This is a genomic window from Dactylosporangium sp. NPDC050588 (assembly GCF_040654975.1).
Lineage (GTDB): Bacteria > Actinomycetota > Actinomycetes > Mycobacteriales > Micromonosporaceae > Dactylosporangium > Dactylosporangium maewongense.
This window is the reverse complement of sequence record NZ_JBFAJA010000090.1, coordinates 1-56,211: the sequence shown is the minus strand read 5'-3', so window position 1 is coordinate 56,211 and position 56,211 is coordinate 1. Positions and strand designations below refer to the sequence as shown.

50 protein-coding genes, 12 tRNA genes and 1 pseudogene (1 of these 63 only partly in view) are annotated in these 56,211 nt (G+C 72.9%); 32 read left to right on the top strand and 31 right to left on the bottom strand.

Annotation, left to right across the window (positions count from 1 at the left end; translation table 11 throughout):
• The 15 genes from AB0I21_RS45880 to AB0I21_RS45810 all read left to right on the top strand — a co-directional run.
• A protein-coding gene (locus AB0I21_RS45880; protein ID WP_360570497.1) for an SAM-dependent methyltransferase crosses the window boundary here: on the top strand, positions 1-145 show its 3' end. It extends 629 nt beyond the left edge of the window; 145 of the gene's 774 nt are visible here — the last part of the coding sequence; its start codon lies beyond the left edge, outside the window; the stop codon is at positions 143-145.
• 223 nt (positions 146-368) lie between these two features.
• Positions 369-1,982: a DUF4331 domain-containing protein gene (locus AB0I21_RS45875; RefSeq protein ID WP_360570496.1), complete on the top strand. Its 1,614-nt coding sequence runs from the start codon at positions 369-371 to the stop codon at positions 1,980-1,982.
• 65 nt (positions 1,983-2,047) lie between these two features.
• Complete coding sequence (locus AB0I21_RS45870; RefSeq protein ID WP_360570494.1) at positions 2,048-3,331, top strand: hypothetical protein; 1,284 nt, start codon at positions 2,048-2,050, stop codon at positions 3,329-3,331.
• Positions 3,331-4,725: a hypothetical protein gene (locus AB0I21_RS45865; protein WP_360570492.1), complete on the top strand. Its 1,395-nt coding sequence runs from the start codon at positions 3,331-3,333 to the stop codon at positions 4,723-4,725. The genes AB0I21_RS45870 and AB0I21_RS45865 overlap by 1 nt, the downstream gene beginning before the upstream one ends.
• Positions 4,726-4,966: 241 nt before the next feature.
• Positions 4,967-6,280 (top strand): hypothetical protein, encoded by a 1,314-nt coding sequence (locus tag AB0I21_RS45860; RefSeq protein WP_360570490.1) that lies wholly within the window; start codon positions 4,967-4,969, stop codon positions 6,278-6,280.
• Between the two features lie 429 nt (positions 6,281-6,709).
• A complete protein-coding gene (locus tag AB0I21_RS45855) occupies positions 6,710-9,022 on the top strand; it encodes an ATP-dependent Clp protease ATP-binding subunit (RefSeq protein ID WP_360570488.1) in 2,313 nt (770 codons plus the stop codon).
• Between the two features lie 42 nt (positions 9,023-9,064).
• The gene (locus AB0I21_RS45850) at positions 9,065-9,691 is read left to right on the top strand and encodes a TetR family transcriptional regulator (RefSeq protein ID WP_360570486.1); all 627 of its coding nucleotides are present in this window, start codon (positions 9,065-9,067) and stop codon (positions 9,689-9,691) included.
• Positions 9,688-10,050 carry a DoxX-like family protein gene (locus AB0I21_RS45845; protein WP_360570484.1) on the top strand — a complete coding sequence of 121 codons (363 nt, stop codon included), beginning with the start codon at positions 9,688-9,690 and terminating at the stop codon, positions 10,048-10,050. Before AB0I21_RS45850 ends, AB0I21_RS45845 begins: the two co-directional genes overlap by 4 nt.
• Complete coding sequence (locus AB0I21_RS45840) at positions 10,043-10,939, top strand: methyltransferase domain-containing protein (protein WP_360570482.1); 897 nt, start codon at positions 10,043-10,045, stop codon at positions 10,937-10,939. The genes AB0I21_RS45845 and AB0I21_RS45840 overlap by 8 nt, the downstream gene beginning before the upstream one ends.
• Positions 10,936-11,724 (top strand): DUF2071 domain-containing protein, encoded by a 789-nt coding sequence (locus AB0I21_RS45835; RefSeq protein WP_360570480.1) that lies wholly within the window; start codon positions 10,936-10,938, stop codon positions 11,722-11,724. The genes AB0I21_RS45840 and AB0I21_RS45835 overlap by 4 nt, the downstream gene beginning before the upstream one ends.
• A 5-nt stretch (positions 11,725-11,729) precedes the next feature.
• Positions 11,730-12,413 carry a class I SAM-dependent methyltransferase gene (locus tag AB0I21_RS45830; protein ID WP_360570505.1) on the top strand — a complete coding sequence of 228 codons (684 nt, stop codon included), beginning with the start codon at positions 11,730-11,732 and terminating at the stop codon, positions 12,411-12,413.
• Positions 12,410-12,868, top strand: a complete 459-nt coding sequence (locus AB0I21_RS45825; protein WP_360570478.1) for a hypothetical protein — start codon at positions 12,410-12,412, stop codon at positions 12,866-12,868. The genes AB0I21_RS45830 and AB0I21_RS45825 overlap by 4 nt, the downstream gene beginning before the upstream one ends.
• Before the next feature lie 47 nt (positions 12,869-12,915).
• Positions 12,916-13,680: a 3-oxoadipate enol-lactonase gene (pcaD, locus tag AB0I21_RS45820; RefSeq protein WP_360570476.1), complete on the top strand. Its 765-nt coding sequence runs from the start codon at positions 12,916-12,918 to the stop codon at positions 13,678-13,680.
• On the top strand, positions 13,673-14,227 hold the full coding sequence (locus AB0I21_RS45815) for a hypothetical protein (RefSeq protein WP_360570474.1): 555 nt from the start codon (positions 13,673-13,675) through the stop codon (positions 14,225-14,227). Before pcaD ends, AB0I21_RS45815 begins: the two co-directional genes overlap by 8 nt.
• On the top strand, positions 14,215-15,159 hold the full coding sequence (locus tag AB0I21_RS45810) for a nucleotidyl transferase AbiEii/AbiGii toxin family protein (RefSeq protein WP_360570472.1): 945 nt from the start codon (positions 14,215-14,217) through the stop codon (positions 15,157-15,159). Before AB0I21_RS45815 ends, AB0I21_RS45810 begins: the two co-directional genes overlap by 13 nt.
• Here the strand turns inward: AB0I21_RS45810 and glgA are convergent.
• The gene (glgA, locus tag AB0I21_RS45805) at positions 15,141-16,325 is read right to left on the bottom strand and encodes a glycogen synthase (RefSeq protein ID WP_360570470.1); all 1,185 of its coding nucleotides are present in this window, start codon (positions 16,323-16,325) and stop codon (positions 15,141-15,143) included. The genes AB0I21_RS45810 and glgA overlap by 19 nt on opposite strands.
• A gap of 61 nt (positions 16,326-16,386) precedes the next feature.
• Between glgA and glgC the strand changes: the two genes are divergently transcribed.
• From glgC to AB0I21_RS45775, 6 genes are read left to right on the top strand one after another with little or no spacing between them, the layout of a single operon-like run.
• Entirely contained in the window at positions 16,387-17,622 is a 1,236-nt protein-coding gene (gene glgC / locus AB0I21_RS45800; RefSeq protein ID WP_360570468.1) for a glucose-1-phosphate adenylyltransferase, read from the top strand.
• Between the two features lie 52 nt (positions 17,623-17,674).
• The gene (locus tag AB0I21_RS45795; protein ID WP_360570466.1) at positions 17,675-19,777 is read left to right on the top strand and encodes an alpha-1,4-glucan--maltose-1-phosphate maltosyltransferase; all 2,103 of its coding nucleotides are present in this window, start codon (positions 17,675-17,677) and stop codon (positions 19,775-19,777) included.
• A gap of 21 nt (positions 19,778-19,798) precedes the next feature.
• Complete coding sequence (gene treS, locus AB0I21_RS45790) at positions 19,799-21,532, top strand: maltose alpha-D-glucosyltransferase (RefSeq protein WP_360570464.1); 1,734 nt, start codon at positions 19,799-19,801, stop codon at positions 21,530-21,532.
• Between the two features lie 15 nt (positions 21,533-21,547).
• Positions 21,548-22,888: a maltokinase gene (locus AB0I21_RS45785; protein WP_360570462.1), complete on the top strand. Its 1,341-nt coding sequence runs from the start codon at positions 21,548-21,550 to the stop codon at positions 22,886-22,888.
• Between the two features lie 8 nt (positions 22,889-22,896).
• A complete protein-coding gene (glgB, locus tag AB0I21_RS45780) occupies positions 22,897-25,029 on the top strand; it encodes a 1,4-alpha-glucan branching protein GlgB (protein WP_360570503.1) in 2,133 nt (710 codons plus the stop codon).
• Positions 25,030-25,072: 43 nt separating this feature from the next.
• Positions 25,073-25,969, top strand: a complete 897-nt coding sequence (locus tag AB0I21_RS45775) for a hypothetical protein (protein WP_360570460.1) — start codon at positions 25,073-25,075, stop codon at positions 25,967-25,969.
• Here the strand turns inward: AB0I21_RS45775 and AB0I21_RS45770 are convergent.
• From AB0I21_RS45770 to AB0I21_RS45750, 5 genes are all read right to left on the bottom strand, one after another.
• On the bottom strand, positions 25,947-26,729 hold the full coding sequence (locus tag AB0I21_RS45770) for a hypothetical protein (RefSeq protein ID WP_360570458.1): 783 nt from the start codon (positions 26,727-26,729) through the stop codon (positions 25,947-25,949). The genes AB0I21_RS45775 and AB0I21_RS45770 overlap by 23 nt on opposite strands.
• Before the next feature lie 10 nt (positions 26,730-26,739).
• Positions 26,740-27,324, bottom strand: coding sequence for a DinB family protein (locus AB0I21_RS45765; protein WP_360570456.1), 585 nt, complete (start codon positions 27,322-27,324; stop codon positions 26,740-26,742).
• An 80-nt stretch (positions 27,325-27,404) separates the two neighbouring features.
• The gene (locus AB0I21_RS45760; protein ID WP_344502228.1) at positions 27,405-27,992 is read right to left on the bottom strand and encodes a pyridoxamine 5'-phosphate oxidase family protein; all 588 of its coding nucleotides are present in this window, start codon (positions 27,990-27,992) and stop codon (positions 27,405-27,407) included.
• 193 nt (positions 27,993-28,185) lie between these two features.
• The gene (locus AB0I21_RS45755; protein WP_360570454.1) at positions 28,186-29,211 is read right to left on the bottom strand and encodes a LacI family DNA-binding transcriptional regulator; all 1,026 of its coding nucleotides are present in this window, start codon (positions 29,209-29,211) and stop codon (positions 28,186-28,188) included.
• Positions 29,212-29,848: 637 nt separating this feature from the next.
• Positions 29,849-31,639 carry a hypothetical protein gene (locus AB0I21_RS45750; RefSeq protein ID WP_360570452.1) on the bottom strand — a complete coding sequence of 597 codons (1,791 nt, stop codon included), beginning with the start codon at positions 31,637-31,639 and terminating at the stop codon, positions 29,849-29,851.
• Positions 31,640-31,824: 185 nt separating this feature from the next.
• On the opposite strand from AB0I21_RS45750, the gene AB0I21_RS45745 reads away from it, so the two are divergent.
• The 6 genes and pseudogenes from AB0I21_RS45745 (at position 31,825) to AB0I21_RS45720 (ending at position 35,016) form a co-directional block, all read left to right on the top strand.
• Entirely contained in the window at positions 31,825-32,328 is a 504-nt protein-coding gene (locus tag AB0I21_RS45745; protein ID WP_360570450.1) for a hypothetical protein, read from the top strand.
• Positions 32,329-32,413: 85 nt separating this feature from the next.
• A pseudogene (locus AB0I21_RS45740) lies at positions 32,414-32,467 on the top strand (WD40 repeat domain-containing protein); the annotation flags it as partial.
• The gene (locus AB0I21_RS45735; RefSeq protein ID WP_360570448.1) at positions 32,456-32,872 is read left to right on the top strand and encodes a WD40 repeat domain-containing protein; all 417 of its coding nucleotides are present in this window, start codon (positions 32,456-32,458) and stop codon (positions 32,870-32,872) included. The pseudogene AB0I21_RS45740 and the gene AB0I21_RS45735, both read left to right, overlap by 12 nt.
• Positions 32,873-33,097: 225 nt before the next feature.
• Positions 33,098-33,670 carry an SET domain-containing protein-lysine N-methyltransferase gene (locus AB0I21_RS45730; RefSeq protein WP_360570446.1) on the top strand — a complete coding sequence of 191 codons (573 nt, stop codon included), beginning with the start codon at positions 33,098-33,100 and terminating at the stop codon, positions 33,668-33,670.
• A gap of 3 nt (positions 33,671-33,673) precedes the next feature.
• The gene (locus AB0I21_RS45725; RefSeq protein WP_360570444.1) at positions 33,674-34,423 is read left to right on the top strand and encodes a class I SAM-dependent methyltransferase; all 750 of its coding nucleotides are present in this window, start codon (positions 33,674-33,676) and stop codon (positions 34,421-34,423) included.
• A gap of 77 nt (positions 34,424-34,500) precedes the next feature.
• Positions 34,501-35,016, top strand: a complete 516-nt coding sequence (locus AB0I21_RS45720) for an LURP-one-related family protein (protein ID WP_360570442.1) — start codon at positions 34,501-34,503, stop codon at positions 35,014-35,016.
• A 70-nt stretch (positions 35,017-35,086) separates the two neighbouring features.
• Here the strand turns inward: AB0I21_RS45720 and AB0I21_RS45715 are convergent, their stop codons facing one another.
• The 3 genes from AB0I21_RS45715 to AB0I21_RS45705 all read right to left on the bottom strand — a co-directional run bounded on the left by AB0I21_RS45715 (position 35,087) and on the right by AB0I21_RS45705 (position 38,663).
• On the bottom strand, positions 35,087-35,962 hold the full coding sequence (locus AB0I21_RS45715; RefSeq protein WP_360570440.1) for a superoxide dismutase: 876 nt from the start codon (positions 35,960-35,962) through the stop codon (positions 35,087-35,089).
• Between the two features lie 58 nt (positions 35,963-36,020).
• Entirely contained in the window at positions 36,021-38,048 is a 2,028-nt protein-coding gene (locus tag AB0I21_RS45710) for a methyl-accepting chemotaxis protein (RefSeq protein ID WP_360570439.1), read from the bottom strand.
• An 81-nt stretch (positions 38,049-38,129) separates the two neighbouring features.
• Entirely contained in the window at positions 38,130-38,663 is a 534-nt protein-coding gene (locus AB0I21_RS45705; RefSeq protein WP_360570437.1) for a C40 family peptidase, read from the bottom strand.
• Positions 38,664-39,136: 473 nt separating this feature from the next.
• Between AB0I21_RS45705 and AB0I21_RS45700 the strand changes: the two genes are divergently transcribed.
• Both AB0I21_RS45700 and AB0I21_RS45695 read left to right on the top strand, forming a co-directional pair.
• Positions 39,137-40,477 (top strand): extracellular solute-binding protein, encoded by a 1,341-nt coding sequence (locus AB0I21_RS45700; protein ID WP_360570435.1) that lies wholly within the window; start codon positions 39,137-39,139, stop codon positions 40,475-40,477.
• Between the two features lie 30 nt (positions 40,478-40,507).
• Positions 40,508-41,863 carry a diguanylate cyclase gene (locus tag AB0I21_RS45695; RefSeq protein WP_360570433.1) on the top strand — a complete coding sequence of 452 codons (1,356 nt, stop codon included), beginning with the start codon at positions 40,508-40,510 and terminating at the stop codon, positions 41,861-41,863.
• Here the strand turns inward: AB0I21_RS45695 and AB0I21_RS45690 are convergent.
• Positions 41,833-43,029 (bottom strand): nuclear transport factor 2 family protein, encoded by a 1,197-nt coding sequence (locus AB0I21_RS45690; RefSeq protein ID WP_360570431.1) that lies wholly within the window; start codon positions 43,027-43,029, stop codon positions 41,833-41,835. The two genes, AB0I21_RS45695 and AB0I21_RS45690, sit on opposite strands and share 31 nt — an antisense overlap.
• Before the next feature lie 107 nt (positions 43,030-43,136).
• Between AB0I21_RS45690 and AB0I21_RS45685 the strand changes: the two genes are divergently transcribed.
• Positions 43,137-44,144, top strand: coding sequence for a serine hydrolase (locus AB0I21_RS45685; protein ID WP_344502214.1), 1,008 nt, complete (start codon positions 43,137-43,139; stop codon positions 44,142-44,144).
• Here the strand turns inward: AB0I21_RS45685 and AB0I21_RS45680 are convergent.
• Positions 44,122-44,925, bottom strand: a complete 804-nt coding sequence (locus AB0I21_RS45680; RefSeq protein ID WP_360570429.1) for an alpha/beta fold hydrolase — start codon at positions 44,923-44,925, stop codon at positions 44,122-44,124. The two genes, AB0I21_RS45685 and AB0I21_RS45680, sit on opposite strands and share 23 nt — an antisense overlap.
• 23 nt (positions 44,926-44,948) lie before the next feature.
• On the opposite strand from AB0I21_RS45680, the gene AB0I21_RS45675 reads away from it, so the two are divergent.
• Positions 44,949-45,776 carry a transglutaminase domain-containing protein gene (locus tag AB0I21_RS45675; protein WP_360570427.1) on the top strand — a complete coding sequence of 276 codons (828 nt, stop codon included), beginning with the start codon at positions 44,949-44,951 and terminating at the stop codon, positions 45,774-45,776.
• 62 nt (positions 45,777-45,838) lie between these two features.
• Here AB0I21_RS45675 and AB0I21_RS45670 read toward each other — a convergent pair whose 3' ends face one another.
• From AB0I21_RS45670 to AB0I21_RS45585, 18 genes are all read right to left on the bottom strand, one after another.
• Positions 45,839-47,329, bottom strand: a complete 1,491-nt coding sequence (locus AB0I21_RS45670; RefSeq protein ID WP_360570425.1) for an LLM class flavin-dependent oxidoreductase — start codon at positions 47,327-47,329, stop codon at positions 45,839-45,841.
• 398 nt (positions 47,330-47,727) lie between these two features.
• Positions 47,728-49,344, bottom strand: coding sequence for a M4 family metallopeptidase (locus tag AB0I21_RS45665; protein ID WP_360570423.1), 1,617 nt, complete (start codon positions 49,342-49,344; stop codon positions 47,728-47,730).
• Between the two features lie 85 nt (positions 49,345-49,429).
• The gene (locus tag AB0I21_RS45660) at positions 49,430-49,837 is read right to left on the bottom strand and encodes a DUF1801 domain-containing protein (protein WP_360570421.1); all 408 of its coding nucleotides are present in this window, start codon (positions 49,835-49,837) and stop codon (positions 49,430-49,432) included.
• A gap of 9 nt (positions 49,838-49,846) precedes the next feature.
• A complete protein-coding gene (locus AB0I21_RS45655; protein ID WP_360570419.1) occupies positions 49,847-51,058 on the bottom strand; it encodes a DUF6596 domain-containing protein in 1,212 nt (403 codons plus the stop codon).
• Between the two features lie 4 nt (positions 51,059-51,062).
• On the bottom strand, positions 51,063-51,479 hold the full coding sequence (locus AB0I21_RS45650; RefSeq protein ID WP_344502206.1) for a YciI family protein: 417 nt from the start codon (positions 51,477-51,479) through the stop codon (positions 51,063-51,065).
• 124 nt (positions 51,480-51,603) lie between these two features.
• Positions 51,604-51,676 (bottom strand) — tRNA-Cys (locus AB0I21_RS45645).
• Between the two features lie 11 nt (positions 51,677-51,687).
• Positions 51,688-51,761: transfer RNA gene (locus AB0I21_RS45640), tRNA-Arg, on the bottom strand.
• Between the two features lie 12 nt (positions 51,762-51,773).
• Positions 51,774-51,857 (bottom strand) — tRNA-Tyr (locus AB0I21_RS45635).
• A 14-nt stretch (positions 51,858-51,871) separates the two neighbouring features.
• A tRNA-Asn gene (locus AB0I21_RS45630) sits at positions 51,872-51,944 on the bottom strand.
• Positions 51,945-51,955: 11 nt separating this feature from the next.
• Positions 51,956-52,031: transfer RNA gene (locus AB0I21_RS45625), tRNA-Glu, on the bottom strand.
• A gap of 28 nt (positions 52,032-52,059) precedes the next feature.
• Positions 52,060-52,136 (bottom strand) — tRNA-Met (locus AB0I21_RS45620).
• A gap of 1 nt (position 52,137) precedes the next feature.
• Positions 52,138-52,210, bottom strand: a tRNA-Lys gene (locus tag AB0I21_RS45615).
• 11 nt (positions 52,211-52,221) lie between these two features.
• A tRNA-Arg gene (locus tag AB0I21_RS45610) sits at positions 52,222-52,295 on the bottom strand.
• A gap of 10 nt (positions 52,296-52,305) precedes the next feature.
• Positions 52,306-52,378: transfer RNA gene (locus tag AB0I21_RS45605), tRNA-Leu, on the bottom strand.
• A gap of 30 nt (positions 52,379-52,408) precedes the next feature.
• A tRNA-Gln gene (locus AB0I21_RS45600) sits at positions 52,409-52,481 on the bottom strand.
• A 42-nt stretch (positions 52,482-52,523) separates the two neighbouring features.
• A tRNA-Gly gene (locus tag AB0I21_RS45595) sits at positions 52,524-52,596 on the bottom strand.
• Positions 52,597-52,729: 133 nt separating this feature from the next.
• Positions 52,730-52,803, bottom strand: a tRNA-Glu gene (locus AB0I21_RS45590).
• 366 nt (positions 52,804-53,169) lie between these two features.
• Complete coding sequence (locus tag AB0I21_RS45585) at positions 53,170-53,739, bottom strand: histidine phosphatase family protein (protein WP_360570417.1); 570 nt, start codon at positions 53,737-53,739, stop codon at positions 53,170-53,172.
• Positions 53,740-53,776: 37 nt separating this feature from the next.
• Here AB0I21_RS45585 and AB0I21_RS45580 point away from each other — a divergent pair, with 37 nt between their 5' ends.
• Positions 53,777-54,472, top strand: a complete 696-nt coding sequence (locus AB0I21_RS45580; RefSeq protein ID WP_360570415.1) for a haloacid dehalogenase-like hydrolase — start codon at positions 53,777-53,779, stop codon at positions 54,470-54,472.
• On the opposite strand, the gene AB0I21_RS45575 is transcribed toward AB0I21_RS45580, so the two are convergent.
• Positions 54,469-54,909, bottom strand: a complete 441-nt coding sequence (locus AB0I21_RS45575) for an Lrp/AsnC family transcriptional regulator (RefSeq protein ID WP_360570413.1) — start codon at positions 54,907-54,909, stop codon at positions 54,469-54,471. The two genes, AB0I21_RS45580 and AB0I21_RS45575, sit on opposite strands and share 4 nt — an antisense overlap.
• Positions 54,910-54,955: 46 nt before the next feature.
• Positions 54,956-56,086, bottom strand: a complete 1,131-nt coding sequence (locus AB0I21_RS45570; protein ID WP_360570411.1) for an acyl-CoA dehydrogenase family protein — start codon at positions 56,084-56,086, stop codon at positions 54,956-54,958.
• Positions 56,087-56,211 lie beyond the last annotated feature (125 nt).

Below are 56,211 nucleotides of genomic sequence, written 5' to 3'. Positions count from 1 at the left end.
TACCAGGGCGCAGATCGCCGCCCTGTTCGACGGCTACGACCTGCTCGACCCGGGGCTGGTGTGGCTCGGCGACTGGCGCCCCGACGACGGCGAGGAGCAGGTCTCCCACGGTTACGGCGCCGTGGGCGTGCGGCCGGCCCGCTGACAGCAAGGCGTGGGCGTGCGGCCGGCCCGCTGACAGCAAGGCGTGGGCGTGCGGCCGGCCCGCTGACGGCAGGGCGTGGGCGGGCGGCCGATTCGGAGCTGACGAACGGGCGGATGGGTCGCTGACAGCTAGCCGACACCGACCCATCCATCGACCCGGGTGAAGGCGAAGTCCTCTCGTGCGGCGGTCACAGGACCGCTCCAGACGCGAGGGGACCACGCAGATGACCACTCCAACCCGGGCAGGCCGCCGGTGGCGCGCCACCGCGGCCGCGCTCGTGGCGGCCGGTGTGGCGTTCGCCGGCCTCGGGCCCGGCACGTCGTCGGCCTCGAGCCACCGGGAGGCGCCGCTCGTCGCCGCCGACCCTGCCGTCGACAACACCGACCTGTACGCGTTCGTCAGCCCCGAACGGGCCGGGTACGTCACCTTCATCGCCAACTGGCAGCCGTTCTCGGCACCGGACGGCGGCCCGAACTTCTTCCCCTTCGCCACCGACGCCGTCTACAACATCAACGTCGACAGCGACGGCGACGCGAAGGCCGACGCGGTGTTCCGCTGGACGTTCCAGAACATCGACCGCCGCGGCGGCGACACGTTCCTCTACGCCAACGGTCCCGTCACGTCGATCGACGACGAGAACCTGCTCTTCCGCCAGACGTACACGCTGGAGTCCTCGTTCCACGGCGAGCCCTTCAAGACGCGGGTCACCGGCGCGCCGGTCGCGCCGTCCCGGGTCGGCAAGGCCACGATGCCCGACTACGCGAAGCTGCGCGGCGAGGCCGACAAGCGGCTCCCCGGCGGCTGGAACGTCTACGCAGGCCAGGCCGACGACCCGTTCTTCCTCGACCTGCGGGTGTTCGACCTGCTGTACGGCGGCGACCTGAGCGAGGTCGGGCAGGACACCCTCGCCGGCTACAACGTCAACACGATCGCGCTGCAGGTGCCGTTCTCCGACGTGGCGCTCAAGGGCGACGTGAAGCGCAACCCGGTCATCGGGATCTGGACGACCACCGAGCGGGCCAAGACCCGCGTCACCGGGCAGTCCGGCCCTGTCACCGGCGAGAAGGTGCAGGTGTCCCGGCTGGGCAACCCGCTGGTCAACGAGGTCGTCGTGCCGGCGTCGCTGAAGGACGCGTTCAACTCGATCAGCCCCGACCAGGACGCCGGCATCCCCGCCGTCGTCGCCCGGGTCACCGACCCCGAGCTGCCGAAGCTCATCGAGGGCATCTACAAGGTGCCGGCGCCCGCGGCACCCCGCAACGACCTCGTCGAGATCTTCCTGACCGGCATCACAACCAAGGCCGGCGGGCCGATCAAGGCCGACCTCAACTCGCAGCTCAACAACGCCGACGTCGTCGCGGCCGACTTCCGGCCGGCGGAGATGCTGCGGCTCAACCTCGGCGTGCCGGTCGCCGCGCAGCCCAACCGGCTCGGCGTGCTCGCCGGCGATCTCCAGGGCTTCCCGAACGGCCGGCGGCTCACCGACGACGTCGTCGACATCGCCGTGCAGGCGGTCGAGGGCGCGGCGCTGACCGGCAAGCTCGTCGACGCCCTGGCCACCGGCGACAAGGTGGACGCGAACGACAACGCGTTCGGTGCGCAGTTCCCGTACGTGGCGCTGCCGAACACCTCGGCGCCGTCCTCGGTGCGGCCCTCCGCCGCCGCCGCGTCCGCGTCCGCGACCGTCGCGGCACAGCCGGCCACCACACCGTCGGCGTTCGAGTCGGGCACCGGCATGACGGCCGTCGCGGTCAGCACGTCGGCGATCGCGGCCGGCCTCGGCACCCTGCTCTTCGTCGGCTGGTGGCGGCGGCGCCGCGGGTCCGTCCAGCCCTGACCCGTTCCACGGGGGCGCGCTTCGTGCGCGCGGCGCGCCCCCTTCATCTCCCGGGAGGAGGAGTCATGCGGGTTCGCATGGTGTTGGGTGTCGTACTGGCCGCGACGCTGCTGCTGGGCCTCGGCGCGCTGATCGGGCGGCGCCCGTCGCCGGCCTTCGTCGAGCCCGACCGTCCACAGTCGACAGGCCGGCTCGCCGCGGCGATCGCGGCGCACCAGGAGCGGCTGCGCGAGGTGCCGGGCGACTGGACCGCGTGGGCCGCGCTCGGCGAGGCGTACCTGGAGCAGGCCCGGGTCAGCGCCGACCCCGCCTACTACCCGAAGGCCGAGGGCGCGCTGCGCAGGTCCCTCGAGGTCCGCCCCGACGGCAACGCGGACGCGCTCACCGGGCTCGGCGCGCTCGCCAACGCCCGCCACGACTTCGCCGGCGCGCGCGAGCTCGCCGACCGGGCCCTCGCCGTCAACGCGTGGTCCGACACCGCCTACGGCGTCCTCGCCGACGCCGAGACCCAGCTCGGGCACCCCGACGCCGCGACCGCCGCCGTCCAGCGGATGCTCGACCTGCGGCCGGGGCTCGGCTCGTACACCCGCGGGTCGTACGACCTCGAACAGCACGGCAAGCGGACCGAGGCCGTCGCGCTCATGCGGCTCGCCCTCGCCGCCGCCACGGAGCCGGCCGACGTGGCGTTCTGCCACCAGCACCTCGCCGGCCTGGCATGGGCGGCGGGCGACCTGGCCACCGCCGCCCGGCACGTGTCCCTGGGCCTCGCCGCCGACACCGGTGCCGTCGGACTCTGGCAGCTCAAGGCCAAGCTCGACGCGGCCGCCGGCGACCTGACCGCGGCGCTGGACGACCTCGCCAAGGTGGTCGCGCGCACGCCGACCGTCGACGCGCTGCTCGACCAGGCGCGCATGCTGCGGGCCGCCGGGCGCGACCCCGGGCCGTCGCTCGCCCTCGCCCGGGCCGCGCACTCGCTCTTCACCGCCAACGGCGGCACCGACGACCTCGGCGCGGCGTCGCTCGCCCTCGCCACCGGCGACGCCGTGACCGCCGCGAGGCTCGCGGTCGCCGAGTGGGACCGCCGCCAGTTCGGCGAGGTCGCCGACATGGTCGCGTGGACCCTGATGGCCGCCGGCGACCCCGTCGCCGCGCTGCCGTTCGCCCGCCGGGCCAACGCGCTCGGGCAGGTCGACGCGACCCTCGCCTACCACTACGGCATGGTCGCCTCCGCCGCCGGCGACCGGGAGACCGCCCGGGTGCAGCTGCGGCTGGCGCTCGCGCTCAACCCGCACTTCTCCCCCGTCGACGCGCCGATCGCGGTGCGGACCCTCGCCACCCTGGAGTCCTGATGGTGCTTCGTCGCGCACTGGTCCTGCTGTGCCTGGCCGTGGGCGGGCCGCTGCTGTGGCCCGGCACCGCGCAGGCGCACCCGCTGGGCAACTTCTCCGTCAACCAGCTGGGCGCGCTGACCTTCCACCCCGACCGGGTCACGGTCGACTACGTGGCCGACCTCGCCGAGCTCCCCACGTTGCAGTCGGTCCCCTCGTGTACGACGGTGGCGCCGCTCTTCCGGGTCACCGTCGACGGACGCCCGGTCGGCTGGACGGTCGACCGGTCCTCCTTCACCTACTCCGACGGTGCTGCCGGGCTGCGCACCAGCCGCCTGGAATGCACGTTCTCGGGGGCCTTCGCGGTCTCCGGCCCGTCCACTGTGGACGTCGTCAACGACTTCGCCGCCGACCGCGTCGGGTGGCGCGAGCTGACCGCCGTCGCGGCCGGGGTGCACATCGTCGACTCGCCGCTGCCGACGGTGTCGGCTTCCGCGGGGCTGCGGTCGTACCCCGCCGACCTGCTCAGCTCTCCGCCGGCGGTACACCGGGCGACACTGCGACTCGAACCCGGCGGCAGCACGGGCCCGGCCGCGCAGGCTCCCCCTGGACCGTTGTCGTCGCCGGTCCTGCCCGGCTGGGCCGGGACCGCGGAGCTGAAGCTGCGCGGATGGGTGGCCTCGCGGTCGCTGACGCCGTGGGTCGGGGTGCTGGCGGTGCTGCTCGCGCTGGCCCTCGGCGCCGCGCACGCCGCGCTGCCGGGGCACGGGAAGACGGTGATGGCCGCGTACCTCGCGGGCCGCGCGGGCCGCCCGCGGGACGCGCTCACCGTCGGCGCCACGGTCACCCTGACCCACACCGGCGGCGTGCTGCTGCTGGGGCTGCTCCTGACCACCGCGGCGGGGCTGGCCGGGGAGACGGTGCTGGGCTGGCTCGGCGTGACGAGCGGCGTGCTGGTCGCCACGATCGGCCTGACCATGCTCCTGTCCCGCCGCGCCTCCTCCCATGACCACTCCCACTCCCACGGCGCTGATTCCCACTCCCACGGCTCGGGCTCGCACACCCACGGCCATGACCACAACCATGCGCACGACCACGGTCATCCGCACCGGTTGGCGCTGGTCGGCATGGGCGTCGCCGGCGGCCTGGTGCCGAGCCCTTCCGCCCTCGTCGTCCTCCTCGGCGCCGTCGCCCTCGGCAGGACGTGGTTCGGTGTGCTGCTCGTGCTCGCGTACGGCTTCGGCATGGCCGCCACCCTCACCGCCGCCGGCCTGCTGCTCATCAAGATCCGCGACCGCTGGCCCGCCCGCCTGCGGATCAGCGACCGCCTGACCCGGCTCGCCCCCACTGGCACCGCGGCCCTGGTGCTGCTCGTCGGCTCCGCCCTGGCGGTCCGCTCCCTCGTCACCCTCTGACCACACCGGCCGGATTCGACGCCCGGCAGTCCGCTGTCGGCGAACAGGTTTGGGGTGCGCTCGGGGGGCGGTGCGGCGGTATGGTCATGGTGGGTAGAGCGCCTGCCTGAGCCCGACACGGCCGCCCACGCCTGCCGTGACCCGAGGCCAAGAGTCTCAGACTCAGCGCGGTGGTGCAGGCTGCCCGGCGGAGGTCCCGCCGTCCGATCGGTGTGAGCGTGGGTCGACGCCGGAGGTCGCCATGCCAGACGAAGAGGACCAGCACCAGCCAGCCCCTGACTCCGCCCAGGACGCCACCACTCCCGCCCCTGACCGCCACGACGCCCCCCACCACCTACAGGACGGCGGGCATCCCAGCAGCGGGCATCCCAGCAGCGGGCAGCAGGACGGCGGGCAACAGCGGAGCGGCGGAGAGCCGGACCGGCAGCAGCAGGACCGGCAGCAGCAGGACGGGACCGGGCGGGCGCGGCGGGATCGGAAGCGGCGGCGGGCGATCAGGGCGCATGCGGCCCAGACGGGTGTCGCATATTCGGTGGCCGCGCGGCAGCTCGCGGGGTTCGGCGTCGGCCCGGGTGAGACCCTGGCCAGCCTCGGCAGGACGGTGTATCCGGCCGGCCTGCCCGGCAGGTGGACCGTCATCGCCCGGGAGCGACGCCCCGCCGCCGTGAAGCTCCACGACGCGCGGCGGGCGGCACGCCTCGCGGGTGGGCGGGCGGCGCACCTGGTGGAGCGGTTCCCACCCGGGGAGAGCCACGCGGGCCCCTGCTACGCCGGCGACGGCCTCGAGGACCTGCTCGCCATGCTCTACCTGGTGGTGGTCCGGGAGGCCCCGGGCCTCGTGCCCGCCGCCCTGGACCTGGCATGGACCGCCGAGCTCGGCGAGGAGACCGCCGTCGACATGGAGTGCGCCGAGGTGGACCGCGCCGCCCGCCTCGTCCTCGACGACGGGATCGCGGGCCTGTGGGCCAGGGTCGAGGACGCCCTCCGGTCAGGCCAGGCCAACCCCAGCCCCGCCATCCGCCACGACGCCGACCGGCTGTCACTGGTGTGCCGCATGTTCACGATGCCGGTCGAGGGCCCGGACGGCGAGCCGTATGTCCTCCGCGCCCCCTGGACCGGCGCCGCCCAGATCCTCGACGCCCTCCTCGTCATCGCCGACGACGGCCACGCCCCCGGCACCAGGGTCCGCCTCACCCACCCGGCGACCACGGGTCCCGCCGCGGGCACGACCACCCCCGCCCCACCGGCCCCGGGCACGACCACCCAGGCCCGGCCACGAACACCTGAGGTCACCCAGGTTCGACAGCCAGCAGGCACGGCCGATCAAGGCCGGCCGGAAGCACGTGGGACCGCCCAGGGCCCACCGGCAGCAGGCCCGCCGCAGCCGGGCCCGCCCGCATCGGGCACGATCATCGGAGCACGCTGGACCGCCGCAGGACCACCACGCGGCTACGAGATCCGTCTCGACGGCGACCCCGCCACCCACACGATGCGCCCCGAGGACCTGATCGTCCTGCCACGCCAGGAATCCACCGCCACCGCCCTCCAGGTCTGACCGCCCCAGCACAGGAGGCCCACCCGACAGCCTCCCAGGCATCCCAGGCAGCACGGCGGCCCGGCACCAGCACGACGGCCCACACCGCCGGGGCGGTTGGCACGACCAGCAACCGCTCAGGATGACGACGCGGGCCGGTGGTCCGCTGCGTGCGTCCGGAGCCGGTCCGGACCCGATCCCCGACAGGTCGTTCATCCCGAAGTCCCTGGCGACCCGGATCCGCACCCGTCCTGATCGGCGGCCCGAGTTGGTGGGGCGACGGGGTGCCGGCGGTCGGTTATGGTGGAGGGGGCAGCGCGCCTGCCCGTGCCGCGCATCGACGGAGCCCACGCCTCCGGCGGCGGTCAAGAGGCCCTGACTCAGCGCATCCGAAGGGATGCGGCTGCGTGGGCCCGCCGAATGCCGTGAAGGCGAAGGGCGTGATCGTCGATGTTCGAGCGGTTCACCGACCGGGCCAAACGTGCCGTGGTGCTGGCGCAGGAGGAAGCCCGGGTTCTCAATCACCATGCCATCGGGACCGAGCATCTGCTGCTCGGGCTCATCCAGGAGGGCGACGGCGTCGCGGCGCGGAGCGTCGAGGCGCTCGGGGTGTCGCTCGAGGACGTGCGGCGGCAGGTCGAGGAGCTGATCGGCCTGGGTGGGCAGGCGCCGGGCGGGCACGTGCCGTTCACGCCGCGGGCGAAGAAGGTCCTGGAGCTGGCGTTGCGGGAGGCGCTGCAGCTCGGGCACAACTTCATCGGGCCCGAGCACCTGCTGCTGGGTCTGGTCCGGGAGGGTGAGGGCGTCGCGGCCCAGGTGCTCGTCCGGCTGGGCGCCGACCTCAACCGGCTGCGGGCGCAGGTCATCCAGCTGCTGGCCGGGCACCCGTCCAGCACGAAGGCGCCGGAGAGCGCGCCGCCGGTGACGGTGCTCGACCAGTTCGGCGTCAACCTGACCGCCGCGGCCCGCGACGGGCAGCTCGACCCGGTCATCGGGCGGGACGCCGAGGTGGAGCGGGTCATCCGGGTCCTGTCGCGGCGCCGGAAGAACAGTCCGGTGCTGACCGGGCCGCCCGGCGTCGGCAAGACCGCCGTCGTCGAGGGGCTGGCCCAGCGGATCGTCGCCGGTGACGTGCCGGCCTCGCTCAAGGGCCGGCAGCTGTACACGCTCGACCTGGGGGCGCTGGTCGCCGGCTCCCGGTACCGCGGCGACTTCGAGGAGCGGCTGAAGAAGGTCACCAGGGAGGTCCGCACCAGGGGCGACATCATCCTGTTCATCGACGAGATCCACAACCTGGTCGGCGCGGGCGCGGCCGAGGGTGCCATCGACGCCGCGTCGCTGCTCAAGCCGTTGCTGGCGCGCGGGGAGCTGCGGACGATCGGGGCGACCACCGACGAGGAGTACCGGAGGTTCATCGCCAAGGACGGCGCGCTGGACCGGCGGTTCCACCCGGTGGCGGTGCCGGAGCCGACCGCCGAGGACACCGTGCTGATCCTGCGCGGCCTGCGCGACCGTTACGCGGAGCACCACGGCGTCACGTACACCGACGCGGCGCTGCGGGCGGCGGCGATGCTCGCCGACCGGTACATCACCGACCGCCGCCTGCCGGACAAGGCGATCGACCTGATCGACGAGGCCGGGGCCGCGCACAAGACCGAGGCCAGCGGCGCGAACACGACCGAGGCCAGGGGCGCGAACAAGACCGAGGCCGGGGCCGCGAACAAGGCCGGAGCGCCGGAAGTGCCGCAGGTCGACGCGGACGAGATCGCGGCCGTGGTGGCGGCGTGGACCGGCATCCCGGTGCAGCGGCTCACCGAGCAGGAGAGCGCCAGGCTGCTGCGGATGGAGCAGACGCTGCACGAGGAGCTCGTCGGCCAGGAGGCGGCGGTCGCCGCCGTGTCGCGGGCGATCCGCCGGACCAGGGCGGGCCTGCAGGACCCGCGCCGGCCCGCCGGGTCGTTCATCTTCGCCGGCCCGTCCGGTGTCGGGAAGTCGTCGCTGGCCAAGGCCCTCGCGGGGTTCCTGTTCGGCGCCTGCGACGCGCTGATCCAGCTGGACATGTCGGAGTTCCACGACCGGGCGACGGTGGCGCGGCTGGTCGGCGCGCCGCCCGGCTACGTCGGCTACGACGACGGCGGGCAGCTCACCGAGCAGGTCCGGCGGCGGCCGTTCTCGGTCGTGCTGTTCGACGAGGTGGAGAAGGCGCACCCGGACGTGTTCCACACGCTGCTGCAGATCCTGGAGGACGGCCGGCTCACCGACGGCCAGGGTCGCGTCGTCGACTTCAAGCACACGGTGCTCATCCTCACGACCAACCTGGGCACCCGCGACCTGACCCGGCCGGCCGGCTTCCACGACGGGCCGCTGCCCATGTACGACAGGGTCGGCGACGAGCTGCGCAAGCACTTCCGGCCGGAGTTCCTGAACCGCATCGACGAGACCGTCGTCTTCCATCCGCTGGGTCCCGCGGAGGTCGAAGGCATCGTCGACCGGCTCGTGCTGGACGTGGCGGCGCGGCTCGCCCTCCAGGACATCGGGCTGGCGGTGACGCCGCGGGCCCGCGCGCACCTGGCGGCCCGCGGCCACGACCCGGTGCTCGGCGCCCGGCCGCTGCGGCGCACCGTGCAGCGGGCGGTCGAGGACCCGCTGTCGGAGCGGATCCTGCTCGGCGCGCTGCGCCCCGGCGACACGGTCACGATCGACCACGGTGAGGACGGTCTCACGTTCGTCACTTCCCGGGAGCTTGAGCGAATGCTTAAATAGCCCCGACGGCTTGAGCGAGTGCTCAACTGAATGGGGTGCGTGGTGGCGGACACGAAGGAGCGCCTGGTCGACGGGGCGATCAAGGTCCTCGGCAGCGACGGCCTCGCGGGCGCGTCGGCGCGGACGATCGCCGCGGCGGCCGGCGTCAACCAGGCGCTCGTCTTCTACCACTTCGGGACCGTCGACCAGCTGCTCTCGGTCGCCTGCCGGCAGGCGACCGAGAGCCGGGTCGCGCTCTACCGGGAGCGGTTCGCGGCCGTGTCGAGCATCGGCGAGCTCCTCGACGTCGGCCGGCAGCTGCAGCAGGTCGAGCGGGCCGAGGGCAACGTCGCGATCCTCGCGCAGATGCTCGCCGGCGCCCAGACCGACGAGCGCCTCGCACCGGCCGTCGCCGCCTGCCTGAAGCTGTGGATCGCTGAGATCGAGCCGGTGCTGCGCCGGGTCACCGACGCCTCCCCCGTCGCCGACCTCGTCGACGTGCCGGGGCTGGCCAGGGTGGTCGCGTCGACGTTCATCGGCCTGGAGCTCCTCACCGGCGTCGACCCGGACGGGGCGGCCACCGCCGTCGCCGCGCTGGAGCGCCTGGGCGTCCTCGTCGAGGTCGTCGACGGCCTCGGCCCCGTCGCCCGCCGCGCCCTGCAGGCGAAGCTCCGCAAGGCCGCCCGGTGAAGGCGAAGCACGCCGCGCGGGCCGCGGTGGCGGCGGTGTGGCTGTATGAGGGCCTGTGGTGCAAGCTCCTGCACGGCGATCCCGACCAGGAGAAGATCGTCGCGGCGGCGCCGCTGCTCGGGCCCGCCGCCCTGACGGGGATCGGCCTCGCGGAGGTCGCCCTCGCGGCCTGGGTCCTCACCGGACGGTGGCCGCGGGCCGCGGCGGCGACGCAGACGGTGCTGCTGGTCGCGTTCAACGCCGGCGGCCTGCTCTTCGCCCGGGACCACATCACCGACGCCGGCCGGATGCTCACCGCGAACGCCGCGCTCCTCGCCCTCGCCTGGCTCCTCGCGGCACCGGAGACCGCAGATGCGTAACCCGTGGCAGCGGGGCCGGCTCACCGTCGGCAGGCGCCCCCAGGTGATGTTCGGTCGCATGTACGAGGACCCCGCCGCCGAGCTGAGCGTGTTCCCACCGGCGGGGCGGGTCCTCGCCATCGCCTCCGCCGGCGACACCGCGGCTGCCCTCGCCCGGGCCGGGCACCGGGTCACGGCCGTCGACATCAGCGCCACCCAGCTGGCCTACGCGCGGGCCAGGCTCGCCGGCGGCCCCACGGTCACCGGCACCGCCGAGCGCCTCCAGGCCGTCGCCCGCCGCGCCGCGGGCCTGGTCGTCCCCGGCTGGCGGCCCGCCGCGATGGCGGAGTTCCTGCGCCTGGCCGACCTCGAGGCGCAGCGCGCGCACTGGCGGGAGCGACTGGACCGGCCCGCGCTCAGGGCGCTGATGCGCCTCGCGTTCGCCTCCGCCGGCCTCGTCCGGCGGGACCTGTGGCGCGCCCTGCCACCCCGGATGGACCGGGTCCTGCGCCGCCGCCTCGAGCAGGGCCTGACCGGCCACCCGAACGCCACCAACCCGTGGGCCTGGCGCCTCCTGCTAGGCCGCGAGTGCCCCGCCGCACCACCAGAACCGGCGGCCGGCGACATCGAGGGCGGCATCGAGTGGGTGCACGCCGACGTCGTCGAGCACCTCCGGTCGGTGCCGCCCGGCTGGTACGACGCCGCCACCCTCTCCAACGTCCTCGACGGCCCGCCGCCGGCGTTCGCCGCCGAGCTCGCCGCGGCGCTGCGGCACGGGGTCCGGCCCGGTGGCCCGGCCGTGCTGCGGACGTTCCGCGACACGCCCCCGCTGCCCGGCGACCCGCTGCCCGACCGGTCCCTGCTCTGGGGCGCCGTCGTCCGCCTCCACCCCCGCACCGCCGGAGCATGACCATGCTGCGGGCCCTGCGACGGCACCCCCTGCCGATGCGCACCCGCTTCGGGCACTCGCTCGTCCTCACGTACGCGCTGCCGGCCCCGGTCCTGGCGCCGCTGCTGCCGCCCGGCCTGACCCTCGACACGTACGAGGGCCCGCACGGCAGCCACGGCTTCGTCGCGATCGGCATCGTGTCCACACAGGGACTGCGGCCGGCGCCGTTGCCCGCGGCGCTCGGCATCGACGCCGTGCTCACCGGCTACCGGATCTTCACCAGGTTCCCGACGCCGGCCGGGAGGACCATGCGCGGCCTGTACATCCTGCGCAGCGACACGAGCCGGCCCGCCCTCGCCCGCGCCGGGAACCTGCTCACCCGGTACCGCTACCACGTCGGCACGGTCGGGCTCACCGTCGACGGCGACCTGCTCACCGCCACGGTCGACAGCCGGGACGGCGGCGCCGACCTCACCGTCACCGCCGACCTCGCCCCCGCACGGGACGGGACGCCCGCGCCGCTGCCGGCGGGCTCCCCGTTCGCCGACGCGGCCGCCGCCCGCAGGTTCGCCGGGCCGCTGCCGTACACCTTCGACGCCGAGGACGGCGGGATCGTCGTGGTGAAGGCGCGCCGCACCGCCTGGACGCCGGTGCCGGTCGCGGTCCGCGTCACCCGGTGCACGTTCCTGGAGCGCGGCCCGTTCGCAGGGACGGCGCCGGTCCTGGCGCAGGCGTTCCACGTCGCCGGGCTCGACTACGGCTGGCACCGCGGGGTCCGCCGCGCCCTCGACGGGAGCGTCCGGTGATCCACATGGTCCGCTACAACTGGCCGAAGTACCTGGTCGCGGCGGTGCTGCTGGTCGCCGCCGCCACGCTGCCGTGGCCGTGGCGGCTCCTGGCGGTGCCGGGCGCGGCCGGGGTCGCGGTGAGCCTCGCCGCCACCTGGTGGGTGTATGACCGCAGCCGCCTGTACGAGTGGCGCTGGGCGCTGGACCTGGTGCCGCCGCCGCGACGGTACGCGGTGATCAGCACCGGCCTGGACGAGATCAGCCCCGCGCTGCGCGGCCTGCTGCCGGACGCCGAGCCGACGGTGCTCGACTGCTTCGACCCGGTGATCATGACCGAGGGCTCGGTCCGGCGGGCCAGGCGGCTGCACCCGCCGCCGGCCGGCGCGGTCCCGGCCGGGGTGACCGCGCTGCCGGTGGCCGACGGCGGACAGGACGCCGTGTTCCTCGCGTTCGCGGCGCACGAGCTGCGGGTCCCGGCGCAGCGGGCGGCGCTGTTCGCCGAGGTCGCCCGCGCCCTGCGCCCCGGCGGGCACCTGGTGCTCGTCGAGCACTGCCGCGGCGCGGCGACCGTCGCCGCGTACGGGCCGGGCGCCTGGCACTTCTACCCGCGCCGGGAGTGGCTCGGGCTGGCCCGCGGCGCCCGGCTCACCCTCGCGGGCGAGACGACGATGACGCCCCTGGTGCGGGCGCTGGTGTTCCGGCGGTGACCGCCATCGACATGACGGCCTTGGCCGCCATCGACGCGACGGCGGTGACGGCCGTCGAGGTGCAGCTGCGGCTGGTCGGGGCGGTCCTCGTCGCCCTCGGCGTCGCGCACGTGGCGCTGCCCCGCGTCCTGGCGTGGCGGCCGCAGTTCGCGGCGCTGCACCCGCTGACCCGGCACGTGCTGTACACCCACACCTTCTTCATCGGGGTGATGTGCGTGCTGCTCGGTCTCGCCCCGCTGCTGCTCGCCGCCGACCTCCTGCGGCCCGGGCGGGTCCCGGCGGCCGTGCTCGGCGCCGAGTGCGTGTTCTGGGGGCTGCGGTGGGCGGCGCAGTTCGTCGCCTTCCCGCCCGGGACCTGGCGCGGGTCGCGGCTGCACCGGGCCGGGTACGCCGGGTTCACCGTACTGTGGACATGGATCGTGGCCGTGTTCGCAGCGGCATTGTTCACACGCTAGGACCTCGGCGCGGGGCCGCCGGGTGGGTGGCGTGGTACAACGACGCGGTGACGGCAACGACGCTGTTCCAGCGCACCAGTGGACCCCCCGGCGCGCCGGTCCTGCTGCTCGGCGGCTCGCTCGGCAGCAACCTCGACATGTGGCGCCCCCAGCTGCCCGCCCTCGCGGACCTGCGGGTGGTGCGCTTCGACCATCGCGGGCACGGCGCCTCGCCCGCCCCGCCGGGGCCGTACCGGATCGAGGACCTGGGCCGTGACGTCCTGGCCCTGCTCGACCGGCTCGGCATCGCCAGGGCGTCCTACTGCGGGCTCTCGCTCGGCGGGATGGTCGGCATGTGGCTCGCCGCCAACGCGCCCGAGCGGATCGAGCGGCTCGTGCTGATCTGCACGGCCGCGCACCTGCCGCCCGCGGACGGCTGGGCGGTGCGCGCGGAGCAGGTCCGCACCGTGGGCATGGGCAGCATCGCCGACGCGGTCCTCGGCCGCTGGTTCACGCCCAGGTTCCGGGCGGCGCTGCCGGCGAAGGTCGCGCCCTACCGGGCGATGATCGCGGCGTGCCCGGCGGAGGGGTACGCCGGCTGCTGCGAGGCGATCGGCGCCATGGACCTGCGCGACGACCTGCCGCGGATCACCGCGCCGACGCTGGTCATCGCCGGCGCCGACGACCCGGCGACGCCGCCGGAGCACGGCGAGCGCATCCACGCCGGAATCGCCGGCAGCCGCCTGGTGGTGCTGCCCGGCGCGGCCCACCTGGCCAACGTGGAGCAGGCCGACGCGATCGCCCAGCTCATCAGGGACCACGTCGGTGGGTGACTACGAGACTCACGTGACCGTCGACTTCGACCCACGCCTCGCGGCGTGGGCGGCGGCCGCCGGCCTCAAGTACACGAGGATCCGGCTCGACCGGGGCGGCCACGCCGACCAGCCGATGCTGACCGGCCGTGGCCGCGGCGACCTGGCGGGGCAGCGCGCGGCGGCCGGCGCCCTGGTGGAGCGGCTGCGCGGGGACGGGTTCACGGTGCGCCGGGTCAAGATCGAGGCTCCGCCCTGGCACCCGGTGGTGCCGGCGGGCTACTTCGAGCACCACGTGAAGCTGGTCCTGACCGCCGCGGACATCGACGCGGCACGGTCGGTGGCCGTGCGGCACGGCGCCCACCTGTCCCGCAACGCGCGCCGGAGCCGCGACGACGGCCGGCACGAGCGGTTCGTGACCCAGCGCTGCCACGACGTGGACCGCGACGGGGCCCGGCGGCGCCTCGACGCGCTGCTGGCCGAGCTGCCGTTCGAGCCGGTCGAGGTCGAGGAGGAGTACGTGCTGGTCGACGACAACCCGGAGCTGGACGCCGGATGGATCCAGTGACCGCGCACCGGGACGTGCTCGACCACGTCCTCGCCGTCGTCGCCGCCGACCCCGCCGGCGAGTCGCTGGTCCTGCGGGGCAGCATGACGATGCCGGCCTGGGTCGGCGCCCGGGCCCGCCCGCCCGGCGACCTCGACTGGGTCGTCCGCCCCGTGCAGGTCACTGGCCTGGACAGCCGCCACCCGCACCCGTGGGTGGACCGGATCGACCCGGTGCAGTACTGGCCCGAGGCGACGCAGGGCGCCGGCCGGGCGCAGCCGTCGGCGTTCCTGGACGAAGACACCGGCGGGGTGCGGGCGCTGCTGCCGCCGGACGGGCTGCGCTGGATGCACGCGGAGGAGATCGACCCCGACGACCAGCCGCACCTGAAGGTGATGGAGGCGCTCGAGCGGCACCCGCGGACGCCGGGCGGCGCGGTCCTGGACATCGCGAACGCCGCACCCGACCAGGACTGGGACTACGCCGGCTACCGCCTCGACTACGGCGGCTCGGCCGGCGCCCGCGTCCACGTCCCGTGGCGGTCCGGCGACGAGGAAGGCACCGTCCAGCTGGACTTCGCCTACGACGAGACGCTGCCGGAGCCGCCCGTGCTGACCGTCGTGCCCTGCGGCGCGGGCCGGCCGCCGACGGCGGTGTGGACGGCGAGCCGGGCGCTGTCGCTGCTGTGGAAGCTGCAGTGGCTCGCCGAGGACCTGACCCGGGAGGGCGCCGCCCTCGGCAAGGACGTCTACGACGCCGTCCTGCTCGGCGAGCTCGACGGCGTCACGCTCTCACCCCGGCTGCGCCGCCTGCTGCCCGCCCTCGACCCGGCCGCGGTCCGCGCGATGGCCGTCGACTGGACCAGCTGGCCCGTCCACGACCCGGAGAGCTGGCTGGACCGCCTCGCGTGGGCGGTCCAGCACCACGTGGCGGGCTACGACACGGACCGGTAGACGTCCAGGGTCTGCTGGGCGATCGCCGCCCAGGAGAAGTGGTCCAGGGCGCGCTGCCGTCCGGCACGGCCGAGCTCGGCGGCCCGGGCCGGCTCCTCCAGCAGCTCGTTCATCGCGTCGGCGAGGTCCGCGACGAAGCGGTCCTCGTCCAGCGGCGTGCCGGACCCGTCGGTGACCTGCTCGATCGGCACGAGCAGGCCGGTCTCGCGGTCCGCGACGACCTCGGGGATGCCGCCGGTGGCGGTCGCGACGACCGCGGTCTGGCAGGCCATCGCCTCGAGGTTGACGATACCCATCGGCTCGTAGATCGACGGGCAGACGAACAGCGTGGCGTGGGTGAGCACCTGGATGACCTCCCGCTTCGGCAGCATCTCCTGCACCCAGACGACGCCGGAGCGGGTGGCGCGCAGCTCGTCGGCGAGCGCGGTCACCTCCGCCGCGATCTCCGGCGTGTCGGGGGCGCCGGCGAGCAGCACCAGCTGCACGTCGGCGGGGAGCCGCCGGGCCGCCCGCAGCAGGTAGGGCAGGCCCTTCTGCCGGGTGATCCGGCCGACGTACACGACGCTGGGCCGCTGCGGGTCGATGCCGAGCCGGGTGACGACGTCCAGGCCGGGGTCCGGCGCGTACTGCTCGGTGTCGATGCCGTTGTAGATGACGTGGACCCGGTCGGGGTCGACCCTCGGGTAGGCCCGGAGCACGTCGGCCTTCATCCCGGCGGACACGGCGATCACGGCGTCGGCGGCCTCGACCGCGGTGCGCTCACACCAGGAGGAGAGCGCGTAGCCGCCGCCGAGCTGGTCGGCCTTCCACGGGCGCAGCGGCTCGAGGCTGTGGCTGGTGATGACGTGCGGGACGCCGTGCAGCAGCTTGGCGGTGTGCCCGGCGAAGTTGGCGTACCAGGTGTGGCTGTGCACCAGGTCGGTGCCCGCCGCGCCGGCGGCCATCTCCAGGTCCACCCCCATGGTCCGCAGGGCGGCGTTCGCCCCCTGCAGCCCGGGCGGGTCCGGGTAGCCGACGACGCCCGCTTCCGAGCGGGGCGCGCCGAAGCAGTGCACGCGCACGTCCAGCGGCAGCCGGCGCAGTTCCCGCGCCAGGTACTCCAGATGAACGCCGGCACCACCGTAAACGTCCGGGGGGTACTCTCGAGTCAGTAGGTCTACGCGCACGTTGGAAAGACTAATTGGGTTCGTCTGGCGCAACACGCCGGACACGTTTAGCGTCTCGACCATGGCCGCCAAAAAAGTCCTCGCGATCGTCCTCGCCGGCGGCGAGGGCAAGCGATTGATGCCCTTGACCGCTGACCGGGCGAAGCCGGCGGTGCCGTTCGGCGGCATCTACCGGCTGATCGACTTCGTCCTGTCGAACCTGGCCAACGGCGGCTATCTGAAGATGGTCGTGCTGACCCAGTACAAGTCGCACTCGCTGGACCGCCACGTGACGAAGACCTGGCGCATGTCGACCCTGCTCGGCAACTACGTGACGCCGGTGCCGGCGCAGCAGCGGCTCGGGCCGCGCTGGTTCGCCGGGTCCGCGGACGCGATCTACCAGAGCCTGAACCTCATCAACGACGAGCGTCCCGACTACGTGATCGTGTTCGGCGCGGACCACATCTACCGGATGGACCCGGAGCAGATGATGCGCCAGCACATCGAGTCGGGCGCGTCGGTGACGGTCGCCGGGATCCGGCAGCCGCTGTCCACCGCCGACCAGTTCGGCGTGATCGAGGTCGCCGACGACGGGCGGCAGATCTCCGCCTTCCGGGAGAAGCCCCGCGACGCCCGCGGCCTGCCGGACGCGCCGGACGAGATCTTCGCGTCGATGGGCAACTACATCTTCACCACCGCGGCGCTGATCGAGGCGGTCACCCGCGACGCGCAGGACCCGTCCAGCAAGCACGACATGGGCGGCAACATCATCCCGTACTTCGTCGACAAGCATGAGGCGGCCGTCTACGACTTCAGCAACAACGTCGTGCCGGGCAGCTCGGACCGCGACCGCGGCTACTGGCGCGACGTCGGGACCCTGGACTCGTTCTACGAGGCCAACATGGACCTCATCGCCGTGCAGCCGGTGTTCAACCTGTACAACTTCGAGTGGCCGATCTACACCGGCAACAGCCCGTGGCCGCCGGCGAAGTTCGTGCACGGCTGGGGTGAGCGGGTCGGCCGGGCGGTCGGGTCGATGATCTCCCCCGGCGCGGTGATCTCCGGCGCCCTGGTGGAGAACTCGGTGGTGTCGCCCAACGTGAAGGTCCACTCGTGGGCGCACGTGGAGGGCTCGGTGCTGATGGAGGGCGTCGACATCGGCCGGCACTCCGTGATCCGCAACGCCATCATCGACAAGAACGTCATCGTGCCGGAGGGCACCGAGATCGGTGTCGACCTGGAGAAGGACCGGACCCGCTACACGGTCTCCGAGGGCGGGATCGTGGTCATCGGCAAGGGTCAACGCATCATGCCGTAGGAAGACGACGCTAACGCTGCCAACCCCGCGCGGATTCGATACGGTGAGGATCATGGGTACCCCGACACCCGAAGCACCTGCCATCGCCCGGACCGACACCGAGACCGCGCTCGCCTCCGAGGATCCCGTGGTGGTGCCAGACGCGCCCGCGGGAACATGGCAGGCCGCCACCGGTCCGAGTGTCGTGACCGCGGACCGGTTCCCCATCGAGCAGATCACGCCACAGGTCGAGGGCGGCCGGTTCCCGGCGAAGGCCGTCGTCGGCGAGCTCGTCCCGGTGACGGCCGTCTCCTACCGTGAGGGCCACTCGATGATGGGCTGCAACGTGGTCCTCATCGGCCCCGACGGCAAGGAGGGCCCGTTCACCCGCATGGGCCCGGGCCCGGCCGGCACCGACACGTGGCTCGGCACGGTGCGCCCCGACGCGGTCGGCGCGTGGACGTTCGCGGTCGAGGCGTTCTCCGACCCGTACCTGACCTGGCACGACGCCGTCACGAAGAAGATCGGTGCCGGGCAGGGCCTGCAGGACCTGGGCAACGACCTGGCCGAGGGCGCGGCGCTGCTCAACCAGGCCGCGACGGGCGTCCCGGTGGCGGAGCGCTCCCGGGTCACCGGCGCCGCGCAGGCCCTCGCCGACACGACGATCCCGCTGTTCGCCAGGGTGTCCCCGGCGCTGGGCCTCACCGACGTGCTGTGGCGCCATCCGCTGCGCCAGCAGGTGACCCGCTCCAAGGAGCTGCCCCTGTGGTGCGACCGGAAGCGGGCGCTGTTCTCCGCCTGGTACGAGTTCTTCCCCCGCTCCCAGGGCGCGCTCGTCGACGAGCACGGCAAGCCGATCAAGCACGGCACGTTCGCGACCGCGACCCCGCGCCTGGCCGAGGTCGCCGAGCTCGGGTTCGACGTGGTGTACCTGCCGCCGATCCACCCGATCGGCCGGGTCAACCGTAAGGGGCCGAACAACACCCTGGTCGCCGGGCCGCAGGACGTCGGCTCGCCGTGGGCGATCGGCGCCGAGGAGGGCGGGCACGACGCGATCCACCCGGAGCTGGGCACCCTGCAGGACTTCCGGGCGTTCATCGCCGCGGCCGGCGACGCCGGCGTCGAGATCGCGATGGACCTGGCGCTGCAGTGCGCGCCGGACCACCCGTGGGTCACCGAGCACCCCGAGTGGTTCACCACCCGCGCCGACGGTTCGATCGCCTACGCGGAGAACCCGCCGAAGAAGTACCAGGACATCTACCCGCTGAACTTCGACAACGACCCGCAGGGCATCCGCGACGAGATCCTGCGCGTCGTGCTGCACTGGGTCGAGCAGGGCATCAAGATCTTCCGGGTCGACAACCCGCACACCAAGCCCGTCGGGTTCTGGCACTGGATCATCAACGAGGTCAAGTCGGTCGACCCCGACGTGCTGTTCCTGGCGGAGGCGTTCACGCGGCCCGCGATGATGCACGGCCTGGGCAAGATCGGGTTCACCCAGTCCTACACGTACTTCACCTGGCGCGTGCAGGCGTGGGAGCTGCGTGAATACGTACAGGAGCTGATCGCCGCCGCCGACTACATGCGGCCCAACTTCTGGCCCAACACGCCGGACATCCTGCCCGAGCACCTGCAGCACGGCGGCCCGCCGATGTTCAAGATCCGGGCGGTCCTGGCCAGCATGCTGAGCCCCTCGTGGGGGATGTACTCGGGCTACGAGCTCTACGAGCACCTGCACCGTCCGGGCTCCGAGGAGTACCTGGACAACGAGAAGTTCCAGCTGCGCCCCAGGGACTGGGCGGCCGCCGAGGCCGTCGGGGAGTCCCTGGCGCCGTACCTGCGCCGGCTCAACCTCGTGCGCCGGGACAACCCCGCGCTGCACTGGCTGCGCAACACCGTCTTCCACGGCATTGACAACGAACAATTGCTCTGTTTCTCGAAACGGGACCCTGACAGCGAAAACGCCGTGCTCATCGTGGTTTCGCTGGATTCGCACAACGTCCAGTGGGGTAACACCACCCTGGACATGCCCGCGCTCGGTCTCGACTGGCACGAGCGGTTCACGGTGCGCGACGAGCTCACCGGTGCGACCTTCGACTGGGGACAACACAACGCGGTCCGGCTCGACCCCCTGTACGAGCCGGCACACGTGTTCACGGTGCATCGTCACCGCTGACAGCACAAGGTAGGTGGCAGCATGACGGATCCGGTCGAGGGCACCCACGTCGTCGCGGACGGCACGGTCGAACACCCCTCAGCCAGTGACTTCGGCAACGCGAGAATCCTGCCGGCGGACGAGACCTGGTATCAGCGCGCGGTGTTCTACGAGGTGCTCGTCCGCGCGTTCGCCGACTCGAACGCCGACGGGTCCGGGGACCTTCAGGGACTGATCGGCCAGCTCGACTATCTGCAATGGCTCGGCGTCGACTGTCTCTGGCTCCCGCCGTTCTACGACTCGCCGCTGCGCGACGGCGGCTACGACATCCGCGACTTCTACAAGGTGCTGCCGGACTTCGGCACGGTCGAGGACTTCGTCGAGCTGCTCGACGCGGCCCACAAGCGCGGCATCCGGGTCATCACCGACCTGGTCATGAACCACACCTCGGACTCGCACCTGTGGTTCCAGGAGTCGCGGCGCGACCCGACCGGGCCCTACGGCGACTACTACGTCTGGAGCGACGACAACACCGCCTACTCCGACGCGCGGATCATCTTCGTGGACACCGAGGAGTCCAACTGGACGTTCGACCCGGTGCGGCGGCAGTTCTACTGGCACCGGTTCTTCCACCACCAGCCGGACCTCAACTACGAGAACCCCGAGGTCCAGCGGGAGATGCTCGACGTGCTGCGGTTCTGGCTCGGGCTGGGCATCGACGGCTTCCGCCTCGACGCGGTGCCCTACCTGTTCGAGGACGAGGGCACCAACTGCGAGAACCTGCCGGCGACGCACGAGTTCCTCCGCCGCTGCCGCAAGGTCATCGACGACGAGTTCCCCGGCCGGGTCCTGCTCGCCGAGGCCAACCAGTGGCCGGCCGACGTCGTGCAGTACTTCGGCGACGGCGACGAGTGCCACATGGCGTTCCACTTCCCGCTGATGCCGCGCATCTTCATGGCGGTCCGGCGCGAGTCGCGCTTCCCCATCTCGGAGATCCTCGCGCACACCCCGCCGATCCCGGCGAACTGCCAGTGGGGCATCTTCCTGCGCAACCACGACGAGCTGACCCTCGAGATGGTCACCGACGAGGAGCGCGACTACATGTACGCGGAGTACGCCAAGGACCCGCGGATGCGCGCCAACGTCGGGATCCGGCGGCGCCTCGCGCCGCTGCTGGAGAACGACCGCAACCAGATCGAGCTGTTCACCGCGCTGCTGCTGTCGCTGCCCGGTTCGCCGGTGCTGTACTACGGCGACGAGATCGGCATGGGCGACAACATCTGGCTCGGCGACCGCGACGGCGTGCGCACCCCGATGCAGTGGACCCCGGACCGCAACGCCGGCTTCTCCCAGGCGAACCCGGGCCGGCTGTACCTGCCGGCGATCCAGGACCACGTGTACGGCTACCAGTCGATCAACGTCGAGGCCCAGAAGGAGAGCTCGACGTCGGTGCTGAACTGGACCCGCACCATGCTGCAGGTCCGCCGGCGGCACGAGGCCTTCGCGGTCGGCGTGTTCCGGGAGCTCGGCGGGTCCAACCCCTCGATCCTCGCGTTCGTGCGCGTGCACGAGGAGGACGTGGTCCTGTGCGTCAACAACCTGTCGCGCTTCCCCCAGCCGATCGAGCTCAACCTGCAGCAGTGGGCCGGGTACACCCCGATCGAGCTCACCGGACACGTCCAGTTCCCGAACATCGGCCAACTGCCGTACCTGTTGACGTTGCCGGGCCACGGCTTCTACTGGTTCCAGCTCGTCGCGCCGGCCGAGCAGAGCTGAGGAGAGACCCATCTCATGACGACGCTGCCGTTCACCGAGTGGCTGCCGCACCAGCGGTGGTACGCGGGCCGCAACCGCACCCTGACCGATGTCCGCCCGGCGGCCGTCACGGCGCTGCCCGACCAGGTCGACCACGTGCTGCTCGACGCGCACTACGAGGACGGCGGCACCGAGCGCTACCAGGTGTTCGTCGGCTGGGACCTCAACGTCGTGCCCGAGCTGCACGCGGCGGCGCTGATCGGCGCCGCCGAGCACGACCGCGCCGGCTTCGACGCGCTCTACGACGAGCAGTCCGCGCAGCGCCTGCTCGGCCTGATCGACACCGGCGCCACCGTCGAAGGGGTACGGTTCGTGCCGGAGCCCGGCGTGGCGCTGCCGGTGCAGGCGCCGGCCCGGGTCGTGGACGCCGAGCAGAGCAACACCAGCGTCGTGTACGACAGCGCCGCGATCCTCAAGGTGTTCCGCCGGGTGACCCCCGGCATCAACCCGGACCTGGAGCTCAACCGGATCCTCGCCCGCGCCGGCTGCCCCAATGTGGCGCGGCTGCTCGGCGCGGTGGAGAGCACCGACGACGACGGCACGCCGGTCACCCTCGCGATGGTCACCGAGTACGCGCAGAACTCCGCGGAGGGCTGGGCGATGGCCGCGACCAGCGCCCGCGACCTGTTCGCGGAGCACGACCTCAACCCCGACGAGGTCGGCGGCGACTTCGCCGCCGAGTCGTGGCGGCTCGGGGAGGCGGTCGCGCACGTGCACCGCACCCTGGCCGTGGAGCTCGGCACGCAGACCGCCCCGGCGCCGGCGGAGGCGATGCTGGCCCGGCTCGACGCCGCGGTCCAGGCGGTGCCGCAGCTCGCCGAGTTCGTGCCGGGCGTGCAGGCGATGTTCCGCAACGCCGGCGACGACCCGATCACCGTGCAGCGCATCCACGGCGACCTGCACCTGGGTCAGGTGCTGCGGACCCCCGAGTCGTGGCTGCTGATCGACTTCGAGGGTGAGCCGGGGGTACCGGTGGAGGTCCGCCGCCGGCCCGACTCGCCGCTGCGGGACGTGGCCGGGATGCTGCGCTCCTACGAGTACGCCGCCTACCAGCTGCTCGTCGGCGAGGAGGGTGACGCGGCCCTCGCCGAGCGGGCGAAGCAGTGGGTGGACCGTAACCGCGCCGCATTCTGCGACGGCTACGCTGCGGCTGCCGGCTACGACCCCCGCGAGGATCAGGCGTTGCTGTGCGCCTACGAGCTGGACAAGGCGGTCTACGAGACCGCCTACGAGTCGCGGCACCGGCCGACCTGGCTGCGGATCCCCCTGCAGTCCATCGAGCGGCTGGTCAACGGCTCTCTGACGGAACCCAGGTGACGGAGCTTATGAATCTCGACGACCTCATCGCCGGCCGCTCGCACGACCCGCACGGCGTCCTCGGCGCCCACCCCGGCGGTGGCACCGGTGCCGGCTCCGGGGCCGAGACGACCGTCGTCCGGGCCATGCGCCGCGGCGCCGGCACCGTGTCGGTCGTCGTCGACGACGAGCGCCACCCGATGCGCCAGGTGCACGACGAGGGCGTCTTCGAGATCGAGCTGCCCGGCGTCGTCACCGACTACCGCATCGACGCCGACGGGGTGCTGACCGACGACCCGTACCGGCACCTGCCGACCGTCGGCGAGCTCGACCTGCACCTCATCCAGGAGGGCCGGCACGAGCGGCTGTGGACGGTCCTCGGCGCGCAGACCCGCCCCGGCGGCGTCGCGTTCGCGGTGTGGGCGCCCAACGCCCGCGGCGTCCGGGTCATCGGCGACTTCACCGGCTGGGGCCCGCACGACGGCTGGCCGATGCGGTCGCTGGGCGGCAGCGGCGTCTGGGAGCTGTTCGTGCCGGGCGCGCAGGCCGGCAACCGGTACAAGTTCCGGCTGCTGACCCCCTACGAGGGCTGGGTCGAGAAGGCCGACCCCCTCGCGCAGCACACCGAGGTGCCGCCGGCGACCGCGTCGGTGGTCTACCGCTCGACGTACGACTGGAAGGACGCCGACTGGCTCGCCCAGCGCGCCGAGCGCCGCAACCACGAGTCGCCCATCAGCGTCTACGAGGTGCACCTCGGCTCGTGGCGCCCCGGCCTGTCCTACACGGAGCTCGCCGACCAGCTCACCGAGTACGTCACCGACCTCGGCTTCACCCACGTCGAGTTCCTGCCGGTGATGGAGCACCCGTTCGGCGGGTCGTGGGGCTACCAGGTCACCGGCTACTACGCGCCGACCGCCCGCTTCGGCCACCCCGACGAGTTCCGCCACCTCGTGGACCGCCTGCACCAGGCCAACATCGGCGTCATCCTCGACTGGGTGCCGGCGCACTTCCCGAAGGACGCCTGGGCCCTCGCCCGCTTCGACGGCACGCCGCTGTATGAGCACGGCGACTGGCGGCGCGGCGAACACCCCGACTGGGGCACGCTCATCTTCGACTTCGGCCGCGCCGAGGTCCGCAACTTCCTCGTCGCCAACGCCCTCTACTGGTGCGAGGAGTTCCACGCCGACGCGCTGCGCGTGGACGCCGTCGCCTCCATGCTCTACCTCGACTACTCCCGCGAGCACGGCCAGTGGGCGCCGAACCAGTACGGCGGCCGGGAGAACCTCGACGCGATCTCCTTCCTCCAGGAGGCGAACGCGACCGTCTACAAGCACCACCCCGGCATCATGATGATCGCCGAGGAGTCCACGGCGTGGCTCGGCGTCACCCGCCCCACCGACTCCGGCGGCCTCGGCTTCGGCTTCAAGTGGAACATGGGCTGGATGCACGACACCCTGACCTACGTCGCCAAGGACCCGGTCTACCGGCAGTACCACCACAACCAGATGACCTTCGCCACGGTGTACGCGTGGAGCGAGAACTACATGCTGCCGATCAGCCACGACGAGGTCGTGCACGGCAAGGGCTCCCTCATCGGCAAGATGCCCGGCGACCTGTGGAAGAAGCTCGCCAACGCCCGGGCGCTGCTCGCCTACATGTGGTCCTTCCCCGGCAAGCAGCTGCTCTTCATGGGCTGCGAGCTCGGCGACGAGCAGGAGTGGAGCGAGGAGCGCGGCCTGGACTGGGGCCTGCTGCAGGACCCGCAGCGCGCCGGCCTGCAGCGCCTCGTCCGCGACCTCAACACCGTCTACCAGCGCACCCCGGCCCTGTGGAGCCAGGACGTCACGCCCGACGGCTTCCGCTGGATCAACAACGAGGACTCCGGCGGCAACGTCTTCTCCTACCTGCGCTGGGCCGCCGACGGCTCGGCGGTCGCCGTCGTCGTCAACTTCGCCGCCCACCCGCACGAGGGCTACCGCGTCGGCCTGCCCTTCGCCGGCCGCTGGGCCGAGATCCTCAACACCGACGCCGACATCTACGGCGGCTCGGGCGTCGGCAACCTCGGCGCCGTCGAGGCCACCGCCAAGCCGTGGAACGGCCTGCCCGCCTCCGCCGAGCTCCGCATCCCGCCCCTCGGCGCCCTGTGGCTCAAGCTCGGCTGACCCGCGCTCAACCCGTGAGGCCCGCCGCAGGCCTCTTGGCAAGATGACGGCGCGGACGGCAGCGGTCGCCGTGGTGGCGTCGGTCGTCGTGCTGCTCGCCGGCTGTGCGGGGCCGGACTTCCGGCGGGGTGGCCCACCGCCCTTCGTCGTCGGCACGGACGGTCCCGACCGCGGCGCGCTCGCCCGCTGGTCGGACTTTCCGGCCGGGCGGCGACCGCGGCCGGTCGTGCTGCTCGGCGACCCGGCGTCGGCCGGTGCGGGGTTCACCGACGGCGCCGCGAAGCAGGCCTTCGCGGCGAAGCGGCTCAGGGTGACCGCCACGCTGCCCGCCGGGCCGGCGACCGCGACCGTCGCGCTGCCGGACGGGCCGGCCGAGCTCGGTGTCATCGGCGCCGCCGCGGCCGTCGCGGCGCTGGCCCGCCCCCTCGCCGGCTCGGCCGACCCCGTGCTCGTGCTGGACCAGGTCAGGTACGCGCCGGCGACGTTCCCCACCGACCGGGGGCCGCTGGTCCTGCCCGCGTGGCAGTTCTCCGGGCCGGGCGTGCTCGGCGCGATCGCGTGGCCCGCCGTCGACCCGGCGGCGCTGTGGCGGCCCGGCGAGAACCCGGACGCCGGCACGACCGCCGTGATCGCCGGCGACGACCGTACGCTGACCGTCGCGCTGCCCACACCCGCCGGCGGGGCCTGCCCGGGCAGGCCCGTGGTCGCCTTCACCGCCTTCACCGCCTTCACCGCCGAGGCGGTGGCCACCCCGGCGGCGGTCGCCGTCGGGCTGCGCGCCGCGGGCACCGGGTCGGTCGTGCCCGGACCGACGCGCGACGACTGCGCCTCCGACGACGTGCTCCGCTACGCCCAGCACACGCTCGTCCTGGACGCCCCGCTGGGCGGCCGGGTCGTCCTCGGCCCGGACGGTGCGGTCATCGCCGTGCGGAGGGCGTGACGCCGGGCTGGGCGCTGAAGAGGGCGTCGAAGACCGGTAGCGGGTTCATCGTGGTGTACGACCTGGCCCGGTCCCCCGCGATCAGCGCCGAGCAGGTGGGGTCGACGACGACCGCGAGCGGCTGCTGCTCGCGGAACGTGAAGACCAGGCTGACCTGGACCGGCAGGGTGATCGGCAGGCAGGCCTGGTCGGCGGGGACGGCCGGGAGCGCGTTGAGGATCGCGGTGAGGCGGTCGACGCCGGTGGTGAGGACCTTCGGCGGGGTCAGGCCGGTGACCACGGGGGCCGTGCTGGCCAGCGGCGTCTCGCAGCGGGTCACGGTGGTCGCGCCGAACGGCACGAGCGGGCCACCGGCGTCGGTCGGCGGGCCGCCGGCGAAGCGGATGCGGACCTCCGCGCAGTTCACGGCGCCCCAGGCGGCACCTGAGGCGAACGGCGACGCCCCGGGCGACGGCGGCTCCATCGACGGCGACGGCGGCGCAGGCCCGGTCACGGCGCCGGCGAACGGCCCCGTCGCCAGCCCGGACGGCGCCACCGAACCGCCCGGCGAGCCGTCCAGCGGGCCAGGCGGCGAGCCGTCGGGCGGGGCGGATCCGGGGCCGGACGGTCCTGGCGGCGGTGGGGCCGGCGCGACCTGGGCGGCGAGGGACGGACCGGCCGGCGCGCCGTGACCCGACCCGGCCAGCATCGCGGCACCGCTCGCGGCGACGGCGGCGACCACTGCCCCGGCCACCGCCGGGGCGCTTCGGAGGACGGCCATGAACCCCAGGCTAGACGGGCTGCGCGGTCCCGGTGGCGGGTTGCCAGGGCTGCACCCAGGGCGTCGCCGGCCAGCCCTCCGCGGCGGCCATCAGCGGCCAGCAGGTGGCGCCGTCGACGGCCTCGCGGACGATGTCGGCGTGGCCGGCGTGGCGGGCGGTCTCCTCGATGAGGTGCAGCAGCACCCAGCGGACCGACCAGGCGTCCACGTCGTCCGGGAACCACGGCACGCCCTTCGGCACCGGCACCGGCTGCCCCATGTCGGCGATCCCGGCGACCGCCGCGGCCGTCTCCTCGCCGGCCTTCACGTAGTCGGCCAGGACGTCCGCGAGGGTCTCGTCGGCGCGCAGCACGAACCCGTCCTCGTAGTCGACGGCGGGCGAGGGCCGCTGCAGCATCGTCGCGACCCAGTTGCGCTCCATCTGGGCCAGGTGCTTGACGAGCCCGCCGACGCTCAGCGTGCTCGCGGCCGGCGCGAGCCGGGCCTGCTCGTCGGTGAGCCCGAAGGCGGCGTTGCGCACGCCCTGGCGCTGCTGGTCGAGGAACGCGAGCAGACCTGAACGTTCGTCGGCGACCGGAGGCACGTTACCCGGCATGACTGGACCCCTTGATATCGCTTGTTTCGCTTGTCAGGGTCCATCCTGCCGACCATTGCGGACAGGTTCCGTCCTTTACCTCAAACGGGGGTCGGCGGCAGTGGCAGCGGCAGGCCCGGCAGCCCGTCGATGCTGACCCCCACGTGCTCCTTGCTCTCGAAGTACGCGCCGAGCGAGGCGTCGTCCTCCCGCGCGAAGCGCTTGCCGTGCAGGTCACGGTCGGCGTCGTACGTCATGAACGGCACCGCGTAGCCGCACGTGTCGCGGATCAGCTCGGCGTGCACGACGATGATCGCGCGCAGGCCGTGCTGGGTCGTGTCGATGCCGGGGAAGTGCGCCACGAGCCCGGACCAGCGCGGGTCGTCGCGGAACACCGGCTCGCCCCGGCCGTGCACGCGCACGATGTTGGGCGGGCCGTCGAAGGCGCACCACATGAGCGTGATCCGCCCGTTCTCCCGCAGGTGGGCGACGGTCTCGGCGTTGCTGCCGGCGAAGTCGAGGTAGGCGACGGTCAGCTCGTCGATGACGGCGAACGAGCCGGTGAGCCCCTTCGGGGACAGGTTGATGGTGCCGTCGCCGGACAGCGGCGCGGTCGCGGTGAAGAAGATGTGCTGCGCCTCGATGAAGGCCCGCAGCCGGCCGTCGATACGTTCGTAGACCTTGCCCATACCCGCCATCGTCCGCCGCCCGCGGCACCCCGTCAGCCCCCTGTCCCGTATACCGAGCGTGACGGTCCTTACAGCGGCGCCCGTCGCCGGCCCTTACAGCGGCGCCCGTCGCCGGCCCTTACAGCGGCGCCCGTCGTCGACCCTTACAGCGGCACCCGTCGTCGACCCTTACAGCGGCACCCGTCGTCGACTCTTACAGCGGCACCATCGCCGGCGCGGCGGTGCTCTCCCGGACCACGAGCCGGGTGGCCAGCTCGATCCGGGTCGACTCGAGGCGCTCACCGGCGATGATGCGCAGCAGGGTCCGGGCCGCGGCGACACCCATCTCGTGCAGCGGCTGGCGGACCGTGGTCAGCGGCGGCGCGGTCCACTCGGCGAAGTTGAGGTCGTCGAAGCCGACCACGCTCACGTCGTGCGGCACGCCGAGCCCGGCCTGCCGCAGCGCCTCGTAGACGCCGGTGGCCTGCTGGTCGCTGCCGGCGAACACGGCGGTCGGCGGGTCCGGCAGCGCCAGGAAGCCGGCCATCGCCCGCAGTCCGCCGTCGTGGTGAAAGTTTCCGTACCGCACCAGGTGCCGGTCCGCGGCGATCCCGGCCGACTCAAGCGCGGCACGGTAGCCGGCGATGCGGGCACGGGTGCACTGCAGCTGCTCCGGCCCGCCGATCGCGGCGATCCGCCGGTGCCCGAGCCCCACGAGGTGCTCGGTCGCGGCGTACCCACCGGCGAAGTTGGTCGCACCGATCGACGCCACGTCCGGCGGCGGCTGGCTGACCCCGTCCACGACGACGAACGGCATGCTCCGGCGCGCCAGCTCGGCCCGCTGGTGCTCACTGAGCTCGGACAGCACGAGGATCGCGCCCTGTGACCCGCGGGCCAGCAGCGACTCCAGCCACCGTCTGGTCAGGCTTTCCCGGTTGTGTACCGCGGAGACCACCAGCCCGAGGCCCGCGGCCTCCACGACCTCCTCGACCCCGGTCAGGATCGACAGCCCCCAGACGCTGTCGAGCTCGTTGATGACCAGGTCGACCAGGTCACTGCGGCGCCCGGGCCGACGAGACGCGTGCGGCCGCTGGTAGCCGCGGTCGGCGAGAAGCTGCTCGATGTGCTTGCGGGTCGCGTTCGAGACGTCGGTGTGCCCGTTGAGAACCTTGGACACGGTGGAGATCGCCACGTTGGCCTCCCGCGCGATCTCCGCCATCGTCGGCCGTTTCGTCACCATGCCGCAACCTTTCGAACGGCAACACAGTGATGGGGACCGTACACCCCAGGAAGCAGGACCGAAATACCCCCGAAACTTTCGGCGCCCGACAAGCGTCCACCCACCACCGGGATCGGACCGCCGCTTGACGCACTGACGGCGGGGAGTTACGGTCGGTGCAGTACCGACAAGGAATTTTTTCGGTGGTGCTAAGGTGGGTTAGTCGGCGCGCCACCGGAACCAAGCACCAAGTCCGATCTCACAGCGATCTGATCTCACGGGGCGATCTGACGTGATCCGCCATCAGACCGCCCACGAGATCCACCATCAGCCCGGCAGACCGGCATCAGCCCAGAAGACCGACATCAGCCATCAGTCCAGGAATTGCACATGGCGAAACGCGACCACTGAGCTCGGCACGTGGACGGCCGGCATCCGCCAGCAGACCGCCCACGGAACCGGCCATCAGCCCAGCAGGCCACCCACGGGGCCGGCAACTAAGTCCAGCAGACCGGCGCCGGGACCGGCCGTCAGCTCAGCGGCCGACCACGGGAGCCGGCCATGGGAACAGCCATCCACGAGGTCGGCCAACAGTCCGACAAGCCGGCGCCGGGATCGGCTGCCAGTCCAGCAGGCCAGCCATCCATGGGGTCGGTCATCAGTCCAGCAGGCCGGCGCCGGGAATCTTCGGGGACAGGGGCGGGCAGTGCGTGTGGGTGGCGGCAGCTAGGCCGCCGCACTGTGCCGGCAGGCCGGCGAGCAGGTTGTGGTCGTAGACGAGCAGCGCCCACCGGCCGAAGTCGTGCCGCTCGACGGGCACGCCGAACTGCGTGACCGCGGCGTCGACCGTGCCGTACCGGGCGTGCTTCAGGTCGATGACGAGGAACCGGGCGTCGTGCTTGGTGGCGTCGTACCAGTCGGCGTCGGACTCCCAGCGGTACGAGCGGATGTCGGGGCCGATCACCGGCGCGACCTGCGCCCGGCCGTTGCTGGCGAGGGTGATGACGTTGGAGCCCCAGTAGCTGCCGAGCCCGTACCGGAGGTCGTGCGCGACGAGGTACTCCGCGACCTCGTGCGCCTCCGGCGGCTGCGGCTTCGCGCCGGCTGACTGGGTCGCGAAGGCGACGACGAGGATCACGCCGGCGACGGCCCCGATCCGCCGCACGGCGGGGGCGGCGGTGAGGAGCCGATCGCCCCACACCCTGGCGGCGAGGGCCGCGCCGAAGGGCAGCACGGCGACGATCTGCCGGGCGCTGCCGATGTCGCCGGCCTGCGTGGAGGCGATGAACGCGGCCAGGTTGACCAGGATCGCGGCCGTCAGGACCTGCGCGACCCGGTCATCGCCCTCCAGGGAGGTGCCGTCCGCGGAAATGCCGTCCCCGGAAGTCCCGGAAGTCCGGGAAGTCCGGGAAGTGCGGAAGAACCGGACCACCGTCGCGCCGAGCGCGGCCACGACGAGCAGCAGCAGCACCAGGTTGACGAGCCCGGCGGCGAGCGCGAGCGGCCCGTCCAGCGCCGGCAGGTACGCGCCGTAGTTGTGTGCGGTCGCGTTCACCGCCGTCACCACGTGGTCGCCGAGCTCGGCGACGGGGCTGAAGCGCGCCACCGGCGAGTGCACCGAGAAGCCGCCGGCCCACCAGACCAGGGCGAGCAGCGCGTGCGCGAGCACGATCGACCCGGCGCCGGCGGCGAGCAGGTGCGCGTCGGTGCCGCGCCAGGTCCGCCCGCGGATCAGCCGCGCCGCGCTCACCAGCGCGAGCGGCACCGCGCCGATGAACATGGCCAGCGGGTCGGCGACCTGCGCGAGCGCGAGCACGACCAGCACCCCGACGGGCCACCAGCGGCGCAGCGGCGTCGCCGATCTGCGGTCCACGAGCAGCCACGCGAGCAGCAGCGGCACGGCGGTGCCGGTGTGGTCCGGCGCGTACAGCACGACCGCCCACCCGCCGTGCGGCTGGGGCACGAGCAGGGTCGCGACGACCACCGCGACCCTCGCCCACGCCGCGCGCCCGGTCGCGTCGCCCTTGGCGGCGAGCGACGCGAACACGATCAGCAGCAGGTAGGTGGTCGCCGACGCCACGTGCACGACGCGCTGGTCGAGACCGAAGAAGAGCTCGATCAGCGCGTACTGCAGCAGCTCCGTGCTGTAGAACGACACGTCACTGAGCGTCCAGCCGCGCAGCAGCACGTCACCGTGCAGCATGTCCCAGGCCTGCAGGGCGTTGGCGGCGGCGTCACTGTTGGTGGGGGTGGCCCGCGCCATGCGCAGGTAGCCGAGGAGCAGGACCGCCAGGCCGGCGATGACCGCCCCGACCGTGACGAGCCGGGTCTTCCGGCTTGTCGTCGCCGCCGGTGTACGAACACCGCCGGGCTGGACAGGTTGACGCGGGATCGTGGGCAGGGTCGCCCGCTGGGCGGGCCCCGTCACCCCGCCGAGAGTTGGGCTCACACAACCTCCGACGCATTCCCCCCGCCGCGCGGTTGGCGGCACCCAGTGAACGTGATCTACCTGTGATCACGCCCGGGCCATTCTCCTGCACCCGCGCAACTGTCCGGTGTCTGCTGTCCGGGATGTGTCCGACACCTCTTCCCGGCCATTGACGATCACCTTGGTAACTATCAGCATCCCTGTGTATGTGTGGGGTGATATTCGGGGTGATCCTGCCCGTCGGCGCCGTGTGGTGGATGACGCAGCTGGACTCCACCGCCGGCCGGGTGGCCGTGTTCCTGCTCGGGTTCGTCGGCTACCCGAAGCTCGTCAAGGACTCCTACCGCGGCATGGGCCGCCTGCCGGACGTGTCCGTGGACCCGCGGCAGGACGGGCTGGCCGCGGTGGCCTTCTCGCCCGACGGCACGCTGGTCGCCACCGGCGGCGCCGACTGTACGGTGCGGATCGCGGACGCACGGACCGGCGAGGACACCGGGGCAGACCGGCCGGCGCCGGGCGGCTGGGTCATGGCGGTCGCGTTCACCCCCGACGGCCGGAGCATCGTCACCGGCAGCGCCGACGGCCGCGCCCAACCCTGGGACGCCGCCACCGGCGCGGAGCTGACCACCATGTCCGGCCACACTGCGCCGCTGAAGTCCGCCGCGGTCTCGCCGGACGGCCGGCTCGTCGCCACGGCGGCATCGACCTGACCGTGCGGCTGTGGGACGCCGCCACCGGTGACCCCCTCGCGGTGCTGACCGGGCACTCGGGCCACGTCGAGAAGGTGCTGTTCTCCCCGACGGGCGCACCCTCGCCAGCGCCGGCTTCGACGGCTCCGTGCTGCTGTGGGACGTGCCGTCACGCACCCGCCGCGCCACCCTGCGCGGCACCGCGCCCAGGTCATGGCGCTCGCCTACTCCCCCGACGGCACCACCCTCGCCGCCGGCGGCCTCGGCGGCGTGGTCCGCCTGTGGGACGGTCGCCACCGGCACCCTGACCGGCTCCCGCAACCCGGGCGGCCGCCGCCGGGTCCTGTCCCTCGCCTGGGGCCGCGACGTGCTCGCCATCGGCTGCGCGAGCGGCATCATCAAGCTGCGCCCCGCGCCCGGCACCCCCGACCCCCGCTTCCTGAACACCGGCACCCGGCTCGTCAACGCCCTCGCCTTCCACCCCGACGGCACCACCCTCGCCGCCGCCGACGGCAACGGCCACCTCCACCTGTGGCACGACATCACCACCACCCCGGCGCCATGACCCCTCGGGCCGTCCCGCCACCGCCCCTCCCGGGGCCGACGAACACCACCGCGTCCACAGAAGACGTCCCCAGAAGACGTCCACAAGAGACGTCCACAGGAGAACACCGCACACATGCTGCACCGACCGGGCGCATCCGGACCGCAGGACGAGCGCCGCAAACCTCGTCGACGCCGACCCATCCACACGCTGCGGCACCCCAGCCCGATGCGACAGGATTGCGGGATGGTGGACGCTCCCGAACCCGACTGCTGGCTGCACCCCGACGTCGAGGTGGGCGTGTCGGGGATCGCCGGCGACGGGCTCTTCGCCCGGGCCAGGATCCCCGCGGGCACCGCGGTGTCGCGGCTCGGTGGGCGGCTGGTGACCTGGGCCGAGATCAGCGACATGCTCGCCGAAGCGGCCCGGAGGCCCGGCAGCCCATACATCGACACGATCACGGTGAGCGGGACGCTGCACCTCGTGGTGCCGCCCGGCAGGCCGAACGGCAAGGGCAACCACAGCTGCGACCCGAACCTGTGGTGGGTCGACGCCTACACGCTCGCCGCCCGGCGCGACATCGACGCCGGGGAGGAGCTCACCAACGACTACGCGACGAGCACCGCCGCCCCCGGCTTCACCATGCCGTGCGGCTGCGGCTCGGCCCTGTGCCGCGGCACAGTGACCGGCGACGACTGGCAGCTGCCCGACCTCCACCACCGCTACGGCGAGCACTGGGTGCCCGCCCTGAGAGAACTCAGCGAATTGCGAGCCCGGAGCAATGCCACAGTCCTACCACCGGGGTCTGACAAAATCTGAGACATGCATGGCACGGGAAACCGGTTCGGTGAGGTCGCGGCGGTGTACGACGACGCCCGCCCGGGCTACCCGCCGGAGGTCGGCGCGGCGATAGGGTCCTATGTGGAGCGTCCACTGGAGACGGTCGCGGAGATCGGCGCCGGCACCGGGCACGGCACGGCGGTGCTGCTCGGGCTGGGCGCGCCGGTCACGTGCGTCGAGCCGGACGCGAGGATGGCGGCGGTCCTCCAGGCCCGGTTTCCCACGGTGACGGTGGTGGCGCCGTTCGAACGGTGGGTGCCGCCGCCGGGCGGGGTGTCGCTGCTCGGCTGCGCGATGGCGTGGCACTGGCTCGACCCGCAAACACGCGCCAAGCGCGCGTTCGACGCGATCACGCCCGGTGGGACCCTTGCCGTGTTCGGGCACCGGTACGCGTACGCCGACCCGGCGCACGAGGCCGCGATCGACGCCGCGTTCCGGTCGCTGCCCGACGACGGCGTGCGGCCGCGGCCCGACACCTGGGCGCGGGACGACATCGCGTCGGCGGGCCTGTTCACCGGCGTGGAGCTGGTGCAGATGGGCCGCGAGCTGCCGATGACCACGGCGGAGTACCTGCGGCTGGTCCGCACGTTCGGCCCGTTCCGGGCCAGGACGCCGCAGGAGCAGGAGACGCTGCTCGCCGCGCTGACGCGGACGCTGGACGGCCTCGGCGGCGGCACGACCCTCGACCTGCGCACGACCGTGACGCTCGCCCGCCGGCCAAAGACCGCCTGACCGCAGAGGAACCCGCCGGGCAAGAGACCACAGAGCCCGCCAGGCAAAGACCGCCCGACCGGAGGAGAATCGGGATCATGTATGTCATCAAGGAACGGTTCTTCGACATCGGTGACGACTTCGACATCACCGACGACTCAGGCCGCAAGGTGCTGCACGTCGACGGCAAGGTGCTGAGCCTGCGTGACAAGCTGGTCATCGAGGACCTCGACGGCGCCGAGGTCGCGTCGGTCCACCGGCAGCTGATCGCGCTGCGGCCCACGTACCAGATCAGGATCGCCGGCGAGGACGCCGCGGAGGTCCGCAAGAAGCTGTTCACGCCGTTCCGCGAGAAGTTCACCATCGACGTGCCCGGCGACGGCGACCTGACGATGAGCGGTGACCTGTTCGACCACGAGTACACGGTGGAGCGCGACGGCCGCGAGGTCGCCTCGGTGTCGAAGCGCTGGCTGAGCATCCGCGACAGCTACGCGGTGCGCATCGCCGACTCGGAGAACCACGTCCTGATCCTCGCCGCGGTCCTCGCGCTCGAGCTCGCCACGCAGCGCGAGAAGGACGAGGAGCGCAAGAAGAAGGAGCAGCAGGACGACTGACGTGCTGCCGCCACCGGGCGTCCGGTGGCGGCAGCACACATCAACGTCAGAGACGGACGCCGACGAAAGGTCAGAGACGGACGGCCACGACCGTGTACGGGGTGGTCGGCGTCGGCGGCGTGGTGAAGCGGGCGTTCGGCAGGTAGAGCCGGTTGCCGAACCTCGCGACCGTCGTCGGCACGTCGAAGCGGGCGTCGGTCACCGATGCGATGACGGTGCCGGCGCGGCCGTCCTTCGACAGTTTCACCGAGGTGAGCAGGTTGAGGCGGTTCTGCACGACGTACAGGGTGCGGCCGATCGTGAGCAGGCCGTCGCCGTTGACGAGGGCCAGGTCGCCGATGCGGGCGGTGACGCCGGACGCCGGGTCGACGCGGAACAGGTAGCCGGTGCTGGACTGCACGGCGATCAGGGCGCGCCCGTCCGGGGTGGACGTGATGCCGTTGAGGTTGAGGCCGTTCGGGTCGAGGACGAAGTCGCCGGTGAGCGGCAGCGTCTCGAAGGTGGCGGGCAGGGAGCCGTCACGCCCGAGCGGCAGCCGGTAGACGACGGCCTTGTTGGAGTCGGTGAAGTACGCGGCCCGCGGGGTGAGCACGACGTCGTTGACGAACGTGGGCGCGGTCGCGAACTGGTAGGAGCGCAGGACGGCGCCGGTGCGCAGGTCGATGACACGGGCGTTGCCGGCGTTGCCGCCGGCGACGAAGAGACGGCCGCGCTGGTCGGTCTTCATGCCCAGCGACGGGGTGCCGACGGCGGGGCTGATCACGGTGCCCTTGCCGGTGACCAGGTTGGCGCGGTAGATGCGGCCGTCCGCGCGGGAGCCGAGGTATGCGAAGGGCCCGGGACCGGTCGCGATGCCCTCGGGCTGGAACCCTTCGGGGAGATCCAGCACAGCGGGCGAAACGGGCGAGGCCGACGCCGGCGCGGACATCAGTACAGATGCCAACACCACGGTCAGGATGGCTGTGACGCGCAGGAATTTCGACATGTCGTGGTGTACCCCGAATTCAGCTGGTCGCGTTCATGTGCCGGCGGATCCGTTCGACGATGTCCGTGGACGGGGCGAGGAACTGCAGGCCGAGCTCGGTGTGGGGGCCGCCGGCGATGCAGTGCACGACCTGGCAGTGCAGGCGGGTGGGTGTGCCGTCGAGGACGAGCTCGACGTCGAGGGTGTCGCCGGTGCGCAGGTCGAGGGTGCCGTCGGCCTGGCAGCGCAGGCCGCCGTGGCTGAGGTCCTGCAGCTGGGCGGCGACGACCTCGCGCCCGCCGGCGAGGCCGAGACGGACGGGGCCGGTGGCGGCGATGCGTTCGGCGTGGCGGCGTTCCAGCTTCTCCGCGAGCGCCGACATATTCTCGATGCGCTCCATCGTGCCGTTGACCTGGCGGTCCAGGACGTCGACGACGCTGTGCTGGTCGACGGCGACGTGCCGCAGGACGCCGGTCGCGTCGCCGATGCCGCCGACGCCGGCGACCATCGCGGCGATCGTGTTCGTCATGTCGGCGGCGCTGCGCTCCAGCGTGGTGAGGGTGGCGGCGATCTGTTCGGTGGACTGGGCCGTCGTGCCGGCGAGGTCCTTCACCTCGTTGGCGACGACGGTGAAGCCGCGGCCCGCCTCCCCGGCGCGGGCGGCCTCGATGGTGGCGTTGAGGGCGAGCAGCCGGGTCTGCGCCGCGATGCCGGCGATGAGCTGGGTGGTGCCGTCGACCTGGCGGAGGCTCTCGCCGAGCGCGGCGACGACCTGTTCGGCGCGCCGGGCCCGCTCGACGACGGACGCGGTGGCGTGGTCGGCCTCGGTGACGCGCTCGTCGATGGTGCGGGCGGCGTCGCGGACGGCGTCGACCTGCGCGCGGACGTCGCGCAGCTCGCGGGAGATCTCGCCGACGGACTCGTCGACGACGCCCTGGGCGCGTTCGCGGAGCTGCCGCTGCGCCTCCCGCTGCTGTTCGAACGACGCGTGCAGTTGTTCCTCCCGGACGCGCTGGGCCTGGCGCAGCTCCGCGTCCTGCTCGGCGAGGCGGCCGCGGGCCTTGCGCAGGGCCCGGCCGAGGTCGCCGAGCTCGTCGCGCCCGTCGGGCAGCTCCCGCTCGGCGAGGTCGCCGTCGGCGGTGGCGACGACGCCAGCGCAGGCGAGGTTCACGTCGTGGCGGGTGCGCCACCAGACGGCCGCGGCGAGCCACAGCGCGATGACGAGGCCGGCGGTGGTGGCGGTGAGGTTGATCAGCCGGCCCTGGCGCAGGTGGTCGAGCCGGGTGCCGAGCAGCCGGTTCAGGGCGGCGATGGCCGGTTCGACGGCGGCGACGACGGCCGCGGCGCCGTCGAACGCGGTCGGGCCCGGCTCGGTGAGCTTGGCGGTGAGGGTGGCGCCGAGCGCCTCGACGGCGTCCGCGGCGGCGCCGAGCGTGGTGAGTCGCTGCGCGAGCGACGCGTCGCCGGTGTTGCGGGTCGCGGTCTGCACCGCCTCGCGGATCTCGCCGGCGGTGCCGTTGAGGGTGCCGGCCAGGACGGCCTGGGCCGCGACGCGGTCGTTGTGGGGTGCGGAGGTGTCCTGGGCCGCCGCGCCGGTGGCCGCCAGGATCGCCTCGGGCAGCAGCCCGATCAGGATGCCCGCGACGTGGGACGTGTCGAGGTCCGGGTCGAGGGTGAGGTTGGACGTGTTGCCGGCCGCGGTGATGAGCGCGGCGATGGCCTCGGCCGCCGGCAGCTTCTCCTGTGCCGCGGTGACGGCGTTCATCTCGTCCGACAGGCCCAGTCGCGGGTGGCCGGCGACCTCGGTGCGCAGCCGGCCCAGGTCCGGGGTGCGGCCGGCGGCGAGGTCGGCCATCGCGTCCAGCGCCGGATGGACCACCTCGGTGCCGTCGACCTCGGCGCCGGTGAGGTCGATCTGGTGGTTGATGGATCCGGTGTACGCCCAGGTCGCGCCCAGGCCGGGGATCAGCAGGAGCACGCAGAGCACCGCGAGACGGGTGCTGGTGCGGACCCGGTCCGCGAGCCAGAGTGCCGGCGCGAGCAGGGCCGGCCGTCCAGAAGCGGTCACACCGGGTGCATCGGCGGTGCAGGACGGTTGTTGAGCGTTTCGGGCCTCGCCGGTACATCGGCACCGGCGAGGCCAGAGACGTCAGAGGAAGCGGTACGCGGTGCCGCCCCGCACCGGCGCGACGCGCACCCCGGCGCTGGGGTTGGCGGCCTCGACGACCTTGCCGCCGCCGATGTAGATGGCGACGTGCCCGGAGGTGTGGATGACGTCGCCCGGCATCCACTGCCCGGACGGCACGCGCCGCCCGCGGGCGGCGATCTGCTCGCTCTGGTGCGGCAGCTTGATCCCGACCCGGGCATAGGCGGCCGACACCAGGCCGCTGCAGTCATACGTGTTCGGCCCGGAGGTGGCGTACACGTAGCGCTTGCCGACCTGGGCGAGGGCGAAGGACACCACGGTCCCGGCGGCGCCGGAGGGCGGCTTCACGGTGGATCCGCCCGATCCTGAGCCGGTCGACTTCTTCGGTGCCGCCGTCTTCGGCGCCGGCTTGGCGACGTTGACCGAGGGCTGCGCCGGGGGCGCGGGGCGGGTGTCGGCGTCGTGGGCGCCGGGAGCGGTGCGGGTCTGCAGCCGCAGCGTCCGGTAGGCCTTGTCGGCCCGCTCGTAGGCGGCCAACTGGAGCTCCTGGTCGGCGAGGGTGCCGGCCGAGTCGACGCTCAGTTCGTTCGGTGGTGCTGGTTGGGCCGCGGCGGCCGAGGGGCCGAGCCAGACGGCGGTGAGGGCGAGTGCGGCGGTGCCGGCCGCGATGCGGTGCAGGGGCTGGCGTGCGTTCAGGATGACTCCACGGTCGGCCCGGTGCTCTCATGCGTGTCTCGGGATGCCTGCCGCTGCGGAAGCCGGACGGACCCGAAGTACCGGGCGAAACGGACGATGTGGTTACCGGCCGTCATGAGGGCCGTCGGCGACGCTAACCGCCGCATCCACCCGACGTTGGCGGGCGTGAAATCATTCACAGCCGCGATTGCCCGCCTGCACCCTGGAATAGCCGTATTTGTCCGTACCGAACGGCCGACCGGTCCAGAGCCGACCGGCCGACCCTGTACGGCGACCGGACCCACCTGACCGAATCAACCGCATATGCTGCATTCATGCGGATTTCGCGGACGCTGCGGAGGGGTGTCGCGATCGCGGTCGTGCTCGCCGCGGCCGCCTGCGGCGGTGGCGGCGACGACGGACCGGCCGCCTCCGCCACCTGCGCGCCCTACGCGGGCTACCAGGGCCACCGCGGCACCACCGTCAGCGTCTCCTCGTCGATCCGGGACGTGGAGGCCGACAAGCTCGCCAAGGCCTGGGAGGCGTTCCAGGCGTGCACCGGCATCTCCATCAACTACACGGGCTCCGCGAACTTCGAGACCGCGCTGCCCACCCGGGTCAAGGCCGGCGACGCGCCCGACCTGGCCCTTTTCCCGCAGCCGGGCCTGCTGACGAGCATGGTCCGCGCCGGCGCCCTCAAGCCCGCCGGCGGCGAGGTCGTCGCCAACGTCGACCGGTGGTTCTCCGCGGACTGGAAGCGCTACGGCAGCGTCGACGGCGTCCTGTACGGCGCCCCCGTCGACGCCAACGTGAAGTCCTTCGTCTGGTATTCGCCGAAGTACTTCGCCGCGAAGGGCTACACGGTGCCGAAGACGTGGGCCGAGATGCTCACGCTCAGCGACCGCATCGCCGCCGACGGCGTGAAGCCGTGGTGCGCCGGCATCGAGTCCGGCGCCGCGACCGGATGGCCGGTCACCGACTGGCTCGAGGACACGCTGCTGCGCACCGCCGGACCCGACGTCTACGACCGGTGGGTCGAGCACCGGATCCCGTTCGACGACCCCGCCGTCGTCGCCGCGCTCGACCGCGTCGGCGGGATCCTGCGCAACCCCGCCTACGTCAACGGCGGCTACGGCGGCGTCGACAGCGTCGCCACCACCGCGTTCCAGGAGGGCGGCCTGCCGATCCTGCAGCAGGACTGCGCCATGCACCGGCAGGCGTCGTTCTACAGCACCTGGTGGCCCTCCACCGCGAAGATCACCGAGGACGGCGACATCTTCGCGTTCTACCTGCCGCCGGTCGACCCCGCGGCGGGATCCGGGGCCGGCCGGCCGGTCCTCGGCGCCGGGGTGTTCGCCGGCGCGTTCACCGACCGCCCGGAGGTCCAGGCGCTCGCCGCCTACCTGGCCACCCCCGAGTTCGCCGACCGCCGGGCCGTCAGCGGCGACATCGTCAGCGCCAACAAGGGCCTCGACCGGTCGCTGCTCACCTCGCCGGTGGCGAAGCTGTCCGCGGACCTGCTCGCCGACCCCGCCGTCACGTTCCGCTTCGACGGCTCCGACCTGATGCCCGCGACCGTCGGCGCCGGCTCGTTCTGGACCGAGATGACCGCGTGGGTGAAGGGCACCCCCACGGCAACCGCGTTGCACCGGGTCGACGCCACCTGGCCCGCTTAGCTTCCGTCGCCCCGAGCCGATGTCAGCGGCGTGTACGACCGGATGCGGCGCTGGACGGCTGACCGCCGGATCGCCACGAAGATCATGAGTGTGTCGCTCGTCGTCACCGCGATCTTCACCGCGTCCGGCGTCGTCGGCCTGCTCAACCTGCGCCGGCTCGTCGCCGAGCAGGACCACGAGTACAAGGTCAACGTCGTCGCCCTGGCGCGGATGACCGCGGTCCGCTCCGCCGTCGGCTCCCAGCAGGAGTCCGTGCTGTCGTACATCCTGTCGGAGCCCGGCTTCTACCGGGACAGCTACGCGGAGATCATCGCCGAGACCGACAAGGCCATCGACACCGACGTGCGGGCGCTGACCGTCATCGGGCTGTCCGCCGCCGAACACGAGAGCCTGCGCTCCTTCGCCGCGACGATCACGATGTGGCGCACCGCCCGCGACGCGGCGCTCGACGCGGCCCGCGAGGGCGAGCAGCGCAAGGCAGCCTCCGTCGTGCTGGTGCGCTCCGAGGCGATCGCCCGGGCCGTCAAGGACCGGGCCAGCAGCTTCCTCGCCCAGCTCGTCGACGCCGTCGACGACGGTGCCCGCAGGACCAGGGCCAACAGCGTGCGCACCGCCCAGCTGATGGGCCTGCTGCTGGCCATCGGCGCGCTCGCCGCGGTGCTGCTGTCGGTGCTCGCCGCCCGCACCATCTCCAGGCCGCTGCGGGAGGTCGTCGACGTCCTCGCCAGGGTCGCCCGCGGCGATCTCAGCCGCCGGGTCGAGCTGGACCGCGCCGACGAGGTCGGCCAGATGGGGCGCTCGCTCAACGAGACGCTCGGCGTGCTGCGCGGCGTGTTCGAGGAGGTGCACCACCGGGCCTCCCACGACGGGCTGACCGGCCTGGCCAACCGGGCGCTGCTGCGCGAGCGGCTCGGCGCGGCCCGCGGCAACGCCCGCAGCGGCCTGCCCGTCGCGATGCTGCTCGTCGACCTCGACGGCTTCAAACTGGTCAACGACGTGCACGGGCACGCCGCCGGGGACCACCTGCTCACCGTCGTCGCCGAGCGGCTGCTCGCCGGGGTCCGCGCCTGCGACACCGTGGCCCGGCTCGGCGGCGACGAGTTCGCGGTCCTGCTCGACGGCATGGACGCCCGCGAGGACGTGGACGCCGTCGCCGGCCGCCTGCTCGCCGCGCTGCAGGTCCCGACCGAGCACAACGGCGCCACGCTCACCCCGCGGGCCAGCGTCGGCGTGTCGCTGTGGGACGGCGAGGTCCCGATCGACGAGCTCATGCACGACGCCGACGTCGCCATGTACGCGGCGAAGACCGGCGGCAAGGGCCGCGTCGCCCACGCCCCGTGCCCGCAGCGCGCCGCCTACCGGAACGCGTCCGCCGGGTCCGCGTAGGCCATCATCAGCACGACCTTGCCGTCCTCGACGGTGAACACGTCCGCGACCGTCGCCGACGCCGGCGTGCCGTCGCGGAGCGTGCCCCACACCCGGTGCACGATCACGATCTGGTCGCCGCGGCGGTGCGCGACCGGCTCGGAGTGCAGTTCGCCCCAGCCGTCGTAGGAGTTACGCAGGTACGCCGCGACCGCCGCCGGCCCGCGGTGGTGCCCGCCGCCGGGGAACTCGTCCGGCTCGACCCAGTCCACGTCCGGCGCCAGGTCCCGCACCGCGCCGTCGATGTCGCCCCGCGCGAACGCGGCGTAGGCGCGCAGCACCAGCGCCACATCACCGTCGAGGTCCTCCTCGGTGGGTGACCCGTCGCCCGCACCGCGCTCCGGTGCCGGCGGGTCCTGTTCGGCCTCCTTCGCCGTGTACGACCCGTTGCCCTCGCCGCGCTCCTCCACAGTGGATGGCCCACCTCCCCCGCCGAGCTGCTCCACCGTGTCCGGACCGCCGCCCGCGCCGCGCTCCTCCACCGCGGACGACTCCGCCGGGGACGACCCGCCACCCGCGCCGAGATCCTCCACCATGTCCGCACCGCCGCCCGCGCCGCGCTCCTCCACCGCGGACGACTCCGCCGGGGACGACCCGCCACCCGCGCCGAGATCCTCCACCATGTCCGCACCGCCGCTCGCGCCGAGCTCCTCCGCCGTGTACGACCCGCCGCCCGCCGTGTGCGCCGGGGCCGGCAGGTCCGGCACCCTGGAGAACCGCCTGCCGCGCCCGTGCAGGCCGGTCCGCGCGGTCACCGGCAGCGCCACCAGGAGCACCCCCTCCGGAACGGCGAGCCGGCCGGTGCCCCACCGCACCCAGATCGCGACCCGCCCGGCGGCGGCCTCGGCGGCGAGCTTGTCGACGGTGCGCTGCCGGTCGCCGTGGTCGACCTCGACCACCACGGGCGGGCCGTCGGGCCGCGCGCAGGCGACATCCAGGACGGAGCGCTGACGCTCGTACGGTGGCGGCAACGGCAACACGCTCGCGGCGCGGCGATACGTCCGCCAGCCCTGCCCCTCGGCCCACGCCACGACCGCCTCGACGAGCAGCCCGGTGACCTCGTCGGCGCCCCGGTCGGCGAACGTGACGGCCGCAAGTGCCTCGGTGAGGGACGCCGCTGTGTCCATGATGAAACGCTACAAGGACGACGCCGCAGGGCGGTCAAAGGTTGAAAGCGCAGCAGATGGGATTTGTCATGTTGAATCGGTCATGGCGTGTGGTTAGCGTCCGGACCATGACGAACAAGCTCACCCGCCGCGCCGCCATCGCGCTCGGCGCCGGGGCCGCGGCCGTCCCGCTCGTCGGCTCACCCGCTTCGGCGGAGGCGGCCACGACGGCGACAGGGTCACCCTCCGAGCGCATCCGTCGCGTGTACGAGCGGCAGAAGGCCAAGGCCGGCGGCACCTGGCACGCCCACATCGCGCTGGTCGACGCGGCCGGGGTGCCGCAGCCGGTCGTCCAGGACGACGCCGACCACGTCACCAAGGGTTACAGCGTGCAGAAGCTCGCCGTCGCCACCGCCGTGATGGACAAGATCGACCGTGGGGAGCTGCGGCTGGACCAGAAGCTCGACCTGCAGGCCGACATCATCCTCGGCGGCACCGGCATCTACTTCCTGCACACGGTGTGGGGCGACGACATCACGGTCGCCAACTTCCTCACCGCGATGCTGCTCGTCTCCGACAACACCGCGGTGCGCATGTGCGGCCGGGTCGTGCCGGCCCTGGAGATCAACGAGATCCTCGCCGCGAAGGGCTTCACCCACACCAGGGTCGAGCCGGTCGCGAACCCGAACCGGTTCTTCCTCGGCGACACCACGCCCCGCGAGATCCACGACCTGCTGTGGCGCCTGGCGACGAAGACGCTGCTGAAGCCCGCCTCCTGCGACTTCCTGCTGGGCATCCTGCGCTGGATCAACGGCTACCACGACGGGATCCGGCGCAACATGTCCTCGGCGGAGCGCAGCCGGGTCGCGTCCAAGTACGGCCAGGACTTCAACACCCTCGGCGCCTCCCGGCACGAGGCCGGGATCATGTTCGGCGCCGACGGCGCGCCCGCCCTCGTCTACGGGCTGTTCGCCGAGGGCCTCGGCGACCTCGACAACTACGGCGCGACGCACCCCGCCGTCGAGGCGCACGCGGTGCTCGGCCGGGCCATGTTCGACGTGGTCGAGCGGGTCACGGTGCCGGCGATCGCGGCGAAGCAGCCGCTGAAGCCCTTCACCGCCGTGGACGGGGGCTGACCCGCTCCAGCACAGCCTCCAGCAGGGGCCCGGGCGCCTCGTCGGGGATCCAGTGGCTGACGCCACGCAGGGTCACGAAGCGGAAGTCTCCGGTCACGAAGGCCGCGCACCGGCGGGCCGCGTGGCCGGAGATCGCCACGTCGCGGTCGCTCCAGACGAACGTCGTCGGCACCGTGACCGGGCCCAGTCCCTTGAGGTCGTGGCCGGAGATCGCCCTGTACCAGTTGAGCGCCCCCGTCAGGTTGTCCGGCTCCGTGGTGGGGTGACCACCGGCGATCCTGCGCAGCAGCGCGCCGCCGCGGGCCGACAGCAGCCGCTCCGGCAGCCACGGCGTGCGGAAGAACAGCATGTACGCCGACTTGAGTGTCTGCGCGACGTCGCGGCGGACCGAGGTCGCGTACGCCACGGGGTGCGGCACGGACACGGCGGTCAGCGTCCTGACCCGGTCCGGGTGCCGGGCCGCGACCTGCCACGCGACCACCGCGCCCCAGTCGTGCCCGACGACGTGCGCGTCGGGCAGCCCGAGCGCGTCGAGCACGGCGACGACGTCGGCGACGCACTCGGCCATCCGGTAGGCCCGCTTGCCGTCCGGCCGGGCGCCCGGGGAGTAGCCGCGCTGGTCGAGGGCGAAGGTGCGCAGGCCGGCGTCGTGCAGCCCGCCGGTGATGCCGTCCCACTCCCGGCTGTCCTGTGGAAACCCGTGCAGCAGCAGGACCGGCGGGCCGTCCGCGGGACCCTTTGCGTGCACCTCGAAGGTCAACCCGCGAACGTCGATGCGCATCGGGTGACGGTACATTGAGGCGCATGGTCGATCGGTACCGGTCGCAGTCCGCCTTCAGTGACCCGGGTCCGTACGCCGCGCTGCTCAACCATCTGCCGACGGACATTCCCGGCCTGGTCAGCGTCGTGCGCAACGTCGTCGTGCACTACTTCGCGCAGGGCCTGTCGTTCTCCGGCGTTCGACTTGCCGAGGTCGACTCGCGGTGGGTGTCGCGGATGCTCGCCGCGGACCGGTCCCGGCACACCCGCCCGCTCGGCGCGCCCCGCGAGCCGAAGACCCGCGTCGTCGGCTGCGCCCGCGACTTCACCCTGCTCACCGTCGCCGCGCTGCGCCACCGCGGGGTCGCCGCCCGCAGCCGGATCGGCTTCGCCGGCTACTTCGGCGACGCCTTCCACTACGACCACGTGGTCGCCGAGTACTGGAACGGCGAGCGCTGGGTCCGCGTCGACGCCCAGCTCGACCCCGCCACGACCGACGTCGACACGTTCGACGTGCGGGAGTTCATCACCGCGGCCGAGGCGTGGACCGCGCACCGCCGCGAGGAGATCGACGCCGACAACTTCGGCGCGGATCCGGTCGGCCCGTACCGCGGCCACCGCTTCCTGCTCGACCAGGTCCGCCACGAGCTCGCCCACCGCCAGCGCGACGAGCTGCTGCTCTGGGACGAGTGGGGCGAGGTCGACGAGGAGCTCGCCGACTGGGTCGCCGAGCGGCTGCTCGCCGCCGACGCGGGCGCCGTGGAGGCGGAGCGGGAGCTCGCCGACCGGTACGCCGCCGACCCCGCCCTGCACCCGGGCGGCCGCGTCCACTGCGTCTCCCCGAGCGGCCTGGACGCCTGGGTCGACCTCTGACGTCCCGCGGGCGGGCCTGCCGCGGGCGGGCGCCTCCCGCAGGCGGCCTCCCGCGGGCGGTGTCAGAAGAGGCCGAGACGGCCGATCGGGTCGACCAGCTCGCGCTCCTCATAGGCGAGGTGCGACAGCAGCGTGTCGCCGAGCAGGTCGACGGCCTTGCGGACGTCGGCGATGCCGTCGGGCCGCGACACCATGGCGACGAGGGCGGCGTCGACCCGCTCGAGCACGTCGGCGATCACGTGGTGCTCGGCCTCCAGGCGGTCGACGACCGGGACGAGGCGCGGGTCGGCGGCGCGCAGGCGCGGGAAGAGGTTCACGTCCTCGATGGTGTGGTGGGTGGTGACGACCCGGCAGTAGCTCTCGCAGTACGTGCCGAGGGTCCAGGCGTTCTGCCGCATCGTCATCGTGTTGATCATCGACCGGGCCCGGCCGACGTCCATGCCGCCCGCGGCGACCTGCTCGACCAGGTCCCGCAGCTGCTCCAGCTCCTGGCGGAGGTGGTCGTGCACGTCGACCAGGTGCTGCCCGGATGCCCGCTGCGCGGCGGTGAGCGGCGTCCCGGGCACGGGCCCCGCCGGCCGCTGCGACTCGTCCCACAGCGCGACCGCCCCCGACACCTCGCCCGCCGCGGTCACGGACACCACCTCCGGCGCGGCGGCCGGCACGGGCGCGTCGGTGGTGCCACGGGCCGCGGCCACGAGACGGCGGGTCTCCGGCACCACGTCCTCGGCGAACGTGCGGAGCACACCGTCCCCGCCCGCCTGCACCATCAGGACGAAGGTGCTCATCCCCTCCCCCAGCGCCAGGTCGGCCAGCTGCGCCGCCCACGTCCTCGGGTGCCCGGCGAGGGGCGCCTGCCCGGGGGCCACGTTGTACAGGCGGCGGATGTCGCCCGGGGAGCGGCCGGCGGCGGTGGCGGCGTCGTCGATGCGCCGGTTCGCCTCGGCCAGCTGCGGCGGCGGCACGTACGGGGCGCTCGGCAGCCACCCGTCGGCGAGCCGGCCGACGAGGCGCAGCATGCGTGGCTTGACACCGCCGATCCAGATGCCGATCGGGTGGGCGGCCGGCGGGCCGGGGTGGGCGCCGCGCAGGCGGTAGTGGGTGCCGTCGACGCGGGCGCTGCGCTCGGTGCTCCACAGCGCCCGGATGACGTCGACGGCCTCCTCCAGGGCCTCGAGCGACGCGCCGGGGGTCAGCACCTCGCCGCCCATGCCGGCGATCGCGTCCCAGAAGGCGCCGGCGCCGAGGCCGAGCTCGACCCGGCCGCCGGTGAGGACGTCGAGGCTGGCGGCGGCCCGGGCGAGGACGGCCGGCGGGCGCAGCGGCAGGTTGGCGACGTTGGGGAAGACGGTGAGCGTGCTGGTCTGCGCCGCGACGACGGACAGCAGCGTCCACGCGTCCAGGAACCGCGCCTGGTACGGATGGTCCTGCACACTGGTCAGGTCGAGGCCGAGCTCCTCCGTGAGCCGGGCGAGCCGGAGCGTCTCCGTGGCGGTCGCCGCCTCGGCCGGCAGGAACGTCCCGAAGCGCAGCTCGTGCCCATAGTCGGTCATGCAGATATTCTGCCACACAGACGATTAAGCGTTCGCTTCGTGTGACCCGACGCACCCGGTCAGCCGCCGATCCTGCTGCGCACCGCCGCGCGCGATCGGCAGTACCCCAGCCCCGGCCTCACCCTTTCACAAGCAGATCGCAGCCCGTCGGCAGTCTCCGCACCGACGTCGGCAACTGGCTCGGGCGACGCTCCCGGCAACCTCCGCGAGCGTCCGGAAGCGATCCACCGCCATGCCCCACTCCCCATCCAGGCCCAGCGCCGGCGGCACGAACCGGGAACGGCGGTAGATCGCCGGCGCACGGGAGTCATCGACAGGCGCGAGCCCCGCGACGGGGCAGGGCCCGGCCATCCGTATGACCGGGCCCTGCCCCGACGTTGGACTTGAAACGCTGCCCGCTACGGGCAGGCGGCGTCGTTGCCGGCGACGTTGACCGCGGTCCAGGCGGCCTTGACCGCCTTGTACTCGGTGGAGCAGTTGCCGTACAGGTCGGCGGCGGCGCGCAGCGAGTAGGCGCGGGCCGTGTTGCCCGGGTTGGCGGTGTTGACGTAGGACGTGTTGGACGTGAAGTACAGGTTCACGGCGCGGAACCAGATCAGCTCGGCCTTCGACCGGCCGATGCCGGTGACGGCGGGGGCGGAGCCGCAGACCGGGGAGGTGCCGTAGGCGGTGCTGCCGGTGCCGTTGGCGAGGTTGAAGAAGAAGTGGTTCGCCGGGCCCGACGAGTAGTGCACGTCGACGTTCTTGGTGCTGGTGGACCAGCAGCTGTGCGACGAGCCGTCCAGCGACGGGTTGTACATGTACCGCAGCGGCGTCCCGTTGCCCCGGATGTTGATCTTCTCGCCGATCTGGTAGTCGCCCGGGTCGCTGGCGGTGTTGGCGTAGAACTCGACCATCGAGCCGAAGATGTCGCTGGTGGCCTCGTTGAGACCGCCGGACTCGCCGGAATAGGTGAGGCCGCCGGAGACGATGTTGGCGGTGACGCCGTGGCTCATCTCGTGGCCGGCGACGTCGAGGGAGACCAGCGGCCGCGAGTTGCCGGAGCCGTCGCCGTAGGTCATCTGTGAGCCGTTCCAGAACGCGTTGACATACGCGTTGCCGTAGTGCACCCGCGACGGCACGCCGGCGCCGTTACCGAAGATGCCGTTGCGGCCGTGCACGTTCTTGAAGTAGTCGAACGTCTTCGCGGCGCCGAAGTAGGCGTCCGCGCCGGCGGACTGCCGGTTGCTGTTGGCGTTGGTGCCCCACGTGTTGTCGGCGTCGGTGAAGACGGTGCACGTGCCGGAGGTGGTGTTGTTCATGTCGCAGGCGGTGTTGTTGCCGTGCGAGGGGTCGCTCATCCGGTACGTGCTGCCGCTCAGCATCGTGTCGATGCTGACGTTGCCGGAGTAGATGGTCTTGCCGGTGCCGGCCACGGTCTCGATCTCGTCCCACGTGCCGAGAACCTCGTTGCTGGTCGCGTCGGTGACGACGTGCAGCACGGACGGGGTCTGCCCGTCCGGCGCCCAGCCCTCCACGACGCTCTCCCACGCGAGCCGCCCGGTGCCGCTGGAGGCGTCGACCATGAGCTGCGGCGCGCGGGTGGCGGTCACGCTGCCGGCGAACGCGGCCTTGGCGGTGCGCTGCGCGGCGACCGCCGCGACGGACGGGGTGACGGAGATCCGCAGCGGCGCGTCGAGGCTGTTGGAGGTGCCCGCGTAGGCGCCCTTGGCGTCGGTGTGCACGACGACGTCGCCGCCATAGACGCGCAGCCCGTGATACGTGCGGGTGTAGCGCACGTGGGCGGCGCCGCCGGCGTCCACCTGGGTGCGGTAGACCTTGAACGCGTCACCGGACGCGACCTTCGCGTCGGCACCGTGCAGCCGCAGCGCCCGGTCGACGGCGGCCGTGCCGGCCGAGCCGCCGGACACCTCGACGGCCGGTCCGCCGGAGCCGACGGGTCCCGCGAACGCGGCGGTGGCCGTCGCGGGCACGACGAGCACGGCGCCGATCAGCGCCGCGAAGCTTCTTCTCACTGGCCCTCCCTGAGTGGGTCCATCCGTGACGGGTGACGTCACGCATCGACGTATATCAGGGTATGAATGTCTCGTGAACCCCTTGCTACAAGGTCATGTGGAACGAACGACCCACGATCTCGCGTAAGACGGCATCGTCGACGGCATCGACACGCTTGATGTAGAGGCAGCCCTTGCCGGTCGTGTGCGGCCCGAGCCGGCTCAGCAGGTCCTGATACGCGTCCACCCCGCCGGTCAGATACAGCACCGTCTGCGCCTTGCGCGGCGAGAAGCTCACCGCCGGGACGTCGCCCTCCCGGCCCGAGTCATAGCGGTAGTGCCGCGAGCCGAAGCCGACGATCGCCTTGCCCCACAGCACCGCCGGCTCGCCGGTGACCTCGGCCATCAGCGCGACGAGCCCTCGCGCCTCCCCGCGCCGCCGCTCGTCGGCCACCCCCTCGACGAACTCGCCGACATCGCCGTCGCCCGCCACCGTCTGGTTCGTGTCTGCCATGCGCACACGCTACGACCCGGGTACGACATTTCCGCCGGCGTTGAGCCGCGCGGCGCGCATCGTCAGGTACCGCCGCTCGGGGATGCTCGCCGTGGCCGACGCCGCCGCCCGGTAGTGCCCGGCCGCCGCCGCGGCGTCACCGGCCAGCTCGTACAGGTGGCCGCGGACCGCGTCGAGCCGGTGGCTGCCCGGCAGGCGCCCGTCCAGGGCCGCCAGCAGCCGCAGCCCCTCCGCCGGGCCGTCCACCATCGCGGCCGCGACCGCCCGGTTCAGCGCGACGACCGGATTCGCGGTCATGCGCTCCAGCAGCCCGTACAGGGCGAGGATCTGCGGCCAGTCGGTGTCCTGCGTGCTCGCCGCCCGGTCGTGCAGGGCGGCGATCGCGGCCTGCAGCTGAAACGGGCCGACCGCGCCGGCACGGAACGCCGCGTCGAGCACGGCGGTGCCCTCCACGATCAGCGGCCGCAGCCACCGCCGCCGGTCCTGCTCGGCGAGCGGCACCAGGTCACCGGCGGCGTCGACGCGGGCGGGCCGCCGGGCGTCGGTGAGCAGCATCAGCGCCAACAGCCCCGCGACCTCGCCGTCGTCGGGCAGCAGCGCGCGCAGCATCCGGGCGAGCCGGATCGCCTCGGCGGACAGGTCGACGCGGACGAGCTCCCCGCCCCCACCGGCGTACCCCTCGTTGAAGATCAGATAGAGGACGTGGAGCACCGACCGCAGCCTGGACGCCCACTCCGGCCGCTCCGGCATCCGGAACGGCGCGTCGAGGGAGCGGACCTTCTGCTTCGCGCGGCTGATCCGCTGGCCCATCGTCGCCTCCGGCACCAGGAACGCCCGGGCGATCTCACCCGTGCTCAGCCCGCCGACGGCCCGCAGCGTCAGCGCGATCGCCGACGCCTCGGTGAGCGCCGGATGGCAGCACAGGAACAGCACGGTCAGGGTGTCGTCCCGCTCGTACACCACCGGCGGCGGCTCGACGGCGAGCACCTCCCGCCGCCGTCTGGCCTGGTCGGCGCGCAGCTGGTCGAGCAGCTTCCGCGAACCGGTCTGGATCAGCCAGCCCCGCGGGTTGTCGGGGATCCCGTCCCAATGCGTGGCGGCGGCGAGCAGCGCCTCCTGCGTGGCGTCCTCCGCGGCGCAGAAGTCGCCGAACCGGCGGGCGAGCGCGCCGAGGACCTGCGGCGCCAGCTCGCGCAGCAGGTCCTCGACAGGGTCCTTCACCGGCTCAGACCTCGGACGTCAGCAGCTCGAAGTCGGCCGCGTCCATCACCCTGCGGACCGTGATCGGCTGCCGCTGCGGCACCCCGCCCGGCCCCGGCACGCAGGAGATCTTCGCGGCGATCTCGATCGCCCGGGCCTCCGAGTCGACGTCGACCAGCTGATAGCCGGCGAGCAGCTCCTTCGACTCGGCGAACGGCCCGTCGGTGACGACCGGCGCCGCGACGCCGTCGGACGTGACCACCTTCGCGTGCTCCGGCCCGGTCAGCGCCTGCTGGTCGACGAGCTCACCGCTGTCGAGCAGCTCCTGCCGCAGCGCCCCGTAGTAGTCCATGTGCGCCGCGATGTCCTGCGGCGTCCACTCGTCCATCGGCGTGTCCACGTCGCCGCCGTTGTAGTCAACGATCAGCAGGTACTTCGCCATCCCCGGCTCCTCACGTCGCGCGGCGGCGTCCGGCGGCGGTCACCATGGGAACGGAGCCACCCCGGCGGTTTCGACATGCGCGCCGCAACGATCTTCGCACTCGCACAGTGGATGACGCCTGCTGAGACCGAAGCCGGATTCGAACCGGCGTGCACCGCTTTGCAGGCGGCCCCCTGACCTGACTCGGGCATACGGTCGTGCTGCTGCGTGCCCTCGGCTGGACTCGAACCAGCGACCTTCAGGTTCGGAACCTGGCGCTCTGCTCCACTGAGCTACGAAGGCGTGTGTACTGCGTGCGGATGGAGGGATTCGAACCCCCTGAGCCAGTAGGCACCTGGGTTACAGCCAAGCCCGACTCTCCAACGTCGGCGCACCCGCGTGATCTGGTGTTGCTCCGGCGCCCGGACTCGAACCGGGACCCGAACGGTTAACAGCCGTTTGCCCTGCCGATTGGGCGACGCCGGACCGGACTGACGTAGCGCGGACGGGCCTCGAACCCGCACAGTGTCCCGGGTGAAAGCCGGGCGACTCTCCCAATTCGTCCACCGCGCCATGCTGCATACACAGTCGTACACGTGAGATGCGGGGGTGGGATTCGAACCCACGATGCTCCGGCTTATGAGACCGGCGAGGACGACCGAGCTCCTCCACCCCGCAGTGCGCCGCCAGGGACTCGAACCCCGAACTTGCTGGTTAAGAGCCAGCCGCTCTACCCATTGAGCTAGCGGCGCGCTGTACTGCGTGTCCTCGGCTGGATTCGAACCAGCGACCCCCAGGTCCGCAACCTGGCGCTCTACTCCCCTGAGCTACGAAGACGTGAACTGCGTGCCCTCGGCGCGATTCGAACGCGCACCTACGACGACCTCAACGCCGTGCCTCTACCTTTGGACCACGAGGGCGTGGCGCCCCGGACAGCCCCGGGGCGTGCGCTGCAGGCGGAGGATTCGAACCCCCAATGTCCGGTTCAGAGCCGGATGTGTTGCCGGGTTACACCAGCCTGCAAGGGGCCGGCGGGGTGATGGCCCGCCGGCCGGGGAACAACGGAGCGGCAACCGGGACTTGAACCCGGGACCTTCGCCATGGCAAGGCGACGCTCTGACCACTGAGCTACAACCGCACGTGCTGGTGCCCCGGGAGGCGAGCGTCCCCCTCGCGTTCCCTTCCCCGGGCACCCAGAACAGCTCACGGGCACCGACCCCGTTTCTCCGCTGTGGAAGAGCGGCGTGTCCGCCGAGTTCACCAGAGCTGCGTCGCCCGTCCGGGGGTTGAACCCGGTCTTCCGGATTGAGAGTCCAGTGGTCTACCTTCCTCAGCCTCACGGGCGCTATTTCGCACATTCATATAGACGTGCGTCATCCACTATCGAGTTGTCAAAGAACGGCATTCATCGGCCGGCGAGCGGGCAAAGAAAAACCGCCCGGTCCCGGGTGCGGGAAGGGCGGCGGGGTGCTGTGCCAGCGGGATGCTAGCCGCTCCACCTGCCCTGGTGCTGCTGGAGTCGCTCACAGAGATAACCGCGGAGATTGCCTCCGAACACGGCTTCCCCGCAACCGCGCGGCAGCTGCCGTCGCGTCGCGTCACTGGGGAGCCGCTTCATGGCCCGTCTCCTGTCTCTTGGTGTTTCATCCGGTGTTGATGAATACGATAGGGCGCGCCGACGACGGCGACAACCCTATTTATCGGCGGTCTTTCAAATGGTCGCGTTCCAGGTGCGGATCGACGGTAGGTCGTGCTCGTGGCCGAGCGTCGAAAGGGTCGCGGTGTCGAGGCTGAGGCGCGCGCCGAACGCGACGGACTCGCCGATCCACCGCGACGCCAGGGCGCGCGAGGCGTGGCCGTGGCTGACGACGGCGACGTCACCGACGACGAGCATCGGGCGGACCCGCGCCAGGAAACGGTCGAGCCGGATCGTGACCTGCTCCGGGGTCTCGCCGCCGGGGCAGCCGTCGGTCCACAGTTCCCAGTCCGGCCGCTCGGCCCGGATCTCGGAGGTGGTCAGCCCCTCGTACGTGCCGTAGTCCCACTCGGCGACGTCGGCGTCGACCTCGGTGACCGTGAGGCCGGCGAGCTCCGCCGTGCGCAGCGCGCGTCGGCGGGGGCTGCTGACGACGGCGACGAAGCCCGCCGTCATGAACGCCCGGCTGAGTGCCCGGCCCTGCCGCTCACCCGCCGGGGTGAGGTCGAGATCGGTCCTCGAGGTGTGGCGCCCGGCGGCGCTCCACTCGGTCTGTCCGTGCCGCACCACGACGATGTCGCCCATCCGCCTCATTCTGCCTCGCTTCGCTACAGTGCGTCTCGTGGACGAGGTTCTGGTGCTCTGGGATGTTGACCATACCCTCGTCGACGTCGATGGACTCGGTCGTGAGGCCTACGATCTGGCATTTTTTCGCCGGTACGGACGGCCGGTGACCAACCAGCCGCCGATGGCGGGCCGCACCGACCGGGCGATCGCGCACGACGTGCTGCGGCTCAACGGCGCGCCGACGTCCGAGGAGCACCTGGAGGGGCTGCGGGTCGCGGCGGAGACGGCGTTCGACGAGCTGGCGCATCTCCTGCCGGTGCGGGGCCGGGCGCTGCCGGGCGCCCTGGCCGCCGTCATGTCGGCGAGCGGGGTGCAGTCGGTGCTGACGGGCAACCTGCGGCGGATCGCGGAGGTGAAGCTCGGCCCGTTCGGCCTGGTGGAGCACCTGGATCTGGACGCGGGCGCGTACGGCTGGAGCCACACCGTCAGGGCCAACCTCGTCGGCATCGCCAGGGCGGCGGCGCGGGACCGGTACGAGCGCTCCTTCGACGGCCTGCGGACGGTCCTCGTCGGCGACACGCCGCTGGACGTCGAGGCGGCCCTCGCCACGGGCGCGGGCGTGGTGGCGGTGGCGACCGGCCGCTACACGGTCGAGGAGCTGGTGGCGGCGGGCGCGCACGTGGTCCTGCCCGACCTGTCCGACACCAGCGGGGTCGGGGACGCGATCAGCCGGGCCCGCACCGGCCGCTAGATCTTCGGCGACCGGTTCTCGTACGGCGTGGACAGCACGACCGTCGTGCGGGTGATGACGTTGGCGGCGGTGCGGATCTCCTGCAGCAGCCGCTCCAGTGCGAGCGGGCTCTCGACCCGGACGAGCAGCATGTAGAAGTCCTCGCCGGCGACGGAGTAGCAGGACTCGATCTCCGGCAGCTTCGCCAGCCGGTCGGGGGCGTCGTCGGGCTGCGACGGGTCGATGGGGCGGATCGCGACGAACGCCGTCAGCGGCAGTCCGATCGCGTCGTGGTCGAGCCGTGCCGTGTAGCCCTTGATGACGCCGCGCTGCTCCAGGCGGCGCACCCGCTGGTGCACCGCCGACACCGACAGCCCCACCTTCTCGGCGAGGTCGGTGTAGGACAGGCGGCCGTCGGCGGCCAGGGCCGCCACGATCGCGCGATCGGTCTCTTCCACGGCACGAACCCTAACTGGTGCCCGCCCCGGCGCGCAGGCACGATTCTCAGAGCGACCGGGCGATGACGAGGCGTTGGATCTGGTTGGTCCCTTCGAATATCTGCAGCACCTTGGCCTCCCGCATGTACCGCTCGACGGGGTGGTCCTGCACGTAGCCGGCCCCGCCGAGCACCTGGACGGCGTCGGTGGTGACGCGCATCGCAGTGTCGGTGCAGAACAGCTTCGCCATCGCGGCCTCCGCGCTGTGCGGGCGGCCGGCGTCGCGCAGTCTCGCCGCGGACAGGTACAGCGCCCGCGCCGCGGTGATCTGGGTGGCCATGTCGGCGAGCATGAACCCGACGCCCTGGAACTCCATGATCGGGCGGCCGAACTGCGCGCGGTCCTTGGCGTAGGCGACCGCGTAGTCGAGGGCGGCCTGGGCGAGGCCGACGGCGCAGGCGGCGATGCCGAGCCGGCCGCCGTCCAGGGCGCTCAGCGCGATCTTGAACCCGCCTCCAGCCTCGCCGAGGAGCCGGTCGGCGGGCACGTGCGCGCCGTCGAGCACGATCTGCGCGACCGTGGAGGAGCGCAGGCCCATGGTCCGCTCGGGTGCCTGCGGCAGCAGCCCGGGGGTGCCGGCGTCGAGCAGCAGGCAGGAGATGCCTTCGGGGGTGCGGCAGAAGACGTCGTAGAAGTCGGCCTTGCCGCCGTGGGTGATCCAGGCCTTCGTGCCGTTGAGCGTGTACCCGTCGCCGTCGGGGTCGGCCCGGGTGGTGAGCGACGCCGCGTCGGATCCGCTCTGCGGCTCCGACAGGCAGTAGGCGCCGAGCAGCTCACCGCCGAGCATGTCGGGCAGGTGCCGCTTGCGCTGCGTCTCGGTGCCGTACGCGGCGGTCGGGTAGCAGGCGAGGCTGTGCACGGAGACGCCCTCGGCGACCGCCAGCCAGCGGGCCGCGATCTCCTCGAGGACCTGCAGGTACACCTCGTAGGGCTGGCCGCCGCCACCGTACTCGGCGTCGAACGGCAGCCCGAGCAGCCCGGCCCGGCCGAGCAGGCGGAACAGCTCGCGGGGGAACTGGCCGCGGGCCTCGAAGTCGTCGACGCGCGGCGCCAGCTCCCCGTCGGCGATCTCCCGCACGAGCCCGATGAGGTCGGCCGCCTCCTCGGTCGGCAGGACACGCTCGACAGGGGCGGTCACAGCGTCACCTCCGCTGCGCTCCGGCGCCGCCGCGACCCAACCTGCCATGCCGGTGAGCGGCCCGAGCCGCTCCGCTGGCCGCTCACAGCGCCACCTCCGCTGCGCTCCGGCGCCGCCGCGACCCA

What these genes read in the sequence shown, in the direction of transcription:
- glgB (WP_360570503.1), top strand. Translation starts at nt 22,897, where the DNA reads ATGAATCTCGACGACCTCATCGCCGGCCGCTCGCACGACCCGCACGGC.
- AB0I21_RS45840 (WP_360570482.1), top strand. Translation starts at nt 10,043, where the DNA reads ATGCGTAACCCGTGGCAGCGGGGCCGGCTCACCGTCGGCAGGCGCCCC.
- AB0I21_RS45700 (WP_360570435.1), top strand. Translation starts at nt 39,137, where the DNA reads ATGCGGATTTCGCGGACGCTGCGGAGGGGTGTCGCGATCGCGGTCGTG.
- AB0I21_RS45745 (WP_360570450.1), top strand. Translation starts at nt 31,825, where the DNA reads ATGTGTGGGGTGATATTCGGGGTGATCCTGCCCGTCGGCGCCGTGTGG.
- AB0I21_RS45765 (WP_360570456.1), bottom strand. Translation starts at nt 27,324, where the DNA reads ATGCCGGGTAACGTGCCTCCGGTCGCCGACGAACGTTCAGGTCTGCTC.
- AB0I21_RS45870 (WP_360570494.1), top strand. Translation starts at nt 2,048, where the DNA reads ATGCGGGTTCGCATGGTGTTGGGTGTCGTACTGGCCGCGACGCTGCTG.
- AB0I21_RS45775 (WP_360570460.1), top strand. Translation starts at nt 25,073, where the DNA reads ATGACGGCGCGGACGGCAGCGGTCGCCGTGGTGGCGTCGGTCGTCGTG.
- AB0I21_RS45585 (WP_360570417.1), bottom strand. Translation starts at nt 53,739, where the DNA reads ATGGGCGACATCGTCGTGGTGCGGCACGGACAGACCGAGTGGAGCGCC.
- AB0I21_RS45680 (WP_360570429.1), bottom strand. Translation starts at nt 44,925, where the DNA reads ATGCGCATCGACGTTCGCGGGTTGACCTTCGAGGTGCACGCAAAGGGT.
- AB0I21_RS45855 (WP_360570488.1), top strand. Translation starts at nt 6,710, where the DNA reads ATGTTCGAGCGGTTCACCGACCGGGCCAAACGTGCCGTGGTGCTGGCG.
- AB0I21_RS45685 (WP_344502214.1), top strand. Translation starts at nt 43,137, where the DNA reads ATGACGAACAAGCTCACCCGCCGCGCCGCCATCGCGCTCGGCGCCGGG.
- AB0I21_RS45860 (WP_360570490.1), top strand. Translation starts at nt 4,967, where the DNA reads ATGCCAGACGAAGAGGACCAGCACCAGCCAGCCCCTGACTCCGCCCAG.
- AB0I21_RS45690 (WP_360570431.1), bottom strand. Translation starts at nt 43,029, where the DNA reads ATGGACACAGCGGCGTCCCTCACCGAGGCACTTGCGGCCGTCACGTTC.
- AB0I21_RS45725 (WP_360570444.1), top strand. Translation starts at nt 33,674, where the DNA reads ATGCATGGCACGGGAAACCGGTTCGGTGAGGTCGCGGCGGTGTACGAC.
- glgC (WP_360570468.1), top strand. Translation starts at nt 16,387, where the DNA reads ATGGCCGCCAAAAAAGTCCTCGCGATCGTCCTCGCCGGCGGCGAGGGC.
- AB0I21_RS45660 (WP_360570421.1), bottom strand. Translation starts at nt 49,837, where the DNA reads ATGGCAGACACGAACCAGACGGTGGCGGGCGACGGCGATGTCGGCGAG.
- AB0I21_RS45675 (WP_360570427.1), top strand. Translation starts at nt 44,949, where the DNA reads ATGGTCGATCGGTACCGGTCGCAGTCCGCCTTCAGTGACCCGGGTCCG.
- AB0I21_RS45875 (WP_360570496.1), top strand. Translation starts at nt 369, where the DNA reads ATGACCACTCCAACCCGGGCAGGCCGCCGGTGGCGCGCCACCGCGGCC.
- AB0I21_RS45785 (WP_360570462.1), top strand. Translation starts at nt 21,548, where the DNA reads ATGACGACGCTGCCGTTCACCGAGTGGCTGCCGCACCAGCGGTGGTAC.
- treS (WP_360570464.1), top strand. Translation starts at nt 19,799, where the DNA reads ATGACGGATCCGGTCGAGGGCACCCACGTCGTCGCGGACGGCACGGTC.
- AB0I21_RS45770 (WP_360570458.1), bottom strand. Translation starts at nt 26,729, where the DNA reads ATGGCCGTCCTCCGAAGCGCCCCGGCGGTGGCCGGGGCAGTGGTCGCC.
- AB0I21_RS45865 (WP_360570492.1), top strand. Translation starts at nt 3,331, where the DNA reads ATGGTGCTTCGTCGCGCACTGGTCCTGCTGTGCCTGGCCGTGGGCGGG.
- AB0I21_RS45755 (WP_360570454.1), bottom strand. Translation starts at nt 29,211, where the DNA reads ATGGTGACGAAACGGCCGACGATGGCGGAGATCGCGCGGGAGGCCAAC.
- AB0I21_RS45670 (WP_360570425.1), bottom strand. Translation starts at nt 47,329, where the DNA reads ATGACCGACTATGGGCACGAGCTGCGCTTCGGGACGTTCCTGCCGGCC.
- AB0I21_RS45650 (WP_344502206.1), bottom strand. Translation starts at nt 51,479, where the DNA reads ATGGCGAAGTACCTGCTGATCGTTGACTACAACGGCGGCGACGTGGAC.
- AB0I21_RS45720 (WP_360570442.1), top strand. Translation starts at nt 34,501, where the DNA reads ATGTATGTCATCAAGGAACGGTTCTTCGACATCGGTGACGACTTCGAC.
- AB0I21_RS45835 (WP_360570480.1), top strand. Translation starts at nt 10,936, where the DNA reads ATGACCATGCTGCGGGCCCTGCGACGGCACCCCCTGCCGATGCGCACC.
- AB0I21_RS45795 (WP_360570466.1), top strand. Translation starts at nt 17,675, where the DNA reads ATGGGTACCCCGACACCCGAAGCACCTGCCATCGCCCGGACCGACACC.
- AB0I21_RS45760 (WP_344502228.1), bottom strand. Translation starts at nt 27,992, where the DNA reads ATGGGCAAGGTCTACGAACGTATCGACGGCCGGCTGCGGGCCTTCATC.
- AB0I21_RS45810 (WP_360570472.1), top strand. Translation starts at nt 14,215, where the DNA reads ATGGATCCAGTGACCGCGCACCGGGACGTGCTCGACCACGTCCTCGCC.
- AB0I21_RS45830 (WP_360570505.1), top strand. Translation starts at nt 11,730, where the DNA reads ATGGTCCGCTACAACTGGCCGAAGTACCTGGTCGCGGCGGTGCTGCTG.
- AB0I21_RS45730 (WP_360570446.1), top strand. Translation starts at nt 33,098, where the DNA reads ATGGTGGACGCTCCCGAACCCGACTGCTGGCTGCACCCCGACGTCGAG.